The organism is Psychrobacter sp. UBA5136 (assembly GCF_002414005.1).
GTDB lineage: Bacteria > Pseudomonadota > Gammaproteobacteria > Pseudomonadales > Moraxellaceae > Psychrobacter.
Genome location: NZ_DHYG01000056.1, coordinates 1 through 57671, shown reverse-complemented (window position 1 = coordinate 57671; position 57671 = coordinate 1). Strand labels below are relative to the sequence as shown.

Sequence of the window (57671 nt, the reverse complement as noted above, 5' to 3'; positions counted from 1 at the left end):
GCAAATATCGCACACTCGCGCTCATAAACGGTCGTTGGGCGCATGACGCTTTGGAGTTGCACATGATGATTGATTTGTTTAATCCCGGCGTTGGGTAGCAAAATAAGCATTTGCTCTTTTTTACCAACGCTCTCTAATAGATGACTCATCGCTTCGACTTGCGCATTGTCACTGACGCCAGCTTTTGCTGGGAGGGCAAATCTTGATAGTTCGATATGTTTGTCGTGAATGATTTTATTGAGCATAAGATACAGCTTACCAAGCATCACCCCTGCCAATGCCACTTTGGCGTGGCTATTGTCTGCTTTTAGCATGACATAAGCACCGCTTTCATCAAAGCGCGGCTCGTTAATCGCGCTCACCCCAAGCAATAACGGCTGCTTAAGTAATTCGGTCACCGCTTGATTTAATAGCTGGGTACATAACGCCAAATAAGGTAAGCGCTGCGATGGCGCTAGGCGCTCAAGCATATTAAACTCGTCGTGAAAGACAATCTGCACGCTGACACTATCAAATGGGCGGGTGGCGGACAAGCGCGCCGCACTATTGGATTTATGGCTGTCATTATTGCCGTTAGCACTGGCACTGGCATTGGCAGCGCTCACTTCGTCTTGGATGCTATCAGCGCCGTCATTATTGTTAGCGTTTTCAGTTGTGTCATGCGTCGTATCAAGCTCAGAATTTTGTCCTTGCTGGCCTCTAACGTACTGATTTACCGCACTATGAATATCCAGTTTCCGCGGTATATCTAATTTATCAGTATTTGAATTGCGGCTGGTCGCATTAGCCGCTCCATTAGCGGCGCTAGCGAAATCTGCAGCGGATTCCGTTTCGTCACTACGATCAAGATTGCGCTCATAATCACGCTCATAACCGCGCGCAAATTCACGCTGGTCAAGTTGTCTGTACTGCTCGCGATGCAAATCTTGAATATCGCGGCTTAGGGCATTGATTTGTTCTTTGGTTGGGCGCGCAATATAACCATAAATCAGCCATAGCAATAAATGCAGCAGCATTGAGCCGATCACAAACGGCCACTGCATGGCGATAATTTCACCCTTACTAATGTCTTTTAGCGTCAAAGCCACACTACCGATGACCGCATCGCCTTTGGTCGCGATTTGGCTAATGGTATCGCCTTGTTGCATCGGCGCATTACCGACGGGTACCAAGACATCGCCATTATTGTCTTTAATCAAGATGCGCGTCACATCCTGCTCGCTGGTATAGCGATTGGCAATGACGCTAAGGCTGACGCGGTCTTTATTTTCTAAAGACAAGCGCGCTTCATCGATGAGCTGGGCGACCATTTGCTCGCCCTTTTGGGCACGGCTATTGCTCAGCTGCTGGTCGGTACTGATGACCAATAATAGGGTCTGCAAACAAAAACTGACCAGAAGAATAATGGCAAACAACCCTTGCCGCGGCGCTAAATACGTCATGATATGGTAAACTTTTTTGGATAAATGGAATGAAAAAAACGAGGCTATGGCTCATTTTCTGGAAGAGTATGCTGTTATTAATTTGTCTCTCTATTTTTCTTTACTTAAGGCATGTCCTCAATAAACAGTCTTTAGGCAAATAGCATGTAAGCAAATGGCGCTTAAATAAATAGCACTCAAACAAATGCTATGAGACCTTGCCATCGTACATGAGATTTGTTGTACAAGTATGTTTGCTCACGCATTTACTGACAAATCTTCCGCTTATTTTCTCTACTATATCACCATAGTGGCCGTTATGGCGTTAGCAAAAACCATAAATTTATTGTAAGAATTTTCGTTTATGCTGCGGCGATATTTGCTCATGCTAAGCGTTTTTGTCAGACTGTGTGACTTTGTACCTCATCTATAGGCGCTGCCCAGTAAAGCTGCTATTATTCCCAATCTTATATCAGCATACAAGGGACAATTGAGCGATGCAAAAAAATACATCTTACTCGTTACCAAAAGACAGCAAAGCCTGGCAACAAGCCGTCGATTCTGTAGCTTCATTATTGCCTGAGGGTACGAATCTGCAAGATTTTGATGCGCTGCAATCCTTGCCCGTGTTTGCCTTAATTGTGGTATTGCCGACGCATGTATCTTCGCTCGATATTCATCAATATGTGCAATCATGGGTCGATGAGCAGCCAAACTGGCATCTGGTCACAGTAGCAGAAGATGCCGACGCCAATTTTGTCGATATTGAGATTGCTGATATAGACACCACGCAGCCATTTGCTAAGCGCTCATTTATTGATGTGCAAGTGTATCGCTATTTGCTGGTGCCCGTCACCGACACTTTGATGCACCCTGCTAAAAAGACGGCAGCGGCGCACATTATTGATGACCAATTGACCACGCGTCTGCGCCACGAATTAATGGAAGACTATAAAAACTCGCAAACTGCCATGAGCAGCGATAGCCTTGACGTTGTCGACTGTCATATCTTATCGGTCGGTCATATGCTACGTACCCATAAGCTAGCGTGTTTTGATATGGATTCGACGTTGATTGAACAAGAAGTCATCGTTGAGCTGGCAAAAACCGCTGGTATCGGCGAGCAAGTCGCAGCCATTACTGAAGCCGCAATGCGCGGTGAAATCGATTTTGACGAATCTTTTGCCCAGCGATTGGCGTTATTAAAAGGCATATCGACCGATGTGCTTGATGATATTTGCAGCCGTTTAACCTTGTCAACAGGTGCGCGTACTACGATTAGCGCTCTAAAAGCCTTGGGCTATCATACAGTTCTAGTCTCAGGCGGCTTTACCTATTTTGCCCGTTATATCGCCGAGCAATTAGGCATCGATGAAGTCCATGCCAATGCGCTAGATATCGAAGATGGCGAGGTCACAGGGCACGTGCAACTACCGATTGTTAATGGCGCCAAAAAAGCGGCGATTGCTGAGCATACCGCGGAGCGCTTGGGCATTGAAATATCGCAAGTGGTTTGCGTCGGCGATGGCGCCAATGATTTACCAATGATGGCACTGGCTGATTTGGGCGTGGCGTTTAATGCCAAACCCATCGTGCAAGCGCGTGCCGATGCGGCGGTCAATGTCACAGGGCTTGAAGGCGTGCTTTATGCGCTTGGCTATCCGGCTTTTGCTCGCAGTAAATAACCAACAAAAATACCAAGCTGTAAGCTAGGCTAAAGATAAATCCTTAGCCTAGTTTTTGTGATTAAAGCATTTATATACCTTTATCTTTTTTTACCCTATCCATCGCACTTTTACGTTGTTAAATAAGAAAGGAATGTCCATGACGGCATCACAATCACCGCGGCCAGATACGCCGTCATCTTCCCATCATCTAAATAATGAGCATGCAATTAAAGAAAGCGCGCCTACTTATAATGATAGTCCAAAGCAGCTATTAGGTGTCTATGCCAAAGGCATGGCGATGGGCGCGGCGGATATTGTACCCGGCGTTTCTGGCGGCACGATTGCCCTAATTGCAGGGATTTATGAGCGCTTGATTAATGCCTTAAGTAGCGTGGGCCCCAATCTTTGGCAGACATTTCGCCAACAAGGCGGGCTTAAAGGCTTGATCGCTGTATGGAAGCAAGTTGATGCCACTTTTTTAGTGTGCTTATTACTCGGTATTGCTACCAGTTTTGCTACTTTAGCTGGATTCATTAAGCATTTACTCGACCATCAACCATTACTAATTTGGTCATTCTTTTTTGGTTTGGTGGTGGCAACGGTCTTTATTTTACTAACTGAGATTACGCGCTGGAATATAGGGCGGGTGGTACTATTTTTGCTGGGAGTTGGTAGCGCGGTTGTCATTAGTAGCTTGCCGTTATCGACCGCGGCTCCAAGCTTACCTTATTTGTTTCTTGCGGGCGCGATTGCCATTTGTGCGATGATATTACCCGGCATTTCAGGCTCATTTATTCTCTTGTTAATGGGCGCTTATGATGCGGTACTCGAAGCGGTGCATACGCTAAACTTTAGCATTATTTTTACCGTCATTGCCGGTATGGCAACGGGATTATTACTATTTACCCGTATGCTCAAGTGGCTGCTATCACGCTACTATCAAGCAACGCTTGCCTTGCTAACAGGCTTTATCGCTGGCTCATTAGTGAAAGTATGGCCATGGAAAACCGATGCGCTCGGGACGTTAAACAGCGCTGCGATTAACAATGTCATGCCATGGCAGTATCCTACGGGCGCGCATTGGCTGACGACTTTGGGCTTGATGCTGTTAGGCGCTGTTTTGGTCACTGCCTTATCATGGTGGGGACGCCGCGGCGTTCGTCCTTAAAGCTAAACCTACCTTAAAAAACTATATTAATGCCAAAAAAGCGTCCCTGATGGTGGCGCTTTTTTATTTGCTTAAATGGCGAAATTTACCCTGTGTTTACTGTATCTGATTTAAAAAAACCAAACGTCAGCTGTTGTCGCAAAGTCGTCGCTACCCTCTTTAGCTTTAAGTTGCAAACTTCCATAATGGCCTTGTTGGAATTCACCTGATAAAGAGCGAGATGAACAATGTTAATAACGTTATTTTCTACTTTTGCAAGTGAGACATGGAGCGTTGGTGCCATCCTCGGTACTGGTATACTGATGGGTCTGGTACTGGCGCTTGTTTTATCGTCGCAGCGCTGGCTACTGTGGTATCTGCTCGGTGGCATGGGGTATTGGTTAGCCGTTGAAACCATCCACAGTTTATTAAGCTATTGGTCGCTATTGTCAGAGTGGCACAATTACGTGGCCGCTATAGGTATCAGCTGGTTACCGTTAAGCGCTTGGGTGCTTTATCGAGCGCTGCGTTACGAAGACCTCAGTCGTACTGTCCATAAGCAGCGGAAGCTACAAGCCGCCCGCTACATCGAGCATACGCCCGTCTATGACGATGACTATCAGCCGCGCTTTCAGTAATGCGCTTTTAGTAATTAGTAAGTTTGCCCAACCGCAGACCCATCATCGAATGTTACAAGATACTTAAGGCACTCTACGTAACTCCTAAAGAATGGAAACTTATCATCCGTTCAATCGTTTATAATCTAATTATATATTTGTTGCCACAATTGTTATAAAGTACGCATTATTTTGCGTCCCATTATTTAGGAGTTCGATTATGTTTACTGTTCCTGTATTAGATATTAAGTCTGATCCGTTAGATGTTTTATTGGCGCTAGTTGGTTACCGTTTGTCGATGTTGGCAGATAGCGATGACGAAGACGTCAAAGCGTTGTTTGCAGACCGTAAAGTCACCATCGAGCTTGCCAGCACTGAAGCTGATATCGCGCGCTATTATAGCTTTGATAATGGTCAATTTAGTCAACACAGCGGTCATGCCAAAGAAGCGGACTTGACGATTAACTTTAAAGACTCGATGACGGGCGTTAAGTTATTAACCAAAGGCAGCCTGCCCGCCTTTATGACCGCCGTGCAAGAAGGCAACTTGAGCATCGAGGGCGACTATAGCCTCATGATGTGGTTCAACAAACTTGCCAAACACATCGTGCCTGCCATTCCAGAAGAATATAAACCCTATATCCAAAAAGCCAAACCTTATGCCTATAAAGCGCAGCAGTTTGCCAATCATTGGATCGGCGTTGCTAAGCATAAAATCGGTAAATAGTGACACAAGCGAATAAGCAGATAGCTGCTGTTTACTGTTTACGGTTGGATACGATTCACTACTTAGCACTATTCTGATTTTCTAAAAAGGTTGCGGTATACTATACGGCAACCTTTTTTATTGCCTAAATTTTTTTAATATCACAAAAGGCAAAAACGTCCAAGGTTATTTAATAATTCTCAGTGAACTAACGCTTAATCAACCCAAAACCGCTTAACTTGTCTACTATTTCCAAATACTGTTATAAAAGGATTTATCTCATGTCAGGATTGCTTAATATCTCAGAACCGACTGCCAAGAACGACACTGACACGGCACTTGATAACCAGAATGCGTCCCATAATTTTTTGGCGAGCCTAGCAACTGACGCGACTAAAAACTGTGAGAAGAAATACAGCCGTGAACAAATTGCTCAGTTGTTTGATTTACCATTGATGGATTTATTGCTGCAAGCGCAGACGGTACACCGGCAAAATTTTACCGCCAATGAAGTCCAAATTAGCACCTTACTGTCTATCAAAACCGGTAACTGCCCAGAAGATTGCGGTTACTGCTCGCAATCTGGCCACCACCGCGATACCACTAAGCTACAGGCAGAAAAACGTATCGAAGTTGATAAAGTCATTGCCGCCGCCAAACGCGCCAAAGCCACAGGCTCATCGCGTTTTTGTATGGGCGCAGCGTGGAAACACCCAAGCGCAAAAGATATGCCTTATGTGGTCGAGCTGGTCAAAGAAGTCAAAGCGCTAGGGCTTGAAACCTGTATGACCCTTGGCATGCTTGATACCCAGCAAGCGGCGCAATTGGCGGATGCGGGTCTGGATTATTACAATCATAATCTTGATACCTCAAGAAGCTACTATGAGCAAGTGGTCAGTACGCGCAGCTATGATGAGCGCTTGAATACACTAGAGAATGTGCGCAACTCAGGTATTAACGTTTGTAGCGGTAACATCGTTGGCATGGGTGAAAGCCGTGATGATCGCATTGATTGGGTTCATGAGCTGCTTAAAATGCCCAAAGCGCCCGAGTCGATTCCGGTCAACCTACTGGTGCCCATTCAGGGTACGCCCATCGGTGATAAAGTCTTAGCAGAAGGTCAGCTGCCAGTTCTTGAATGGATACGGACCATTGCCGTCACGCGTATTTGCTGCCCTACTAGCTATGTACGCTTGTCTGCTGGCCGCGAAAGTTTATCTAACGCTGAGCAAGCATTGGCCTTTATGGCGGGCGCAAACTCATTCTTTTATGGTGATAAGCTCCTAACCACGGGCAATGCCAGCCAATCAGGCGATGACAGACTGATGCGCGAGCTTGGCTTAACCAAGCAATTTGCCGCGCCCCGAGCGCCAAAGCAAGTACCTGTCATGGACGCCATGAGTGGTCATCAGTCGCAAGTTGTCCTAGCAGAGTAAAGGCATACGTGCCGCTACCATTATCGCCTCATCTGCGCTAAGCTTGCCAACATTATTAATTAAGAAATTGCGCATAAAATTGAGCACGACATTTAGCACAGAATATTAAAACGTAAGAGAGAGTATGATGGCAGATTATTTTAATTGGATTAAAGCGGCACACATTATCTCTTTGGTGTGCTGGTTTGCGGCGATATTTTATTTGCCGCGCTTATTTGTTTATCATGCGATGAGCGACGATAGCATCAGTCACGAGCGCTTTGCCATTATGGAGCGCAAGCTCTATCGCGGCATTATGACACCATCGATGATAGCCACTTGGTTCTTTGGTTTATGGATGTTGGGGCTTGGCTGGGATGTTTATATAACCCAAGGCTGGCTGCACGCAAAGCTATTATTAGTGGTATTGCTGTCTGCTTATCATGGTGCCTGCGGCTTTTATCGTAAAAAGCTCATCGATAACCCGCATTATAAATCGCATAAATTTTGGCGCTGGTTTAACGAAGTACCCGTATTTGCACTCGTCTTTATTGTAATTTTGGTGGTGGTAAAGCCTTTTTAAACGCTTGTCTTATAACCGTGATTATTCATAAAAAAGCGTCCGTTATTTATTAGAGTAACGGACGCTTTTTTAAGTCTTAATAATCTAAAACAAGGCGGTGTAATGGACATTAAACATTTGGTCGCATGATTTGATAAACGTTGCTCAAGTCATAAACCCGGTAGCGGGCGGGTTCACGGCGGTTTTCGCCCGCATAGCTGAGTATCAATGCTTGCTTGGCGCGCTCATCGACCCAGCCGACAAACAGGCCACTATGCTCGACGCCATTGTAGCCGTGATTGATATAGTAGAGCCAATCACCAACTTCGATCTCGCTAGTATTGGCATAAGGTCCCTGACCATACGTGCCTTTATGGATGGTACTGCGACTTACCCCTGCTCGGTTAAATACGGCATTTAAATAGTCCCAGCAGCCGCCTTTAATAATTGTCCGCTCATTGAGCGCCATCTGACGCGCGGTGCTAATGACTTCGCGCGCGGCTAGGCTGCTTTGCGTTTCGGCATTGCTCAGTAGCGGCAAATACTCGCTATCAACGTTATCATAACTACCGGACAAAAATGCCGGCAAAACGGACGGTGCTTGACGTTGTACGGCAGGATAACGGTAGTCAGCCTGAGTATTACCGCCATAAGCGTTTTGCTTGGAATAGGGGTTATTAAAATCGCTGTTATTGGAATAGGAGTTATTAAAATCGCTGTTATTGGCGTAAGCGTTAGTAGCAGCGCTGTTATTTGAATAACTTGGTTGTGCATTGTTGGTGCTTGCACGATAACTAGCAGATTTTCCAGCACGTTGGATGGTAGAGCGCGTGGTAATTTTGGCAGGAGGAACCGCTAAGGACGTTGGGGTATAAGGGGTGCTATAAGCAGTTTGGGCAGATTTTTGCGCAATCAAAGCGCCCATACTATCGGCGTGCGCTTGACCAACTAGACCCATCGCACCAAAGCTAAATAACAATGCACTGCATGACGTTGTGATTGACCAAAGGGACAAACGCGGCATGACTAACTCCTTGTCAACATAGTATTGATAACCTAGCCTGACTCATTCAGTATTCACAAAATTTAGTATGAATAAGTGAGCATCAAGAGGCGAATTAACGATAAAGAAGATAAATTTTTCAAACCTACTTATAAACCATTTGTACAGGAAGCTGCAAGCATTATTGCTTTGAAATAAACGATAAAAGGTAGGAAAACAAGGATAAGCGGTAAAACGAAATAGGGGTTTTAAAAAGATAAGCGCTTTAGAAATGGACGCGGAGATTTGGGAAGGATAATTGGCTATCAGTTTGTAGAGTATTTATAGCAAAAAAAGACGGACGAAAGTATTAAAGCCAATCAATAATTTACTCATCGCTCATCTTGATATTGGCATGGCGTTTGGTCAGCGGTTGTCCTTGTAAGATAGCCTTAGCAGCGGTTGCTTCTTGGACACTAGCAAAGCCGCTGATCAGGTATTTACGTATGTCATCACAATCGACAATCTGGAGCTGCTCGCCAATCAGAGTGATTTTATCGCCGTCGGTCAGATGGATATGCTCGCGCTTACCTTGATGGTCATGCACCAGCTCGCCATCACGCACCCATAAGACGCCACTACTAATAACGCCGCTCATGGTTTTTTTACGCTGCTGGCGCTGGCGATTAAAAATAAAACTGCCAATAATCAGCAGTGCCAAAGCGCCAATTGCTAAGCGCTCCGGCAACAAACTCATGGCCAAAGCGACCGCCACTGCTCCAACCAGTAACGCTGAGCCAAACCAAAATAGGCCATTATCAGCCGCTGGCGTCTGACCTTGCAAGGTGATTTTGGCGCCGTCATCGGTCAGCTTTAACATGTATGATTACCTATGAGAGAGCAATGGGAGGATAAAAGTTATCGGTTTAAACAAAAAATCATAGAACAGCGTTTATAAATTTACCAACCCAACGCTGTTTTTTGCATGTCGATAAGCTCAGCGATGCCTTTTTCAGCAAGAAACAGCATATCGTCTGCTTGCGCGCGGGTAAAAGGTTTTTCTTCTGCCGTCCCTTGCAGCTCGATAAATTCGCCTTTTTGCGTCATGACCACGTTTAAATCGGTATCACAGCTGGCATCTTCTTCGTAGTTTAAATCGAGATACGCTTTGCCATCTTTCATCCCAACCGACACCGCAGCGACCAAACCAATCAAGGGATCGGCTTTTAGCTTTTTGCCTTTTTGCAGATTCTCTAGCGCATCGATAAGGGCAATGGCGGCGCCTGTTATGCTGGCGGTACGTGTGCCGCCATCCGCTTGCAACACATCACAATCAAGATAAATGGTATTTTCGCCAAGCTTACTCAAATCAATCATCGCCCGTAAGCTACGACCGATTAAGCGCTGGATTTCTTGCGTACGACCTGATTGTTTGCCGCGGGCTGCTTCACGCTGGTTGCGGGTGTTGGTCGCCCGTGGCAACATGCCATATTCTGCCGTAATCCAGCCTTGGCCTTTGCCTTTAAGCCAGCGCGGTACGCCCGACTCTACGCTTGCGGTACATAGTACTTTGGTATCGCCAAAGCTGACCAATACTGAGCCTTCAGCATGCTTTGTGTAATGGCGCTCAAAGCTGATCGAGCGAAGTTGATTAAGCTCTCGGTTGTCAATACGCATAAAATATCCTAGTACGATGTTGTAAAAGCAGGGTTATAAAGCAGAGTTTTAAGCATTGTAAAGAGTGATCAAATAACGGATTCACAGGTTCACAAGTTCGTTTTCGTTGTCACGTCAACGGACGCGCTAGCAGATAAAAAGATGACGCTATCCTAACGTGACAGCGGCGCAATAGCAAGATTTCCCAAGCTATTACGCCGCGGCTTTCGCAAGGTTTAACGCTGATTTTATTCTAACCCTTCCATCTTACGCAATTCTTTACGAAGGATTTTACCGACGTTTGATTTTGGTAATTCATCAACGAATTGGATATGGCGCGGACGTTTGTAGCCGGTCAATTGCTTTTTGCCAAAATCAAGCAGCTCTTGCTCGGTCACGTCGCCCTTTTTGACCACAAACAGCTTCGGATCTTCGCCGCGCTCGTCACTAGGAATACCAATAGCGCCGCACTCTACTACGTTAGGATGCTCGCTCATGGCTTCTTCGATTTCGTTTGGATAAACGTTAAAGCCCGAGACCAAAATCATGTCTTTTTTGCGGTCAACGATTTTGATAAAGCCTTTTTCATCCATGATACCAATATCGCCAGTTTTCAAAAAGCCATTAGCAGTAAAGGTCTCAGCCGTTTCTTCTGGGCGATTTTGATAGCCAATCATCACCTGTGGGCCTTTGACGCAGATTTCACCGCGATCACCGAGTGCCACTTCATTTTCATCATCATCAATCAAAATCACATCAGTGCTGGAGGCAGGGATACCAATTTTTCCGGTAAATTCAGAGATGGTCATTGGGTTAAAGGCGACCACAGGAGAGGTTTCTGACAAGCCGTAGCCTTCAACGATTGGCAGGCCAGTGATTTTGTGCCACTCTTTTGCCACGCTTGGCAAGACCGACATACCGCCGCCAATCGACGCTTTTAGATTAGAGAAATCTAAATCGGCAAAGCCTTCTTTGTGTACCAAACCATTAAACAGGGTATTTACCGCAGGGATAAAGGACGGTTTGTATTTAGCCATCTCTTTAATCAAACCATCCAAATCACGCGGATTTGGTATCAATAAACCAGCATACCCTTGATACATACCGTACATACCGCAAACCATAAATGAGAACACATGGTATAACGGCAGCGCGGTCAAGATAATGTCATTGGCGTCAGCATCATCTTCAAAAGCACTGTTTATCACCGCACTGATTTGCAGCATGTTAGCAACTAAGTTGCCGTGCGACAGCATCGCGCCTTTGGCAACACCCGTCGTACCGCCAGTATATTGCAATAATGCCACATCGCTTAAGTTGAGATCAGGACGCTTATATTTACTGGCAGAAACAGCATTTAGTGCATGCTTAAAGCTGGTGCTCTCAGGCAGATGATAAGCAGGAATCATTTTTTTGACATGACGCGCGACAAGATTGACCACGGCGCCTTTGACCAAGCCAAGCATATCGCCCAATTTACAGACGATGACGTGCTCTACTTGTCCTTTATCTTCGGCTTCTTGATAGGTTTTGGCAAAGTTTTCAACGATAAACAACGCTTTGGCGCCACTGTCATGCAGCTGATGCGACAGCTCGCGGCTAGTATATAAAGGGTTGACGTTGACCAAAATCATGCCAGCGCGGATGATACCCAGCATCACAATCGGATATTGCAGAATATTTGGCATCATGACGGCAACTTTATCGCCTTTATCCAATCCTAAAGATTGCAAATAGCTGGCAATTTGGCGGCTATACAAATCTAACTGCTTAAAGGTGATTGACGAACCCATGCAAATGTAAGCGGGTTTTTGCCCATAACGACTAAAGTTGCGCTCGAACACCTCCAGTAAAGACGTGTTGTCATCTGGCATATCGATGGTCGGTTCAATACCATAACGCTCATAGGTGTTCAACCACGGACTGTCGCTATCTATCGTTGGCATGGTAGGAAAGGTATTTTCAACCATTGATTGAGTATCCGCTGCCGCGTTATGGTTTTTGGCTTCTTTATTGGTACTGTCCGTCATAATCTTCCCTAGATATTGCTGTTAATAACTTGCTGTTAAAATTTATTGAATAAAATCACCGTGGTCAACAATCACTTATTTGTAAAATCGAAAACTTGTGAATAAGCGGTCTTATTACGTAAGAGCTTTTGTTTTACGTAAAAAGTTTTGTTATCCGCAAACTTTTTATCTTAAAAATTCTTAGGACGCCTGCCCAAGTTTTTATTACGATATCCATCTACTGTTATCGTGACATGCAAACGTAAAATAGAAAATGTATGGGCAAGAACTATAGCAGTTTTGCGCGCCGTTCTCTATGAATACTACCAAACCTGTCTCGAAAAATAAAAAAATGATAAGGCCGTTTGCATAAGACCTTATCATCTTTCACCATTAGCCTATCAAATATCAAGACATTTTTATCGATGCTCAGTACTTATAAAGCGCTATAAAAAACGTGCTAAATTTGATATCAGACAGTTTGCGGCATTAGACGGTTTAACCGTGATTTTTCTCTTCTAGGGCGCGCAAGTCTTTGTGCAAAATCTTACCAACGTTAGATTTTGGCAGCTCATCGATGAATTCAACATGACGAGGACGCTTATAACCGGTTAGATTTTCTTTGGCATAATTAAGCACATCTTCTTTGGTTAAGCTATCATCGCTACGAACGACAAAGATTTTTGGTACTTCGCCGCTCTTGTCATCGTCGATACCGATGACGCCGCACTCCAAAATCTTTGGATGACCTGCCATCACGTCTTCCACTTCGTTTGGATAAACGTTAAAGCCTGACACCAAAATCATATTCTTCTTACGGTCAACGATTGTGAAGTAACCCTCTTCGTCCATCACCCCGATATCACCCGTACGGAAATAACCATCAGAGGTCATGACCTCGCGGGTTGCATCTTCACGCTTCCAGTAGCCTTTCATGACCTGCGGACCACGGACACAGATTTCACCGCGCTCACCCACTGGCACTTCATTGCCCTCTTCATCTAAGACCGCCATGTCGGTCGCAGGCATCGGAAGACCAATATTACCTGAGAACTCGCCAGTACCTTGCGGGTTTGCCGACGCAACAGGAGACGTCTCTGACAGACCATACCCTTGAACAATGACGTTACCGGTTATTTTTTCCCATTTTTCAGCAGTGGCTTTTAGTACCGCCATACCGCCGCCCATCGACATCTCAAGCTTACTATGGTCTAGGGCTTGGAATGCTTCGCTGTTAGCTAAGCCATTAAATAATGTATTGACCGCTGGGAAAAACGCTGGCGGGTAATCTTTGTATGCTTTGATTAAGCTTGCGCCATCACGCGGATTTGGTACCAGCAGGCCAATACAACCACGATATAAGCCGAACATACCACAAACGGTAAATGAGAAAATATGATACAGCGGTAATGCGGTCATAATGACAGGCTGCTCATTCATTTCTTCAAACTTATCAAACGCATCACCAAGATAGGTATCACACTGAATAAGGTTGGCAACCAAGTTACCGTGCGTGAGCATCGCGCCTTTGGCAACGCCTGTGGTACCACCGGTATATTGTAGTACTGCAACATCATCAAGCTCGATATTGGTTGGGCGTTTATAATTTTTGGCAGATAATTTATTGAGTGCTTTTTTGAAATTCACGCTGCCTTTAATTTTATAATCAGGCACCAGTTTTTTCACGTGGCGCACGACCGCATTAACGATAAAACCTTTTAGCGGGCTCATCAAATCGCCCATCGAGGTGATGACCACGTGATCAACCAAGTTTTTGCCAATGTCTTGATAGGTTTTGGCAAAGTTTTCTAGAATAAACAGCACTTTGGTATCAGAGTCTTTTAACTGATGCTCAAGCTCTTTTGAGGTATAAAGTGGATTAACATTCACCAAGGTCATGCCAGCGCGTAGCACGCCTAATACGGCAACCGGTAGCTGCAAGATATTGGGCATCATCACCGCCACTTTATCGCCTTTTTGCAGGCCAAGCGACTGTAAGTATGCGGCAATTTGTTTGCTATAACGGTCTAAATCTTCGTAAGAAAGCTTTACATCCATGCACACAAACGCTGTACGCCCTGCGTGGGTAACAAAATTCTGCTCCAAGATATCGATCAAAGAAGTATTGGCGGGCGGCATATCAATGTCGTATTGGATGCCAAGTTTTTCGTAAGTTTTTACCCACGGTTTGTCATCACGACGAATTACGTTACCTTGATTTTCCATAATCTTCCTGCTCCTAATAATAGTGTGCTGCTGTCAATCCATACCTATCTAAAAGTGATAAACATACCAAACATCGCCGGACAAGCTAGCCATTCGCACAACCCAGACATGGCGGGCCGCTGACGATATAAAATATGGCGATGGATCAACAATATAGCGGTAAATAGCCCTTTGTTGATTAACATACACACTTTATACAAACTACTCAATACAAAAGATTGAAACTTGAGTTCTTAAACTTACTTGACGACACCTATTTTTATTAAAATCAATTATTTAAGGCCAATTTTTACTCAAATAACGCCAAATATATTAGCCAACATTAATCTATTAATGCTATTTTTATACTTTTCCGCTATTATTTACCGTCCTTTATCAAGGTTAGGAATACACTTTTTAAAGCTTATAAAGTTGAAAGTTATAAAGTTACGCGTCCACCATTTTATTACTGTTGAGCACGTCACGACCTGTCGTCTATTCTGAGTTATCCCTTTTTAATTGGGCCAATATCCTTTACGATAGCACTATCTTATTTTTCCCTAATTTGTCTATATAAGCTCATCAAAACCAGATTATTAAAACCTTTATTAAGAAATAAAAGCGAAACCTATTTTATGTCCGATGTTATTGATCATACGATTGACCCACTTATTGCTAATGAACCGATGGACACCCGCTCCGTGGCGGAATTCACCGAGCAAGCCTATCTCAACTATGCCATGTACGTCATCATGGACCGCGCGCTACCCAACATCGCTGACGGCCTAAAACCTGTGCAGCGCCGTATCGTCTATGCCATGAGCGAGCTGGGATTAAAATCCTCTGCTAAGGCCAAAAAATCAGCGCGTACCGTCGGTGACGTCTTGGGTAAATATCACCCGCATGGCGATAGCGCCTGTTATGAAGCCATGGTACTGATGGCGCAGCCGTTTAGCTATCGTTACCCGCTCATTACTGGACAAGGTAACTGGGGCAGTCCTGATGATCCCAAATCCTTTGCCGCCATGCGTTATACCGAAGCCAAAATGTCCGCTTATGCCAATACCTTGCTTGCCGAGCTCGGCCAAGGCACGGTCGATTGGCAAGACAATTTTGATGGCACCTTACAAGAGCCGGTTACCCTGCCCGCGCGCCTGCCCAATATTTTATTAAATGGTACAACGGGTATCGCCGTCGGCATGGCAACCGATATCCCGCCCCATAACCTCAATGAAGTGGTACGGGCGGCGATTCGTCTGCTAAAAAATCCTGATTTATCCGTGAAGCAGTTAACCCAGTCGCTACCCGCGCCTGATTTGCCAACCCCTGCCGAAATCATCACCAGCAAAAAAGATTTGCAAGCGATGTACGAAAGCGGTCGCGGCAGCTATAAAATGCGCGCCACCTATCATATTGACCCTAAAGAGAAGAATCTCGTCATCATCGACGCCCTTCCTTATCAGGTGTCGGGCAATAAAATCCAAGAGCAAATCGCAAAGCTTATGATGGATAAAAAGCTGCCTTGGGTGACCGACATTCATGATGAATCAGACCACGAAAACGCTTGCCGTATCGTGCTTGAGCTGCGTTCAACGCGGGTCGATGTCGAGCGCGTCATGAGTCACTTATTTGCCAGTACGGATCTTGAGAGCAATTACCGCGTCAATATGAATATGATTGGCTTAAATGGTAAGCCGCAAGTTAAAAACCTAAAAGAAATCCTAGAAGAATGGCTCGTCTGTCGCCGCTCGGTGGTCACGCGCCGTCTGCAATATCGCCTCGATAAAATTGATAAGCGCTTGCATATCCTTGCAGGCTTACTGATTGCTTATTTAAACATTGATGAAGTGATTCGTATCATTCGTGAAGAAGACGATCCAAAACTGTCATTGATGCAGGGCTATGATCTGACTGAAATCCAAGCCAATGCTATCTTAGATATTCGTTTGCGTCAGCTTGCAAGATTAGAAGAAATTGAGCTGCGCCGCGAGCAAGACGAACTGGCTGCCGAACGCGCCATCATTCAAGATTACTTGGACAATCAAGATAGTCTAACCAATCTGATGATTGATGAGCTTAGCGCCGACATGAAAGAGCACGGCAACGAGCGTATGTCACGCTTGGTAGAACGCGAAGAAGCGCAAGCATTAAAAGAGTCCGACCTCGTACCAAGCGAGCCTATCACCGCTATTTTATCGAAAGCAGGCTGGATTCGCGCGGCTAAAGGGCATGACGTTGATGCTGCTGGCATGACCTATCGCTCAGGTGACAGCTATCAAGCTCACGTCCGCGGTAAATCCAACGAGAAAATCTACGTACTCGACAGTACCGGACGCAGCTATAGTATCGATGCGCATAACCTCGCCTCCGCACGTGGGCAAGGCGATCCGCTGACCAGTGTGCTAAAACCGCCAGCTGGTGCCAGCTTTGAGCAGCTATTAACTGGCGATAGTAACCAGCGCATTATCCTTGCTAGCTCCGCAGGTTATGGCTTTATCAATACCCTTGGTAATCTTGATAGCAATCAAAAAGCGGGCAAAAACGTCATTAACCTAGCGGCTGGTAGTCGCTTGTTGCCTGTAGCGCGTATCGATGCGCCAGCGGAGTTGACAGCTAATGCCAATAATGACAATGCAGAAGGCGACACTAGCAACGTAAGCGCGGCACCTGATCACCTCGCCGTCGTGACCAATGCAGGCTATCTATTGATGTTTGCCCTTGAGGATTTGCCCGAACAAGCGCGCGGCAAAGGCAACAAAATGATTGCCCTAAAAGAGGGTGAAGAGGTACTTGCCATCACGCCACTTAGTCAGCAAGACAGCCTTATCATCACCGCTGGCAAACGTCATGTGACGCTAAAGCCTAATGATTTGGCTAATTATACGGGCAGTCGCGGTAGTCGCGGTGGGCAGTTGCCAAGAGGCTTTCAGAATGTGACGAGTGTTGAGGTGGTTGGGGAGTGATTATCAAACGTTTTAGCCTTTTTTTTCGTTTCAATTTAAGCTTATATTCTCATAAGCTTTAAACTCTCTAATTTAGCTTAAAGGAAAAGTTGATGTATCGTAAAGTGTTTATTAGCCATGCTTCTGAAGATAGTGAAAAAGCAGAAATTATTTATGATTTTCTTAAAATGCATTCTTATGACCCTTGGCTAGATACTAAAAAACTACCAATCGGAATACCATGGGATAATGAAATTGAAAACGCTTTAAAGAATTCAGACTTTGTGGTCATCCTTTTATCAAAGCAAGCGACTGAAAAGAGAGGCTACATCCAGCGGGAAATAAAGCGTATGGATGTATATGCTGAGGAAAGGCTTTCAGATGATATTTATATTCTCCCCGTTTTAATTAATGATTGCGATATTCCAAGAAGTCTATCGAAGTATCAATATATTAAGTTTGACGATTGCAAGCTTAGAGACAAGATTGTAGATTCTTTAGACTATCAAAGAGAGAAGTATTTATCTTCAATTGATAAATCTAATATTTTGCTTGAAGACTGTGTGAAAAAGTCCGACGGTTATGAACTTAAAATAAAGACTCCATATGATTATTCTATTGATTACAGTATCTGTAGAGAAAACTCATTCTTCGATGCAAAATATATAAACTCTTTTATTGAAAGAGAGATTTTTGATCTTATTGATAACTTCCGAAATTCTGAAAAAAAATATGATTTAACTCCGCCCTTACAAGAAAGCTACTATTATATTGAAATCGGAAATATTATAACCATTCATTCATCCGAAATTTTATCAGTATCAACAGGTATAAGTGAATATTCAGGTGGCGCTCATCCAAATCATTATTTAAGTCATAGACATTTTGCTTTAAACCCTGAAAGAACTTTAACTTTAGATGACTTCATTGAATACGATTGCTTAACAACATGGTTAACAGATAAAGTCGAAAAATATGCAAAGGAAGATCAGGATTTTTTAATAAATTATATTGACGAAATTGTTGAAAACAATATTGACTTTTACTGGGATGATAATGATTTTATAGTAAACTTTTCGAGTTTCGCACCCCATGCTTACAAAGCTATAAGCTATTTGGAAATACCAAAAAGCAATTTGAATTTTAAATTAAAAATATAAAGATTCTTATAGTAAGAACAGTTAGGAAGTTAACTATGAATAATAATATCCCCACCCCAAAAATCATCTTTTTTGATATCGACGACACCTTAAGCCGAAACGGGGAGATTGCCCCGCATAATAAAGCCACGCTTGAGGCGCTGGCGAAGACCGATATTAAGCTAGTCATTTCAACTGGACGCTCAAAGCCAATATTGCCTTTGGATATCATTGCATTGCTGGAAGCAGACATTTTAGATGCTGTTATCTGTATGAATGGTCAATACAGCTTTGATAATCAGCGCGTTATCAGCCATTATCCATTATCTAATGAGCAGTCATCCGCTATTACTCAGCTTTGTCAGCAAAGCGGCTTGGTTTATAAATTTGACTCTGCCACTCACATTATCTGGTCGGATGAACACGAATGGCAAAGCAGATATCACGATAAAATAAAAAGCTGTAGCATCATCGATCCTGATTATTGCCGATTTAATACCGTCTATCAGTGTTCGGTATTTTTAGATGACCAAAATAAAAAAATGCAAAACATGAACTTTGCAGAGCAAGACTTAAAGCTAGTACCTTGGCATGAGATTGTCGCTGATATTTTACCAATTGATGCGTCAAAAGCACGCGGAATCAAAGACGTTTGCCGATATTATGGCATTGACGCAAGCGAATGCATGGCATTTGGCGATGGGCTGAATGATTTAGAAATGTTTGATTTAGTCGGCTATGCCGTAGCCATGGGCGATGCCAAAGCTGAGCTGATAGAACGCGCAGACTTTGTCACAGGGACGATTGAAGAACATGGTATTCAAGCGGTGGTTGAGAAATTTATCGCTGAAAAGGTTTAAGCTAAAAAGTTTTAAATTGTGCTATTTCACTTTTCGAGCTCTTCCCAAACGCTTTTAAATATGGCTTTTAGATCATCAATCATGGCATGGCTGAGTGGCGTTGAAAAATGCCTGACGCCGTGAACAATAATGCCATCTAGCTCCACTCTGGTGTAGTAATCCATCATTTTGTCCACCCCTTTCATCTGAATAGGCAACTTTTTGGTCGATGCTCGATTCATTGACGAATCTGCATGTTGACCATAGCGATTCATAAACTCATCAAAGGTTCGCCAGCCAATACAGACGATATGCTTAGGCCGTAGCTGCTCAAGCGGCAGTGTCGTCAGCTGCTTATGCTCACGTTGCATGGCTTTTGGCAATGCTTTGATTTGCTTTTGAACCACGTGCTCTCTTGGACTGGCAAAATAGGATAACAGACTGGTCTCAGCGCAGTGTTCAAGTCGGCTAACCTCACTATCGCAGACCACATTAATAATTCGCTTAGCAAAACGGTTTCCTGCTTCTGCCTCAGCGATATATTTACAAGGTAATGAGCGATAATCAATCAAGCAGGTATCAGCGCGGCGACCTTCAATATTGCTCCAGTCACGATGACCGGGATTGATGCCAATAAACAAGATATCAGGGCGATAAATCTGACCACTGATAAAATGACCATCAAAATATAGCGGGTTATCAAGTGGTAAAATGGCATTAGCGCGGCGAACAAAGTCATTGATAAGCTGCTGCTTTTGTTTGAAGCATTTCTCACTAGGCGACATCATTTTGACTCCTTACGCCATTCGCTTTACCGAGCCACCAACTCATAAACCCAACTTCCTAGCTTATATAACCCAACAGCAATCAAAATAAACAATAAAGCTGCGATTAAATAAGCCAAAAAAGTTGGCATATTGGTCAACCAACCAATCGTGAACGCCACGCCAAGATACGCTTCTAACGGCCAACTCAATATCGGCGTATTCATACCAGCATTAAAAAAAGCAATAATGGCGCACAGCCCTAGCATGGCAGTCACCATACCAGCGACGTTACGGTTCTTCATACAATTTCTCTTATGCAATTTAATCAAATTCAGCTCAGGCGCATTTACCGATAAAGCCATTACGGCATGGTTAAGCCGCCATCAACCGCGATAGATTGACCAGTCATCGCCGCACTCAAATCAGACGCCATCAGCAATACGGCATTGGCAAAATCGGTAACTGAGGTCGCTTGGCGTAATGGCGTGGTCGTCGCGATATGATCAAATACCTCTTCGGTAGTTAAGCTGCTCGCATCGGTGGTCTTTAATAGTCCACCCGCCAGTAAGTTTACACGAATACCATATTGGCCAAGCTCGCTCGCTAAATTGCGCGTCAGCCCAATCAGCGCTGATTTTGCCGTCGTATAATCGTAGTAAGTGACGACTGGATTATAAATAAGATTTGTTGAGATATTAATAATCTTTCCCATATTTTGCGACTTCATTTGCGACAAGACAGCCTGAACGGTATTTACCGCGCCTTGGACAATCCCATCAATTTGCTGAGAAAAATGTGCCCATTGCACGGTCTCAATACTGGTGTAATCAGCCCTTGGATTAAACTGATAACTTGGCAGCGCGTTATTCACCAATATATCAATACGACCAAAACGCTTAACCACTTCTGCTGCCATCGCTTGCATTTGAGCCAAATCCGTCACGTCACCTTGATAAGCAAAGGCTTGACCGCCTGACGCTTCGATGTCTGCGACTACTGCTTCAGCGGCATCCTTGCTATGAAGATAATTGACGCAAACGTTTGCCCCTGCTGCTGCCATTTGTTGAGCGATTTGCGCCCCAAGACCTCGACTTGCACCAGTGACGATAGCAACTTTGCCCGTTAATAAGGCAGGAACTACAGTTTGAGAGTTCTCCATTATTTTTATCCTTTATGATTTGCTGTCCATAAATCATCGTTTTTTACAGAGCGTGAAAAACAAACAGCACCAATCATATCATAATTAGTCGCATTCACTTTAAGCCCTTATGGCATTGGTGATTGTAATCAAAGAGATATTATTGCCCTTTAAATATTGTTGCCCTTTAAATTTCGACTTACCACAACCATAACCGTATAATGAATACCGTCATTTCGGCATCATTCGCCTGCTTTTCCACTTTTGCCTTAATTTAGGAGAGACATTTTGACCCATTTATCATCATCCTACTCTGCCACTCGTGGCGCGCGCATGCTACCAAAAGCCCTATTGGCAGTAGCGGTCGGGCTTGCCCTTGCCAGCTGTAGCAACTCCGATAATGCGAATGATACAAACGCAGCTGCCAGCACCGAGACGCTAAATTTGTATAACTGGTCGGAATATATGCCGCAAGAAATCCTCGACGGCTTTACCGAAGAAACTGGCATTCAGGTTAATTACACCACCTTTGATTCTAATGAAGCCATGTACGCCAAGCTCAAATTGCTCGATGATTCTAGTCAATATGACTTAGCGATTCCATCGACGTATTATGTCGAAAAGATGGCAAAAGAAGGGCTTTTGCAAGAGCTCGATAAATCTAAACTGAGCAACTTTAAAAATCTTGATACCTCATTTACCAATACCAAGGTTGATCCAGACAACAAATATTCGGTGCCTTATATGTGGGGCAGCACCGGACTTGCCATCAATGGTGAAGCGGTTGATCCTGCAACGGTGAATAGCTGGAATGACTTGTGGCGTCCTGAGTATAAAGGTCAAGTAATGCTGATGAATGATATGCGCGAAGTATTTGCTATGGCGCTATCGACGCTTGGTTATTCGGGCAACAGTAAAAACCCTGAGGAAATCAAAGCCGCTTATGAGAAGCTCACGACCTTGATGCCGAATGTGAAAACCTTTAATTCAGATGCCTCGCGCATGCCGTATATGGAAGGCGAAACCACGGTTGGAATGAGCTGGAATGGCGAGGCGGTCATCGCCAATAACGAGGGTTTGACTAGCCTAGTGTATAAATACCCAACTGAGGGCGCTATCTTATGGATGGATAACTTTGTCATTCCAAAAAACGCCAAACACGTCGATGCAGCGCACAAGTTTATTGACTACTTACTGCGTCCGGAAAATTCTAAAATCGTCAGCGAAGAGATTGGTTATGCTTCGCCAAACTTGGCCGCGCGAGAGCTGATGCCAGAAGAGGTGCGCAACAATCCAACCATTTATCCTAGCAAAGAGGTGCTAGCAAAAGCGGAGTTCCAAGAAGATGTCGGCGATGAAGCCTTGCAAGTGTATCAGCAGTATTGGGATAAACTAAAAACGGGGCGTTAATGACTGGCTGTTAATAGCTGCTTATTAATAACCATCTTGAATAAGTCTTACCAAAAAAAACGCTGACTTGTTAGAGCCAGCGTTTTTTATTTGTTTTTCTATTGGCTTTTTTATTCATAAGTGTAAATCGGTTTCGCTGCCTTTATGCTTAATACGGCGCTGCTCGCGGCGTTGATAGCGCAAACCGGACGCCGCATACCACTGCGGTTTGGTGGTTTGCAGTAATTCACTGAGCCGTTGCAACTGTACTTGCAGCGTTTGGGTGAGCCAAAAATAACCCTGCCATTCAAAGCCTAAATTTTCCACACTTGGATATTCTGATACCGCAATGCGGGTAATCGGACGAAATACTTCATCATTTGGGCTACGCAATACCGCGGCCATATGCTGCATCGCTTGGGTCAATTCGTGCTGATAATGAATCAGTAAAATATGATTTTCATCGTCAATCTCGATATTGGCCAAACGTGGCGCCGCACTTAGCAGTAAATCAATGGTACCAATAATGTTACGGTGGGTACGCTGGATGGTCTCTAGCGTTTCTTTTTCAATCCCAGATTCGCTCGCTGTGGCAGCAATATGCGGGCGTACGGCAAGCAGGCGCTTATTGATTTTTTGTAGCGCTTTGACCAAGGCTTTATTTACCGGCGTGTCCGGAACAGAAGGGTTTTTTGGGTAAATAATACTGGCTGAACTGGTCGCTTTACTATATTTAAAGGGCTTTGGTACTAAAATATCGGCATCAATATGATTGCCCACCCCGGCGTATAAATTGCCGCAGGTTTCAAGATTACTGGCCAATAAAAAGCGCCACATCAGCGTTGATTTCAGCGGTAAAATCAACGTCGCTGCGACCGCAACCCCTGCACCAAGCAAAATATTAATCGCACGATATAAACCATCCTGGGCAATATTGCTGTGGTCGGGACTAGAAACTATCATTAACATGGTGATGCCCGTCAAAAGGCCGATATAGCCCAACTGCTTAACCGCCACATAGCCAATAATGCCGCTGATAATGCCAATCAGCCCGTAATATAACCATAGCCAGCCGCCGGTATCTTGAATCAGCCATAAAAAGCTCAGCCCCACCACCACACCGAGCAAAGTACCAAGTATGCGCTCTTTGGCCTTGGTATAAATCGCCCCTTGGTATTGCAACAAACCCAAAATCACAAACACGGTAATGGTCGTCCACTCGCCATGCGGCAGGTGGGTAAACTTATTTAACAACAGGGCAATAAGCACAGCCACGCCCAAGCGTATGGCATGCAAAACATCGGCATGCTGATAGCGAGCATAAGGCTCTACAAACGGCGCGGTAAATCGTTGCCAAAAAGTTGGTTTCACGCAGGACGTCTCTTATAATGAATAAATAAAAAATGGGTTAAATGATAACTGCTAGCTTAACCATTCATAAAGTAATTATCAAAAAAATAACGCCCTTTATCTATTAAAAGATAAAAGGCGTTAAAGATCACAACATGCTAACGCAAAACAGGAGAGCATGCTAAGAGTGCGTTTGGCTATTCATTAAGCCAAATCAATAACAGCTAAATGCTAGACCTCCAAGAAATCCAAAATCCCTTCTGCCGCTTCACGACCTTCCCAAATCGCTGTCACCACCAAATCAGAGCCGCGCACCATATCGCCGCCGGCAAAGATTTTTGGGTTACTGGTCTGGAATTTAAAAGTTTGTTTTTCGGCGGCTACCACTCGACCTGACGTGTCCATTGTCACTTGCTGCTCTGCAAACCAATCGGCAGGGCTAGGACGGAAACCAAAGGCCAGAATAACCGCATCACATGGAATGATTTCTTCTGAATTGGGAATGGGCTCAGGGTGGCGGCGACCACGACTATCGGGTGCGCCCAGATGCGTGGTGATCACCTTGACCGCATTCACCTTACCGTTTAACCCAATGATTTCTGTCGGTTGACGGTTGAATAAAAACTCAACGCCCTCTTCGCGTGCATTGACCACTTCACGGCGCGAGCCGGGCATGTTTTCTTCGTCACGGCGATAAGCACAAACCACTTGCTGTGCCCCTTGACGCACACTGCTACGGTTACAGTCCATCGCCGTGTCACCGCCGCCTAGCACCACCACTTTTTTGCCTTTTAAATCGATATAGTCTGCTGGATTTTTTTCCCAGTCGTTACAGCGATTGACGTTAGCTATCAGGTAATCTAGCGCATCATAGACGCCGTCTAGCTCTTCGCCTGCAAAGCCGCCGCGCATATAGGTATAAGTGCCCATGCCCATAAATACCGCGTCGTACTCGCTTAGTAGCTCATCAATACTGACGTCGCTGCCGATTTCGGTCTCTAAACGAAACTCCATACCCATGCCTTCAAAAATGACACGGCGGTTGCGCATGACGTCTTTTTCCATTTTAAACTCTGGAATACCAAAGGTTAATAAACCGCCAATCTCAGGGCGCTTATCAAAAATAACAGGTTTGACGCCATTTCTGACTAAAATGTCGGCGCAGCCCAAACCTGCAGGCCCTGCGCCAATAATAGCGACTTTTTTATCTGTCCAAATCACTTCGGACATATCAGGACGCCAACCAAGCGCGAAAGCAGTGTCATTGATGTATTTTTCTACATTGCCAATGGTGACGGCGCCAAAGCCGTCGTTTAGTGTGCAAGCGCCTTCACATAAGCGGTCTTGCGGGCAGACACGGCCACAAACCTCGGGCAGAGTATTGGTGCGATGACACAGTTCTGCCGCCTGAAATATTTGCCCCTCGCTTGCCAATTTAAGCCAGTTGGGAATGTAATTATGCACCGGACATTTCCACTCGCAGTACGGGTTACCGCACTCAAGGCAGCGGTGCGCTTGCTGCGTCACCGCCTCACTTTCAAACGGCTGATAAATTTCAACAAACTCGGTTGAGCGCGTAACGATGTCTTTTTTGGTTGGCTCAAGGCGCGGTACATCTAAAAACTGAAAACTATTTTCTAAGCGTTTTGCCATGATGTTGTCTCTTTTATATAGAGGTATTTATAGTGGCTAACGACAGCCAATATCTGCAGCCTCAATAAGGCAAATTTACCGATATAAGTTGTCATTACCTGCTGAAAACCTATGAACTAAATTGCTTGTAAACCTCTTACTGTCTCGCTTATTGTGGATCAGCCGTCGTGGTTTTAAGCAAGCTCGCAACGTTTGCCGCTTTGGGTTTTACCAAATAGAACTTACGCGCGTAATGCTCAAAGTCCGCTAAGATGGTCTGCCCCCACGTACTGCCGGTCTTATCGACATGGGTTTCAATCACTTGTTGCAAATAAATACGATGACCTTCCATTTGCTCGCTTGAGATACGGTTTAGGTCAATCAGCTCATGATTACAGCGATCAAAAAAGTCGCCATCCATATCGAGGACATAAGCAAAGCCGCCGGTCATGCCTGCGCCGAAATTTAGCCCCGTACGCCCAAGAACGGTAATAATGCCGCCGGTCATATACTCGCAGCAATGATCGCCCGTGCCTTCAATAACCGCATGCGCGCCAGAATTACGCACCCCGAAGCGCTCGCCTGCGGTGCCCGCCGCATACAACTTGCCACCGGTAGCGCCGTACAAACAAGTGTTGCCGATAATGGCGGTTTCATGCGTGGTGAAACTTGAGTCTTTTGGCGGATAAATGACAATCTCACCGCCCGCCATGCCTTTACCGACATAGTCATTGGCATCGCCCTCTAGCTCAATATGCAAACCGCCCGCGTTCCAAACGCCAAGGCTTTGACCTGCGGTACCGTTTAGGTGCAGTTTAATGGGCATATCACTCATGCCAAGATTGCCCCATACCTGCGCAATCTCACCCGAAATACGCGCGCCGATAGAGCGATCACAGTTGCCAATGCGATAGCTATAATCGCCGCCCGTACCTTGACGGATACTCAGCAGCATATCGTTAATCATTTGCTCAGCAAGCAAGCCTTTATCAAATGGCTCATTACGCGCCACCTGACAAGTTTGCGCTTTGCCAATGCTGGCTGGATGGCTAAATAATAACGGCGTTAAATCCAAATGCCGCTGCTTATCGGTATTACCCTCCAATATGTCAAGCAAATCAGTACGCCCGACCAGCTCTTCCATACTGCGCACGCCAAGGGCAGCAAGCCATTCTCGCGTTTCGGTTGCGACAAATTTAAAGAAGTTAATCAGCATCTCTGCTTCGCCAATGAAATGCTCATCGCGCAGCTGGGCTTTTTGCGTGGCAACGCCGGTCGGACAGTTATTAAGATGGCAAATGCGCAGGTATTTACAGCCAACGGCAATCATCGGCGTGGTGCCAAAACCAAAGCTTTCTGCCCCAAGAATTGCGGCTTTCACCACATCAAGACCGGTTTTTAGACCGCCATCGGTTTGGATACGAACTTTATCACGCAAGCCGTTGACGCGAAGCGATTGATGGGTTTCAGCAAGCCCCAGCTCCCATGGCGAGCCAGCATGGTGAATCGACGATAGCGGCGACGCTGCCGTGCCACCATCATAGCCTGAGATGGTAATTAGGTCGGCGTAGGCTTTTGCCACACCCGTTGCAATGGTGCCAACACCCGGACGCGAGACCAGTTTCACCGATACTAGGGCATCAGGATTGACTTGTTTTAAATCAAAAATCAGCTGCGCCAAATCTTCAATCGAATAAATATCATGATGCGGCGGCGGTGATATGAGCGTCACCCCCGGTACCGAATAACGCAGGCGCGCGATGAGGGCGTTAACCTTACCGCCCGGCAGCTGACCGCCTTCGCCCGGTTTCGCCCCTTGAGCAACTTTAATTTGCAGCACTTCTGCCGAACGCAGATACGCCGGTGTGACCCCAAAGCGACCTGAGGCAATTTGCTTAATTTTTGAATTTCGCAGCGTGCCATAACGCACAGGATCTTCGCCGCCCTCACCAGAGTTTGAGCGCCCTCCGATGGTATTCATCGCCATAGCAATCGCTTCATGGGCTTCGGGCGATAAAGCCCCCAATGACATGCCAGCCGAGTCAAAGCGCGACAGGATTGCTGAGATATCTTCGACCTCATTCACGTCAATTGAGTTATCAGTCTTTAGTTGCAGCAAATCTCGCAAGGTTGCTACGGGGCGACTATTAACCAAGTCGGCATAATTACGATAATTGTCATAATTGCCTGTCCGTACGGCGGTATGCAGGCTATTAATCACATCAGGATTAAAGGCATGATATTCTTTATTAAAGACAAATTTGAGCAAACCACCTTGGTCAAGCGGCGCGCGGCGTTTAAAGGCATTGGCCGCCAATTGCGCTTGGTCGGCAGCCAAATCAGCAAAAGTGGCGCCTTTAATACGACTTTGCACACCTTTAAAGCACAGGTTTACTACTTCTTCAGAAAGCCCCACCGCTTCAAATAATTGCGCGCCGCGGTAAGAGACAATGGTAGAGATACCCATTTTTGATAAGATTTTTAGCAGCCCTTTATCCAAGCCTTTACGGAAATTGACCCGCGCTTGAATTGGATCGCCAAGCAGCTCACCCGTCGCCACCAAATCATCAATGACATCATAAGCCAGATACGGATACACGCAGGTTGCGCCAAAGCCAATCAATACCGCCACTTGATGCGAATCGCGCGCCAGACCTGTCTCGATGATTAAATTGGCATCGGTACGAATCCCTTGTGCAATTAAGTAATGATGCACCGCGCCAGTGACCATAATGGCGTTGGCTGGCACTTTATCAGCGGTAATGTTTTTATCAGACAAGACAATCAAGGTATGGCCCGCACGAATGCTGTTTGCTACTTGCTCACAAATGGCTGTAATGGCGGCTGATAATTCAAGATTGGCATCGTAGTTTAAGTCGATACGCGTCATTTGAAACGCGGGATCTTCTAAAGTTTCAAGCTGCTGCATTTTACTTGCTGATAGTACTGGCGACGATAAGATAATTCGGTGCGCATCCTTTGCTGATGGCGCAAACACATTGGTTTCCGCGCCGAGGCACGTCTGTAGCGACATCACAATGGATTCACGCAGCGGATCAATTGGTGGGTTGGTCACCTGTGCAAATTGCTGCCGAAAGAAATCACCGACGTGACGGATTTGCTGCGATAGCACGGCCATTGGCGTATCATCACCCATCGAACCGACCGGCTCTTGCGCATTTTCCGCATTAGGGCGGATGATTTCGGTGCGCTCTTCATTGGTGATGTGATACATTTTTTGCAGCGCTTTGAGCGGCTCACCGCGGCAAGCTTGTGCTGCAAGTATTTCTTCTAAGCGCTCATCATCGCGGATACGAGTCGCCTCTTCACGCAGCCACTTACGATACGGGTGCGCTTTTTTAAGTAACGTTGCAATGGCTTTGGTATCCATGATTTGACCGGTCATGGTATCGATAACCAGCATTTGTCCTGGGCCAACCCGACCTTTAGCAAGCACATCTTTTGGCGCAAAATCCCAAACGCCGACTTCTGACGCCACCGTGATATAGCCGTTCTTAGTCGTTACCCAACGCGACGGACGCAGACCATTGCGATCAAGCATACAAACGGCGTAGCGGCCATCTTGAATCACTAAACCTGCTGGGCCATCCCACGCTTCCATATGCTGCGAGTAGAACTCATAAAACGCGCGCAAGTCCATATCCATGCTATCGACATTTTGCCAAGCCGGTGGCACCAAAATCGACATCGCATGAAACAAACTCATACCGCCCGACATCAGCACTTCAAGCATATTATCCAAGCTTGATGAATCCGAGCCTGTGCTATTCACCAGTGGCGTCAATTCATCTAAATTGGGCAGCTTATTAGATTTTAATTTTGGCGTGCGCGCCTCAGACCAGCTACGGTTGCCGGTGATGGTATTAAGCTCGCCATTGTGCGCCAAATAACGAAACGGCTGCGCCAGTGGCCAACGCGGCAAAGTATTGGTCGAAAAGCGCTGATGGAAGACCACAATATGCGAGGCCAAACGCGTATCTTGTAAGTCTAAAAAGAACGCTGGCAGGTCTGATGGCATGACCAAACCTTTATAAATAATCGTCTGGCAGTTTAATGAGCAAACATAAAACAGCTCGTCATCGAGCAGACGCTGCTCGGCTTTTTTACGCGCAACAAACAATTTGCGGTTAAAGTCATCAGCCGCTAGGTCGTCTGACGCATTGACAAATACTTGCTGAAAACCGGGTAATGTCTGACGACCAATCTCACCAACAATACTTAAATCAAGCGGCACATCACGCCAGCCCGCCACTTCTAAGCCTTGGGCACTAATCTCTTCATTAAGCACCTGCTGACTATACTGCGCTTTTGCTTCATCTAAATTAACAAACACCATGCCAACAGCGAAGTTGGCAGTCGTCGTAAAGCCTTGCTCAGCCGCGATATGTTTAAAAAATGACGTCGGCGTCGCCAGCAATAAACCACAGCCATCACCGGTCTTACCATCGGCAGCTACGCCGCCGCGATGGGTCATACAACTTAAACTATGAATGGCGGTTTTTACCAAATCGTGACTGGCTTGTCCCTCGATATGAGCAATCAAACCAAAGCCGCAGTTATCAGAGAAGTCATCTGGGGTCGCCAAATGCGTAGAGGAGGAAATCATTGACATAGCTTGTCCTTTTAAGTGAGCGGGCGGCGTATACTTCCAATATGAAGCATCAACCAAACTCCGCAGGCAGAACGGGCTAGTATATTCACATAAGCGGATTAATGAAGCGCAAGCGGAGAAAATAATGCAAGCGCTTTGAGGGTGATAAAAATACTTATCACAGCTCTCTTTACTTTATAGTCATTTAAGCTATTGGTTTAACGGTAGATACGAAAAGGTTGGATGGTGAGATAAGGTGATATAAATGGTTACCGCCCTACCAAACCTTTAAGCATTTTACGTTATGCTCTATCGGTTGCTGTCAAACTGTGCCCATCTTTTATCAGTTAAGGTACTCAATGCGAGCCTTAAAACCCTTGTTGGTTAAGCGTTGTTGGTTAAGCCTAAATAAGCGTCAACAACGTCGATAAAGTCTGAGCAAAGTTGGTGAAAACTGACTGATAAAGCAGCAAATCAAACTATAGTATGCCGCCAAATGTGAATAACAGACGCCCTATATTCAAGCGCCTTAACAACCCTAATCAGGGTAAGAATGAGGAGCTGCGCCACTTGCGTTACGTTAAATAGGGGTAGCAAGTAGCAGCGCTTGAGACGACAACATGGTTGTAAGAACGCCTCATATTTCAGGCTTACTTACTCAATGCCGAGGTGTTAAAGAATGGTTTACGATAACTATACAGAACGTCGCCCTCAGTTATCTTAGTTAATGATTAATAAAAAATCTAGTTTTTTCTGTCGCTGCAGCCGCCCATTTTTGTAAAAACTTATGTTATCAATAAGACATTAATAGCCAACTCTCCAGAATAAATCTGATTAAAAGCCACCCGTATAAACGTTTCTAAGGTGTTTTAATGATAAACAAAATCGCTAACACAAAAAAAAGCCCACGCCATAAAAGATGACATAGACTTTTTAAATAAAACACTCAGTAAAACTAATTGCTTTTTTCTTCAATTAACTCTTTTATGCTGTCATTGTTGTTTTTTGAGGCGCTATTTTTTGCAGCATTAGGATTAGCACTGGCATTAGCGTTGGCATTTTTACCAGCAGCATTGGCATTTTTATTGGTGGCGTTAGCACTATTGGCATTGTTAGCATTGCCATTTGGCGGCTTAGGCGCTTCAACCACAGGCGGTTTTTTTGGTGCATTACTATTGCTTGAAACGTTATTTGCTGAGTTTCCAGCGTTGGCTGGTTTTTTGGCTTCTGCTTCAGGTTTGCGGTTCGTATCCGCATTTGTAGGATTTTGCGTAGTCGTTGTTTGTCCGTCGATGTCGACCGTACGCTCTTCGTTGACAGTCAAGGTGTCAGAGGTATCGATTGACCGGCGGATGCTTTCATTGCTGCCATCACTGCTGCCTTGTTGACCATCGCGATTGGCCTTATTATTTACTGCTTGGCTATTACCGTTATCGGCCGCTTGTCTGTGTTGACGCACTGGTACTTCGCGTTTGGTTGGACGCAAATTTACAGCACGCGTGCGCTTGGTACTCAAGTCTTTAACCGGGTCAGGGCGTTCATAATTGTCGATAATACTGACGTAGCGATTGATCTCTTCAGGTAAGACACGCACGTTCGCCGGCAGTTTAAAATCGACAAGCTTAGCCGCGCCGACCGCTTCTTGTGGACTGCTCATCAGCCCATAAGTCAGCATATAACGCACTTGATCGTTTTCATCAAGGTAGCGGAAATAAGCGAACTTTTTGCGATCCTCTCGGCTTTCTAAATAGCTGACAATCACATCATTTTCCGCGACATTCATCACCTGCACGGTCCACTTGCCCTTATTAGCGAGCAGATAACGCTTATCTTTAAACTCATCAGGATAGCTGCGCAAATCTTTGACCGTGGTATCAAAATTAATCGGCTGCACATCGGTGTCAAGCTCATGCAAAGACTCAATCTTTAGCGGCTGCTCAAGCTCTGCGGTTGTGGTTTGCGGCGCTGATATCGGCTCATTTTCAATCTTTGCGCCCATCGCTGGCGTTTGGCTAAACATCCAGACCAAGGCGGTAAACACGCCCAATAGTAGGGTCGCTACCAACCAAATCAATGCTTGACGGCGATACTTTTGCCCAGCTGTGCGAGTCGTCGAGCGTGGTGCTGCCATGAAGATGTCCTTGGGAAAGAAAACTTATAAAGTAAGTCTTATAAAAAGCTATGGATAAAGCAATATTTATTACAATTATTACAATGTACTATCACCACTATTTATTCACTGCTTTAACTAAGAATGAAAGTAGTGACGGCTTATCAAGCCTTATTAGCGATGTTGTGACAATACTTCGGTCAAAAGCTTGGCATCGAAATCATTGGTCAATACTGCACTACCTAGTGATTTTAACAAAATAAGGCGGATTTGTCCGTGTTTGACTTTTTTATCGTGACCCATCAAACCTAAAGCGGTCTGTACGTCAATAGTGGGCGGCGTAATCGGTAAGTTTGCCAAGGTGAGTACGCGTTTAATACGCTCAACGTCAGCGCTTGTTAGCCAACCAATTTTTTGCGACAGCTCAGCGGCTTGCACCATGCCAGCCGCGACCGCCTCACCATGTAGCCAGTTGCCATATCCTTCATGGGTTTCAATCACATGACCAAAAGTATGACCAAAGTTTAATAAAGCGCGCACGCCAGACTCTCTTTCATCTTGCGCGACGATATCGGCTTTATACTGGCAACAGCGCTTTACCGCCTCGCCAAGTACGGCTAAGTCTAACGCCATCATCGCTGGCAGGTTTTGCTCAAGCCAAGTCAGAAACTCCACATCCATAATCAGCGCGTATTTGATGACTTCCGCCAAGCCTGCTGATAGCTCGCGTGCTGGCAAGGTTTTTAGCGTACTCATATCGGCAAGTACCATTTGCGGCTGCCAAAATGCGCCAATCATGTTTTTACCTTGAGGATGATTGATACCGGTCTTACCGCCAACGCTTGAATCTACTTGTGACAATAAAGACGTTGGGATTTGGATAAAATTGACCCCGCGCATAAAACTTGCCGCGGCAAATCCTGTCATATCACCGACCACACCGCCACCAAGCGCGATTAAGGTCACATCGCGGTTAAAGTGCGCCGCCATCAGCGCATCATAAATCTGATTGATACTGGTTTGATTTTTATATTGCTCACCATCTGGCAGCACACAGACATTGACGGTAAAGTCTGCTGCAAGCGCCTCTTGTAAAGCTTGTAAATATAAAGGCGCCACCGTGTCATTGGTAACGATAAGGACCTGACGACCGGTAATATAAGACGCGATTTGGCTTGCCATGCTGTTTTTTTTGGCAACGTTTTCAGAGCTGCTTAGCTTGCTATTTTCAGTCCTGCTATTTTCAGTAATGATAATAGGATAATCATGACTTTGCGTTTGTACTGTTAGGTTGGCATAAAACAGTGGCGTTGCCATGAAAATCTCCTTAAACATGAGGAAAGCGTTAAAATTAGCGGATGTGTTTATTAAGCTTTTTTAATTTATAGAATAAAATTGCTTCTTTATTATTCATCTTCTTTGTGTGCTGAAGTCATAGAAGATGCGGCGCAAAATGCTTCGAGTTGCTGAAATAACTGGCTGACCATATGGCGAGGATAAGTATGGCCGGTTGGCATGATGATATGCGCCACTTGCCGATATAAGGGATCGCGGGCGCTATACAAATCCTGCAATATCTTCCTAGGGTTTGGTTGCTGTAACAATGGTCGCGACTTATCTTTGGCGGTACGTGCCATTTGTACGTCCACTGGGGCATTAAGGTAAACGACAATACCGCGCTCGTGAAGAAATTTCCGATTTTCAGCGGCCATCACCGCGCCGCCGCCCGTTGCTAAGACAATTTGCGGTTGCTGGGTCAGCTCATTGATGGCGCGTGTCTCGCGCTCACGAAAGCCCGCTTCGCCTTCTTTGGCAAATATCCAAGCAATGTCTGCACCGGTTTGCGACTCAATATACCAGTCACTGTCAACAAACGAGCGCCCCAACTGCTTAGCAAGCAACCTGCCAATGGTGGTCTTCCCCGCTCCCATCGGCCCCACTAGAAATACCGACGGTAATTCCTCAACCATAATACGCACTCAGCTAAATTAGGTATGATACAACGTCATGGATATTCTGGCTAGTAACGGGCGTTGATTATTGTGCGTAAAATCTAGCCGATCGCAAAAACCAGCCATAAAAAAAGCAAGCGCTGATGCTTGCTTTTTTCTATGATGAAATGATTAAACATGGATTAGTTTAAACGGCTGGCGCCATCATTAATTAATTTTGGCGTGACAAATATCAACAGCTCTTCTTTAGAGTTATTACGTACGTCCTTACGGAAGGCACGACCGACATAAGGAAGATCCCCTAAGAAAGGTACTTTATCGACACCATTATTAGTACGGTTTTTAAAAACACCGCCCAGCACAACCGTTTGCCCATCTTCAACAATGACGTTGGTTGAAATAGAATCTTCAGCAATCGCGACCTGATTATTAATAATGGTCGGTGTGCCATTGGTGATGAGCAGTTGCAGACCGATTTTACCATCTGGAGTGATGTTCGGCGTGGCTTCCAAACTCAATGCCGCTTCTTTAAAGCTGGTGCTGGTCGCGCCACTGGCCGATGCTTCTTGATAAGGAATTTGCGTACCAGAGGATACTTTTGCCGTTTGTTTGTCAGCGGTCAAAATCTTTGGTGTTGAAATCACTTCACCGCGATTATCGGCTTGCAGTGCCGATAGTTCCAAATCGAGCATTACATCTGACATGCTGAGCAGTCCAAAAGCAATCCTACCCGCCGGGTTGGCAACCCCTAAATCAACGTTTAAATTATCAGGACGACTGATATCGTATTTAGGATAAGAGACGGTTTGACCATTGACCGTCGTCGTTTCTACATCAAAGTCTTTTAAGTCCCATAGGGTCTGATTACTACCACCGACCAGCAAGTTACGGTTATTGGCCGCGCCATTTGATAAGATACCCCAACGCACGCCAATCTCTTTACTAAAGCTATCGGTTGCGCTAACGATTCGCGCTTCAATCATTACTTGACGGACTGGAATATCAATTTTACTAATGAGCTTATGAATGTTTTCGATGCTTTCAGCCACGTCCTTAACAATCAAGGTATTGGTACGCTCATCCACCGTTACCGTGCCACGGTTAGACAATAAAGTATTATTATCAGCAGAGTTTGCATTACCGGTATTGCTGCCACTGCCACCCGATGAACCACTGCCTTGAGAAATCAGCGTCAACACATCTGCCGCTTTGGCATAGCTTAAACGTATGTACTCAGTGCGTAGCGGCGCGTAAGATTCAACCGCTTGCTGGGCTGCAAGCTCTCGGGCTTCTTGCTCGGCAAGCTCAGTAGCTGGCGCGACCAAAATCACATTGCCGTTTTCACGTTTGCCAAGATTCTTACTTTTTAGAATAATATCTAGCGCTTGATCCCAAGGCACATTGATCAGGCGCAAAGTGATATTGCCCGCAACCGAGTCACTGGCCACAATATTCATTTCTGTAAACTGGGCCAAAATATCTAAGACACTGCGGATTTCGACGTCTTGAAACTCCATCGATAGCGCTTCGCCGGTATAAACTTTTTCTTCAAGCGTTGGCTCACGAAGTAGCTCAGGCTTTCTAATATTGATGTTTAGCTGATTGCCTGACTGGTAAGCTTGATACTCAAAATCTTCTTTGACATTAATAGTGATGACGCCATTTTGACCTTGGTTTTTGGTATCAATACTATTAACCAAACCACTATTCACATTCAAGCGGCGCAGCAAGTTTCTCGGCACAGTGCTGCCCGTTAAACGAACCACCAGTTTATTGCCTTGGCGCTGCACGTCGACTGGAATGGCTTCGTTGGCAAGTGCGATGCTGACATTGCCGCCGCCATCATTGCCAGCGGTGAAATTAAGCGCCGTTAAACCATCATAACTGTACTGCTTACTCACTTGTGCAGCAGCAAGCTGGGGACTTAACAAAGGATTGACGCGTACCACCATGGTATCGGCGGGTACCTGTGTTTTAGATGCTTGGGCCTTAGTCGCTTGAGTATTGACTACTTTGGTTTTAATCGGCGCAACCGCTACGCTACTGGTCTCGACGATGGGCGTGACCACGGCAGTGGTCGTCATACCCGCATTGCCATTAAGTACGTCTTGCACAGGGTCATTGGTGATGACTGGACGACTAGGATCGCTGATGGTTAGTAGCAAATCATTGCCTTCAATAGCAGTAGTATAGTTACCTGCTTGTTTGAGACCGACAATCAGACGCGTGGTACTGTCGCTATTTAGAGTGGTAACATCATTGATCATACCGACGTTATATTCACTAAAGCGGCTGGCGAGTCCATTTTGCACTTGTTCAAAATCTAATACCAAACGGCTTGGATTATCAAGCTGATAGGCAGCAGGTAATACAGGCTTGCCAGCAAAACCTAAACGCATTTGGGTAACGGCCGGTGCCGTCTGTACCACAGAGACGTTATTGATACGCTGCTCAGCATGAGCACTGCTACTTATTGCTACCACACTCATTGCCAATGCAGAGATGGCAAAAGTAGAAGATACGCGGTTGCTCATCATCATTACCTTGTTATTGCGTACTGTCATTATGTATTCCTCAAAAAATCTGCCGACTTAGCTTATAGGGGAAACCAGCGACTGGGGTTTTTCGACAAACCCAGCGCGGCTGTCTGGCACAATTTCAATCAAGTTAATCTGGGTCGGCGTGATTTCAACAATACGGCCGTCATTTAGTCCAAGATAATTACCAACTCTCACGCTTGCAACCGAACCATCAGGACGCTGCACCAAGCCATACTGCTGACCTTCAGGGGAGATTACGACACCGCGAAAGACGAGTTGCGAGAGCTCATATTGTTCAAGTGGTTCTTTCACTCGGGTTATGTCAGGACGCACACCATCGATAGAGGTGACAGGGCCTTGTACATTCACCAAGCTTGGCGGCAAAAATGGGCTACGCTGCGCACTGGCGCTATAGACAAAATCTTCTACGAGTTCAGCTTTGGGCGGCGGTTCAATCGGCTGCGCGGGCTGATTGCGAATATCAGCCATCGCCTGCTCTGCCATGCCAATACGGTCAGTACAACCTGTCATTGACAAAACAGTGGCGCTTAAAATCAGCCACATAGGCAGTTTTTGGTTACGCATTAGTTGCCTCCTGCAGCGTCAGTAGTAGCGGCATCCGTCGTAGCGGCTTCATCACCTTCAGGAGCGGCTTCTTTTGAGCGATAGGTTTTGGTTTGTAGCACCAAGTTGAGCTCCGGCAACACGTCTAAGGTTGGCTGCGGATTGCTGACTTCAAAATCATGCATGGTAATGATACGCGGCAAGGCAGCAAGGCCACTGATAAAGCTACCAAACTGATGATATTCTCCTAAAGCGGCGATACGAATAGGCTGCTCAATAAAGAACTCATTTTCAATCTCAGGCTCTACTGAAATATCTTGAAAACGGATGTTACTGCCAACGCCCGTCATATTGATACCTTCGACTAGCTCTGATACACGGGTGTCTTTTGGTAGCTGGTCGAGTAAGGTGTTAAACTCCGTTTCCATTTGAACCACTTGCGCTTGATAAGCTTTTAAATGACGCGCCCGCGATTCTTTTTCACGGTAGCTATCAAGTAAGGTTTGCTGCTGACTTTCAGCGGCGTTAATCTCATCAATTTTGCTGCTGATGGGTAGCGCCCATGATAGCGCAGCAATAAAAGCAACAATAAAGCCAATCACGGTGACTTTAACAGGAAGCGGCCAACTGCCATAGTTTTCGCTATCTAGCGATTCAAAACTACGGCGAAACTCATTCAAATCAAACTGTTTTCTCGTACTTACAGCAGTTTTTTTGGTTTTAACGAGACGTTTTTTACGGGTCAGTTTCATAACTCACCTCCAGGCGCAGTACCAGCGTCAGTCACTTCAGCCGTTTCTGACTGTACTTTGGTCGTGACCACAAACTGAACATAACTGTCTTCAGGATAAACAGGTCTCGGCTGCTCACCCGTGGTAACCGTGTTTTCTAAGGGGGGCACCGCTTCATAAGCGCTGATATTTTGCTGGATATTACTCACAGCTGAATTGCCCATCCACTTACTGCTATCAAGATTACGTATCAAGCTAGAGACGATATTTGGATTGTCAGCAAGACCTGTCAGTGTCAGCACATCACCTTCGCGTTTTAAATTGGTTAAGTAGAGAGCGGGCGGTATCGCTTTGGCAATATCGTCCCATAAACGAACCGGAACAGGACGTCGACCTTGCAGATCTTGGATGACTTGCATGCGCGAGATGATATCTTCACGACGCTGCTCTAAGCTATCAATCTCGATCAAGGCTTTATCTAGGCGGGCGTTTTCTTGTTCAATCAGCGCATTGGCATCCAATTGCTCATCAAGTTCATTATTAAAATAACTCCACGTGGCAAATGCTGCTAATAAAGCTAGCAAGGTGACTGCCACTACCAGAGTGATAAATTCTTTATTGCGGCGTTCGCGCTCTTCTTGCCGCCAGGGCAATAAGTTAATACGAGCCATTAGTCGAAGCTCCTTAACGCAAGACCGCAAGCGGCCATTAAGCTTGGGGCATCCATCGCCAGTTGCTCATTATCAATGTTCGGAGCAATGGTCATGTTGATGAAGGGATTTGCGATACTCACAGGCACGCCCAGCCTTTGCTGCGCCATACCTGCCAGCCCTGTGATAGAGCTGCTACCGCCTGCAAGTACGACATGGTCGATGCTGCTGTATTGGCTCGATGAGAAGTAAAATTGCAATGAGCGCGTAATCTGCTGGATGGTGTTTTCTATAAATGGCGTTAAAACGTCAGGATAGTAATCATCAGGTAAAGTGCGTTCACGTTTGCTGATGGTTGCCTCTTCAGCCGTTAGCCCATAGCGATTTTGAATCGCTTCAGTAAGCTGAGCGCCCCCAAATAACTGTTCACGACTATAGATAAACTCACCGTTTTTAGCAATGTATAAAGTAGTTTGATTATGACCGATATCGACTAAAGCCACCAAATCTGGCATATTTGGTAAGTTATCTGCCATCAAGCCAAAGGCACGCTCAATGGCGTGCGATTCGATGTCCATGACTTTAGTTTGCAGGCCACCAAAGGTCAGCGCATCCACTCTTTGATCCACGTTTTCTGAGCGCGATGCCGCCAGTAGCACTTGCACCATATCATCATTTATAAGCGAAGGGCCCAGTACCTCAAAATCCAAATTCACATCTTCTAAGGGATAAGGGATGTATTGATCGGCATCCAGACGAATCTGCGCTTCACGCTCAACATCGTTAAGCACCATATCCATATCAATGATTTTGGTAATCACCGCTGAGCCTGAAACGGCGGTTGCCGCACTACTACCTGTAGCTTGGCAACGGCGTGCTAAGCTTGCTATAGTATTACCCACCGCTTCTGTGTCTACAATGAGTTTGTCGACGACTACGCCCTCTGGTAGTGTTTCAATACCGTAAGACCTTAGATGAAATATGCCTTGTTGGCGCTGTATGTCAACCAACTTTACTGAGGTGGCACAAATATCCACGCCAATCAAATGCCGACTTTTAGAAGTAAATAGCCTCACAAACCCTATACCTTATATTAAGTGTACATTCTGATAGTTATTTGTAATAATTCAGTACAATACTTTACTTAACCGTTAGATTCAAGCACTTAGATTGCTTATTAAGGCACACTTACACATTTATTATTACCTGCCTATTTCGTTCAAGGTATAATCTCTTACCTGTTGCAAATTTTAATTGATAAGTCTGATTATGACCAAAAAAAATGCTACCGCTCGTCTCATTCACTTTTTGGTGGGGCTTTTCATTGCCTGTTTAGCGTTAGCGCTAATCTTAGCACTCGCTGTACCCATTGGATTTTATGGCATGGCGATGTATTTATCGCCAACCTTACCCAGTATCCAAGAGATAAAAACTGCCAATCTAGAGATGCCCTTACAGATTTATAGTAGTGACGACAAGCTGATTGGTCAGTATGGCAATCGTTTATCGCTACCCGTGACCTTTGAAGAAATCCCTGAAGGCTTAACGCATGCTTTTTTGGCAGCAGAAGACGCCACGTTTTTTCAGCACAGCGGTATTAGTATTAAAGGTCTTGGTCGCGCCGTAACCGAAGTGGTTACCGACGATGAAAGCCAAACGGGCGGCTCGACCATCACCATGCAGGTAGCGAAAAACTATTTTTTAAGCTCGGAGCGTACCTTAAATCGCAAATTAACTGAGCTGTTTTTGGCCCGTAAAATCGAAGACGAGCTGAGTAAAAACGATATCCTTACCTTATATGTCAATAAGATCTATTTAGGTGAAGGCGCTTATGGTATCCGCGCTGCTGCCAAAAAATACTATAGTAAGTCGCTAGAGAATCTGACGATAGCTGAAATGGCCATGCTCGCAGGTTTGCCAAAAGCCCCTTCTAAATACAACCCCGTCGCCAACCCTAGCCGCGCGCTCACGCGGCGTAACTGGATTATTGGCCGGATGCACGAGCTTGGTTATATCACTAAAGCCCAGCGCGACGAAGCCATTAACGCCCCAATTGGTATTCACCTTTACCAAGAAAAGCTTGATATGAATATGCCGTATTTGGCAGAAATGACGCGTTCTGCTTTGGTCGAGCGCTACGGCGAACAAGTCATGAATGGCGGTTGGCGCGTGCGTCTTACCGTTGATAGTGAGGCGCAAAAAGCGGCAGAATCAGCAATTTTGACTGGCCTCGTGGCCTATGAGCACCGTCATGGCTGGCGCGGAGCGGAAGCAAATGGCGAACCATTAGAAAAATTCCGTCGTTATAGTAACATGTCTCCGGCTAAAGTCACCAAAGTCAATTCGCGCAGTTTCGAAGCAACGCTGCAGTCCGGTGAAAGCGTCACCGTCAATTGGTCTGGTATGAGCTGGGCGCGCAAATACATTTCAGCCGATCGCATCGGTTACTTTCCAAGTAATGCCCGTCAGATTGTCAGCAAAGACGATATCGTACGCTTGATGCCGACCGCCAATGGCAATTGGCAATTGAGTCAAATACCAAAAGTGCAAGGCAGTTTGGTTTCTTTGAATCCTGAAACCGGCGCTGTTAAGGCTCTGGTTGGCGGTTTTGACTTTAACCACAGTAAATTTAACCGCGCGCTGCAAGGCTGGCGGCAACCGGGCTCAACGATTAAGCCGCTGATTTATACCACTGCCCTAGAAAAAGGCTTCCGCCCAGACAGTATTGTCTCGGATCGCCCCATTCAAGTAGGCGACTGGAAACCTAAAAACTCCGACCAGCGCTTCTTGGGTGATATTACCTTGCGCCGCGGTCTTTATTTATCACGTAACTTAGTGTCGATCCGCCTGCTGCAGGCCATTGGTATCTCTGACGCGCGTAATTTATTGGATGAGTTTGGACTTGATAAAGAAAAGCTGCCAACAACGCTATCTTTAGCATTGGGCACAGGACAAGCTACCCCACTACAAATGGCGACGGCGTATGCTACCTTTGCCAATGGCGGCCACCGTATCCAGCCTTACTTTATCGATCAAATTTATAATTATAATAATCAGCTACTGTTTCAAGCTAACCCGCAGCAAGCGTGCGCGCTATGCTTCAATGAGCAGCTTGACGATGTCAATAAAAAGCTTATCGAGGATTATGACGCAAAAATAAAAGAAGAGAATCAGGCATCAGATAAAAAATCAGAGAATAACTTAAAAGCAGAAAGTAGTAATGATTTGGCAGAAGAGGGCGCTACAGCAGACAGCTCGGCAAAAAATAGCTCCGCCACAGACAGTAAAGCGCTTGATTTAGACATTTATGATGCAGGCCCAGATTCAGATCGTCTAAAAGCGCCTGTTTTACAATACGTACGTGCTGAGCAAGCGCCGCGTATCTTAAAGCCCAGAGTGGCTTTTGAGATGGCGGATATTTTACGCGATGTTATCCAGCATGGTACTGCTTTTAAAGCCAGAGCGTTGGGGCGTGATGACATTGGCGGTAAAACAGGTACGACGAATGAGGCAAAAGACGCGTGGTTTGCAGGGTTTCATCCTACCAATGCCACGGTCGTATGGATGGGCTTTGATCAGCCATCAACCTTAGGACGGCGCGAATATGGCGGCGTGGCGGCGCTGCCCGTCTGGATGGATTTTATGAAAGCCCAGTTAAAAGACACGCCCCATCAGTGGGTTTCTATTAACAACCGTGCTAAATCTAAAAAACAGAAGCAGACTATTATAGAAATGATGGATGAAGGCGCTGCCGAGCTTGAAGACGATGACGCCAATGATGGCAAATCAGCAAAGCCCGTCAAAACCACAATCCAGCAACGTAAACCGCCGACGCCTGAACCGACTGAAGAGCAAAATCAAAATCGCTCTTCAGTGGACAGCCCTAAAATTAGTCGCAGTAACGACAGTAGTCCTCAAAATAAACCCTTATCCGTAACGCCAGCTGAGCGTATGCCACCAATGCCTGAATAAATAATATCTATTTTAATTCAACCCAACATTAAAAAGGTCTGGCTCAATATCATTTTGCCAGACCTTTTCTTGCGCGCTTAATTTCTATTGATAAAGGTAAAGCCGCTAGTTCCTAGTCTTTAGTCTCTACAGTTTTGCGTGTTACTAATACTCCACCATGCCCGCACGCAGCTGTTCGACCAGCTCGGCAAACTGCTGGCACCATTCACGTATGGTTGCTTCATCGGGCAGCCACTGATTGGATAAAGTGACGACATTAACAATCAGATCAGGCGCTTCTCTTATTCCGCTGGCCGCCTTTTCATCTAATACCTTATCAGGTAGCACGTTATTAGGTAGCTCTGCATATAAACAGCGCTGATAGGCACGCTCTATGTCGACCAAAAAACCTTGCTGCTGCAACTGTTGTAAGCGCTGCACTTCAGGCGACACTTGGGTGCGAGCACTAAGAGCCTCTTTAATATCTTGCAAGGTTGGCGCCGTCATCGTTAAACCATAAAAGTGTCCAAGCTCTTGTATAAAAGCAAGAAAGGTGCCGTATAGGTGAAAAATAGCGGTTTCACAATGTGCTTGATATAGCTGTTTATCGTCAGTGTTACCTGCTGCCTGACAAGCCAAACGACAAAAATACAGTTTTTGATTGGTACGGTCAGCTTGATATTTGGCAACGCGTGTCTTACCTGCCATGCGCCTATCCTTATTGTTCGGTGATTAAATTGAATGCGTTAAAGTCTTTTCATAAAAATGACGAGTATAATAGTAAATTTTGCAAACAGCTTTTGTGATAATAAATACAGTTACCTAAATAGCAGTGTACTATTTTCCTACGTCTCTTCCTAAGAAAATAATTTACCTCATCTATTTTTTTTAAGCCATAAAAAAGCCAGCAACTTAGGCTGGCTTTCTTATTTAATCAACAACTAAACACTGTTTAAATTAGTGATTACCCTGATTAAGCTCTTGGGCAAACGCTTCATCAAAGCTTGCAAAGTCCTTGCTATCCGTACTGGCTGTCATATCAAAGGCTGCATTCAAATCATTGTCTTGCAGTCTTTGGTCGGCTTTTTCTTTACGGGTTTTATGATAAGCAAGGCCCGTACCAGCAGGAATCAAGCGACCTACCACCACGTTTTCTTTTAGTCCACGTAGCTCATCCACTTTACCTGTTACAGCCGCCGCCGTTAGCACACGCGTGGTCTCCTGGAACGACGCTGCTGAGATAAAGCTTTCCGTTGCCAAGCTTGCTTTGGTAATACCCAGTAATTGACGCTCATACTTGACTGGGAATTTGCCTTCCGCTTCTAGTTTGGCATTTAATGCTTTCACATCAGCGTATTCAACCTGATCACCCTTAAAGTAGCTTGAATCACCACCATCCGTTACTTCAACTTTACGTAGCATCTGACGAATGATAACTTCGATGTGCTTGTCGTTGATTTTTACGCCTTGCAGACGATAGACGTCCTGTACTTCGTTTACGATATAGTCAGCAAGCGCGGTTTGTCCTTTTAGACGTAAAATATCGTGCGGGTTTTGTGGACCATCAGCAATAATCTCACCACGAGCAACGGTTTCGTTTTCGAAGACGTTAATTTGACGCCATTTCGGGATCAGCTCTTCATGCACTTCGCCATCTTCATTAGTGATAATGAAGCGGTTTTTACCTTTGGTCTCTTTACCAAAGCTTACGACACCCGTCATTTCTGCCATGATGGCATGATCTTTCGGACGACGTGCTTCAAATAAATCAGCAACACGTGGTAGACCACCAGTGATATCTTTGGTACCTGAAGACGCTTGTGGTACACGGCCTAGGACCGAACCTGCTGCAACTTTTTCGCCATCGCTAACGCGGATGATGGTTTCAGCTGGTAAGAAGTAAACCACTTCTTTGCCTTCGTCGGTGTTCAAAATAATCGCCGGACGTAAGTCTTTGGCTGAGCTTGAACGATCACGCGTAGCTAGAATCTCAAACGAGCTCATACCAGTTGCTTCATCGACTTTAACTGTCGCTGTCGACCCATCAACGATATCACTAAAACGTGCTGTACCCGCAAATTCTGTGATAATTGGATGCGTGTGCGGATCCCATTTAGCGATGGTTTGACCGCCTTCGACCTGCTCTTCGTTCTTAACCAACACGCTTGAACCATAAGGGACTTTATAGCGCTCACGCTCGCGACCAAGCTCATCGGTCAATGCCAGCTCAGCTGAACGCGATACGATAACCAAGTGACCATCGGTATGTTGTACCGTTTTCATGTTTTCAAAGTGCACTTGACCAGCATTACGTGCTGAGATGCTGTTGTCCACAGACGCAGAACTTGCCGCCCCACCAACGTGGAAGGTACGCATCGTTAACTGAGTACCAGGCTCACCAATAGACTGCGCTGCCATGACACCGACTGACTCACCGATGTTCACTTTATGACCACGTGCAAGGTCACGACCATAACACTGTGAACATACGCCATGCTCAACATCACAAGTAATAACTGAGCGTACCCAGATATCATCAATCGCGTTGTTATCCAGTACATTTACCCAATACTCATCGATCAAGGTACCCGCTGGAATCAAGACTTTTGACGCATCATCGTTATAAGTGACATCACGCGCGGTCACACGACCAAGTACTAGCTCACCGAGTTTCTCAATGATCTCGCCACCTTGAATGTGCGGCTTCATGAGCAAGCCTTCCTCAGTACCACAATCTTCACTAGTGATAACTAAATCTTGGGCAACGTCAACCAAGCGGCGCGTCAAGTAACCTGAGTTAGCGGTTTTTAGTGCGGTATCGGCAAGACCTTTACGCGCACCGTGCGTTGAGATGAAGTACTGAAGCACCGTCAAACCTTCGCGGAAGTTGGCTTTAATCGGCGTTTCAATAATTGAACCATCCGGTTTTGCCATCAAACCACGCATACCTGCCAACTGACGAATCTGTGCCGCACTACCACGAGCACCAGAATCTGACATGATAAAGATAGAGTTAAACGATTTTTGCTCGTCTTCTTCACCTTTAGCATTGATAACTTTATCCGTTGCCAAGTTGTCCATCATCGCTTTGGCGACTTTATCATTGGTACGTGACCAAATATCAACGACTTTGTTATAACGCTCACCTGCGGTCACAAAACCTTGCTCAAACTGATCTTCAATTTCGCGAACTTCAGCTTCGGCGGTTTCGATGATTTGTTTTTTCAGCGGTGGAATCACCATGTCATCAATACCGATAGACACGCCAGATAAGGTTGCTTGTGCAAAACCTAGGTACATCAATTGGTCAGCAAACATAACACTTTCTTTGACGCCAACTTTACGGTAGCAAGAGTTGATCAACTTAGAGATGTTTTTCTTGGTCATCTCTTCGTTACACTCGTCGAACGACATACCTTTAGGCATGATGTTCCAGATAAGTAGGCGACCGGCAACGGTATCTTGTAACTTAACTTCTTTGGTCTGATTACCTTCTTCATCGACGTGTGTTTCAGTCACACGCACTTTAATCTTGGCGTTAACATGCAAATCGTTTGAACCAATCGCACGCAAGGCTTCATTAACGGTGGCAAAAATCATACCCTCGCCTTTGGCATTGATTGACGAGCGGCTAATGTAATACAAACCAAGTACAACGTCTTGTGACGGTACGATGATTGGATCACCGTTGGCAGGCGACAAGATGTTGTTGGTTGACATCATCAGCGCACGTGACTCAAGCTGTGCTTCTAGGGTCAATGGCACGTGCACGGCCATTTGGTCACCATCAAAGTCGGCGTTGAACGCGGTACAAACGAGTGGGTGCAGCTGGATGGCTTTACCTTCAATCAATACTGGCTCAAACGCTTGTAAGCCCAAACGGTGAAGCGTTGGCGCACGGTTCAGTAGTACTGGATGCTCACGGATAACCATAGCCAGCATATCCCACACTTGTGGCTCTTCACGCTCTACCATCTTTTTAGCCGCTTTAATCGTCGTGGCTAAACCATGAGATAATAGTTTGTTATAAGTAAATGGCTTAAACAATTCTAGAGCCATTTTCTTCGGCAGACCACACTGATGTAGACGCAGGGTCGGCCCTACAACGATGACCGAACGACCCGAGTAGTCAACACGCTTACCAAGTAAGTTTTGACGGAAACGACCTTGCTTACCTTTGATCATATCTGCCAAAGATTTCAACGGACGCTTATTACTACCGGTAATCGCACGGCCGCGGCGACCGTTATCAAGCAAGGCATCGACTGATTCTTGCAACATACGTTTTTCGTTACGTACGATGATGTCAGGGGCGCTTAGCTCTAATAAACGCTTTAGACGGTTGTTACGGTTGATTACGCGGCGATATAGATCGTTTAGATCTGAAGTCGCAAATCGGCCGCCTTCTAGCGGTACTAGCGGACGCAAATCTGGTGGTAATACTGGTAAGATATTCATTACCATCCACTCAGGCTTGTTATTAGAATCACGGAAGGCTTCTAATAATTTAAGACGCTTAGACATCTTTTTAAGCTTGGTTTCAGAACCAGTTTGCGGAATGGCCTCACGCAGCTCATCAATCTCGATGTCTAAATCGATGTCTTTTAACAGGTCTTGAACCGCTTCAGCACCCATTTTGGCGGTGAATTCATCACCAAATTCTTCAAGCGCTTTATAATAATCTTCATCGTCAAGCAGCTGATACTTCTCTAAAGAAGTCAAACCAGGCTCGGTGACGATATAGCTTTCAAAATAAAGCACACGCTCGATGTCACGTAGCGTCATGTCTAGCAGTAAACCAATGCGGCTTGGTAATGATTTTAAGAACCAAATATGCGCAACAGGACTGGCTAGGTCAATATGACCCATACGATCGCGACGCACTTTAGCGGTGGTGACTTCAACGCCACATTTTTCACAGATAACGCCTTGGAACTTACGGCGCTTATATTTACCACATAAACACTCAAAGTCTTTTACTGGGCCAAAGATTTTGGCACAAAACAGACCGTCACGCTCAGGCTTAAAGGTGCGATAGTTAATGGTTTCAGGTTTTTTAACTTCACCATGTGACCATGATTTGATCACATCAGGTGAGGCTAAAGTAATTTGAATACTGTCAAATTCATGGTTACCGGTGCCGGTAGGGCTTTGCATGATATCGAGTAAATCTTTCAAGTTGCTTCTCCGTTATCTTTACAATCATCTGACAGCGTATTAGGAGCGCGGCTAAGATGAATGAAGGCAATGAATAGGGTTGAGACAAATCACTAAAAGCAGCAGCAATAACGCAAACTGCCTTTAGTGGACAACTAGGTTAAACAACGGTTGTCGTTGCTCTAATTTAGTTGCTTTGTTTTAACTCAATATTAATACCCAGTGATTTGATTTCTTTGGTCAACACGTTAAATGATTCAGGCATACCTGGATCCATATATTGCTCACCATCGACGATGTTTTTGTACATACGTGTACGGCCTTCAACGTCATCCGACTTCACCGTCAGCATCTCTTGCAAGGTATAAGTCGCGCCATATGCTTCTAGTGCCCAGACTTCCATCTCACCGAAGCGCTGACCACCAAACTGAGCTTTACCCCCAAGCGGCTGCTGCGTGACTAGTGAGTAAGAACCCGTCGAACGCGCATGCATTTTGTCATCAACCAAGTGGTTAAGTTTGAGCATATACATGTAGCCGACCGTTACTTTGCGGTCAAACTTCTGACCGGTACGGCCATCATACAAGGTCTGCTGACCATCGCGATCCATACCAGCAAGCTCAAGTAATTCTTTGACTTGATACTCATGAGCGCCATCAAATACTGCGGTACCCATTGGTACACCGTCGCGTAAGTTATCCGCAAGCGCCAAGATATCATCATCACTTAAGCTATCAAGATCAACGCTCTCGCCGCCAACCTTGTTATAGATTTGGTCTAAGAAATCGCGTAAATCTTTGATGGCTGCTTGAGCTTTGAGCATACCATCGATTTTCTCGCCCAGACCTTTCGCCGCCATACCTAAATGCGTCTCTAGTACCTGACCGATATTCATACGCGATGGTACACCAAGCGGGTTCAAGACGATGTCGACGGTGTTGCCATGCTCATCATAAGGCATGTCTTCAACCGGCATAATACGTGATACCACACCTTTGTTACCATGGCGACCTGCCATTTTATCACCAGGCTGGATACGACGCTTCACCGCTAGATACACCTTCACGATTTTTTGTACGCCATGTTGTAAGTCATCACCAGCGGTCAATTTGCGTTTTTTCTCAGCAAATTTCACATCGATGTCTTTTTGCTTATCAACTAAGTAATCGGCGATTTGGGTCAGACGCTCAGAGATTTCCTCTTCAACTGGCTGGATATCAAGCAAGGTTTCAAGGCTCATCTCTTTCATATCAGCCAGTGCCATGACCGTACCGGCTTTTAGACCAGAACCGCCGCTGACTTTTTGACCATCAAGCAAGCTTGCGATACGGCCACGAGCCGCTTCTTCAAAGATGCGTAGCTCTTCTTTTAAATCTTTACGGTAGCTATCAAGCTGTGATTTTTCAATCGCACGCGCACGCGCATCTTTTTCAACGCCGTCACGGGTAAAGACTTGCACGTCGATAACTGTGCCTTTACTTGAGGTTGGGACACGTAATGAGGTGTCTTTTACATCAGCCGCCTTTTCACCAAAAATAGCCCGCAGTAGTTTCTCTTCTGGCGTAAGCTGCGTCTCGCCTTTTGGCGTGACTTTACCAACTAAAATATCGCCAGCATCGACTTCAGCACCGATATAAACGATACCTGCTTCATCAAGGTTTGATAGCGCCGCTTCACCAACGTTTGGAATATCGGCCGTAATTTCTTCGGTACCAAGTTTGGTATCACGCGCCACACAGGTTAATTCTTGAATGTGAATGGTCGTGAAACGATCTTCTTTCACCACTTTTTCAGATAGCAAAATCGAGTCTTCGAAGTTGTAACCATTCCACGGCATAAAGGCAATACGGATATTCTGACCCAACGCCAACTCACCAAGATCCGTTGACGGACCATCAGCCAAGATATCACCAGAGGCAATTTCATCGCCTTGGTTAACGATGATACGTTGGTTGATACAGGTATTTTGGTTCGAGCGCGTGTATTTGATCAAGTTATAAATATCGATACCCGCTTCACCAGCGACCATCTCATCTTCATTTACACGAACGACGATACGTGACGCATCAACATCTTCAATCACACCGCCACGCTTCGCGATCACACACACACCTGAGTCACGCGCAACGTGACGCTCCATACCAGTACCAACTAGCGGCTTATCAGCGCGTAAGGTCGGAACTGCCTGACGTTGCATGTTCGAACCCATCAAAGCACGGTTAGCATCATCATGTTCTAGGAACGGAATTAAACCTGCTGCTACCGATACTACCTGACTTGGCGACACATCCATATGCGTGACTTTTTCTGGCGGCATACGCACAAATTCACCATAGCTACGCACACTGACCATCTCATCGCTAAGCTCGCCATTTTCATTGACTGGCGAATCTGCTTGGGCAATGACCGTACCGACTTCTTCAATCGCTGATAAGTACTCAATCTCATCCGTAACCTTGCCATCAACCACACGGCGATATGGCGTTTCTAAGAAGCCAAAGCTGTTGGTTTTAGCAAAAGTCGCTAGCGAGTTAATCAAGCCAATGTTTGGACCCTCAGGAGTCTCAATCGGACATACGCGGCCATAGTGAGTGTCATGAACGTCACGTACCTCAAAGCCTGCACGCTCACGCGTCAAACCGCCCGGTCCTAACGCTGATACACGGCGCTTATGCGTCACTTCAGACAATGGATTGTTCTGATCCATAAACTGTGACAACTGGCTTGAACCAAAGAATTCTTTCACCGCTGCCGCAACCGGCTTTGAGTTAATCAAATCTTGGGGTGACAAGTTATCAGATTCTGCTGATGATAAGCGCTCTTTAACCGCACGCTCAACGCGTACAAGGCCAACACGGAATTGGTTTTCAGCCATCTCACCAACCGAACGAATACGGCGGTTACCTAAATGGTCAATATCATCGACTTCGCCGCGACCATTACGAATTTCAATCAATTCTTTTAGGACGTTAACGATATCTTCATTGGTCAAGACACTACGCGCGCGCTGTACGTCCGCATCGTCGGTGTCTTCAAAGTCTAAGCCCAAACGACGGTTAAACTTCATACGGCCAACGTTTGATAAATCATAACGATCGGCGTTAAAGAACATGCTTTCAAACAGTTTTTCCGCAGTTTCAACCGTTGGTGGCTCACCTGGACGCATGACTTTGTAAATTTCAATCAAGGCTTCTTCACGGCTTGAGGTGCTATCTGCACGTAGCGTGTCAGCAATATAACTGCCTTGATCGATGTCATTGGTGAATAGAATGCTGAATTCTTTGATAGAATCGCTGGCTTCATACGAGTTTAATTTGACCAATAATTCATGATCAATCAGCGTATTGGCTTTGGCAATCACTTCGTCATTCACGACGATGTCTTCGGCTAAAATACGCTCGTACAAGTATTCATCTGGCACAGCAATCTTGGTCATACCCGCTTCTTCAAGCTGACGGATACGGCGCGCATTAATGCGTTTGCCCTGCTCGACGATTACGTCGCCTTCTGGTGACACGATATCAAACTGTGCCATCTCACCGCGCAGACGATCCGCAACCAGATCAATTTCAAACTGCTCTTCGCCTTTATAGACTTTTACTTTATCAAAGAATAAATCTAAAATCTCGCTCGTACTTAGGCCTAAGGCACGCAGAATAATAGACGCCAGCAGTTTACGGCGACGGTCGATACGCGCGAAAACCAAATCTTTAGCATCAAATTCAAAGTCTAACCAGGAACCACGGTAAGGAATGATACGGGCGTTATAAAGCACCTTACCACTTGAGTGCGACTTACCTTTATCATGATCAAAGAACACGCCAGGTGAACGATGCAGCTGTGATACGATCACACGCTCAGTACCATTGATAATAAACGTACCGTTAGCCGTCATCAACGGCATCTCGCCCATATAAACGCTTTGCTCACGGATGTCTTTAATTGCCGCTTTGCTGTCTTTATCTTTGCTGTCTTTGTCTTTGATAATCAGACGGATTTTGACACGCAGTGGCGCCGCAAAAGTCGAACCGCGTAAGATACACTCACGCTCATCAAATTCAGGCGTACCTAAATAATATTCAACAAATTGTAGCTCTGCGTTACCAGAGTGACTCTCAATTGGGAAAATAGAAGAAAACGCAGCTTGCAAACCAGTATTCTCACGAGCTTTTGGCTTTTTATGCTCTTGCAAAAATTGCTCATAAGAATCTACTTGGATAGACAGCAGATAGGGAATGTCCATCACAGTAGGCAATTCAGCAAAACTTTTGCGAATACGCTTTTTTTCAGTATAAGAATATGCCATCGAGAGTCCTTACAGTAAACGTGGAAACAAATTGAAAGCGTGGCCAGCGTGCATCAATACTATTGATATAAATATTGTGCAAGCCTAGCGACGTAAACGATAATATAAAACGGATATTCATGCTCATCTAATGACTGATGATTAATTCACGCGTATAGTGCATGATTAACCCAGCTTATTTAAGCGTAAATCGGCATCTAAGCATGCCTATATGAGTGCTCACACTGTGAATTTCAATGCCCTACACCCTTTAACTTTTTAATGCTCAAGAGCAATCACTGGTCAGTAGCTAAGCCAATTACTGGCATTTAGATACCGTTGATTGTCTTTGTAAATTCACTTAAAGTGTCGTTGCTATTTATCTTTTAAAACCAATCACTAATTACAATCATAAGTAATATCGTCGCTGATATCTACCGTCTACGAGCTTATATACTGACAGTAAAACCTTACCAGAGAACTTATTTAACAGTGTTTAGATTATTGATGATAATTGGGACAACTATAAATCTTAGAAACAGTAGTTTTTAGAAAAAAATAATATTAGAAACTGTAATATTAGAAACTGTAATTTTTAAAAATAATGACTTTAAAACACTAACTTTTAAAATCAGTATAAACTATAGTGTTAATGGAAAGCATGCAGACACAAAAAAATGCCAAACATCGATCGACGTTTAGCCATATTAACTGTTTTCAATAACTACTAAGTGTGCTTGCACTGTGTTTACTTGCATCGCTATCGTCTGTCCTTTTGATGGGTATCCACCGTGATGTTGCATACGTATGTTGGCAGACACAAAAGGTCAAGCTACGAATTATAGTAAAAAAAAGCTGGCAATGCAAGGCATTACCAGCTTTTTTTCGTACTGCTGTTAAACTATTTTAGTTCAACAGTTGCGCCAGCTTCTTCAAGTTTCTTTTTCAACTCTTCAGCTTCAGCTTTAGATGCGCCTTCTTTGATTGGAGCTGGAGCGCTTTCAACCAAATCTTTTGCTTCTTTTAAGCCAAGACCAGTCGCTTCACGAACGGCTTTAATAACGCCAACTTTCTTGTCGCCGAAGCTAGCAAGAACAACGTCAAACTCGTCTTTTTCTTCAGCAGCAGCGCCACCAGCAGCAGGTGCAGCAGGTGCAGCAGCAGCTACAGCAGCAGTTACGCCGAATTTTTCTTCCATGTCGCTGATTAACTCAACGATATCCATTACTGACATTTCAGCGATTGCGTTTAACACATCTTCTTTAGATAGTGCCATGAGAACTCTCCGTTATCTGATAAAAATTAATTGATTTTAATATCACTTGGATTGCTTGCCAAAATTTAAAATAGAAATGACAATACAGTGCAATCAGCGATGTCAAAGTTACGTTAAAACAAGCAATTAAGCAGCTTCTTTTGCGTCTTTGATTGCCGCTACCGTGCGAACGAACTTGCCAGGAACTGCGTTCATAGTCTGGACAAGCTTGGTCACTGGTGCGTTCATAGTTGCCATCAAGATAGAGATTGCTTCGTCGCGAGTTGGTAGCTTCGATACGCGCTCTAGCTCTTCTGGACCATAAACTTCACCACCGACTGATACCAATTTGGTCTCTAAAGCTTTGTTCTCTTTACTGAACTCGAAAACAACTCGAGCAGCAGATCCCAAATCTTCCATAGAGAAAGCCAAAAGTAATGGACCAGTCATACGGTCTGACATGCTCTCAAAGTTAGTGCCTTCAAAAGCGCGTTTTGCTAGGGTATTTTTTACCACTTTCAAAACCACGCCTTTCTCACGGGCTTGTTCGCGCAGCTTAGTAAGCTTTGCAACACCAATACCATGATATTCGGCAGCTACTGCTGAGTAAGCATTAGCAGCAACTTCAGACACTTCAGCCACAACTTGTTGTTTTTGCTCTAGCGTTAATGCCATAAGTTGACTCCTTTAATCTTATCAATCTGCTCTAGTTTAAATACTCAAAAACCTAGGTTTTCAATTTTAAACAAGAGACTAAGACTGACTTGATACGACACGTTACTCATAAATTTTATAAAAATAAAATCTACTCATAACGACTGATTACGGCACCGTTATCAGAATGACATCAAGTAATAGCTCAGTATAAATACCAATCTATCGGCTCTTATCAACAACTGGGTGGGTCACCGTCTGCGTAGGACAACTAAGATTTTCATCTGTCGTCGATTAACAAAAGCAGCTCTTTGCTATCAATATGAACTATAACGCAAAACTGCTTTCTACCTACGGTCTTAGACAGCGGAGCGTTTGCTACGCTGACCTAATTTTTCAAAAATAGTATGCTCATTATTTAAAACCGTTAAATAACGAGCCGTTTTTTATGCTATAAAATTATTTAGCAACGCGATATGGAACTGGGTCAATCGATAGACCTGGGCCCATGGTGCTAGATAAGGTAATTTTCTTAATGAAAGTACCTTTAGATGTAGCTGGTTTAGCGCGTTTTAAATCAGACAATAATGCCTGAGCATTTTGCATAACTTGCTCAGCAGTAAAGCCAACTTGACCGATAGTGGTATGGATAATACCCGCTTTATCAACGCGGTATTGTGCTTGACCAGCTTTGGCGTTAGTCACGGCTTCAGCAACGTTTGGCGTTACCGTACCAACTTTTGGGTTAGGCATTAGGCCACGTGGACCTAGGATAGTACCTAATTGACCAACAACACGCATCGCGTCAGGCGCAGCAATAACCACGTCAAAGTCCATGTTACCAGCTTTAATTTCTTCTGCTAGGTCTTCGAAACCAACGATGTCAGCACCAGCCTCGCGAGCGGCTTCAGCAGCAGCGCCTTGGGCAAATACCGCAACACGTTTGGTTTTACCAGTACCAGCAGGTAGGTTGGTGGCGCCACGAACGACTTGATCAGATTTACGTGGGTCAACGCCCAAGTTTACCGCGATATCGATAGACTCTTTGAACTTTAGAGGTGGTAAATCGTTTAGGATTTGAACCGCTTCTTCAAGCGTGTATAGTTTTTCGTTATCAATACGGCTATTGATTTCTTTTTGGCGTTTGGTTAGCTTAGACATTATACACCCTCCACGGTAATACCCATTGAACGTGCAGTACCAGCGATGGTACGGACAGCGGCATCAAGACCCGCAGCAGTTAAGTCTGCGTCTTTAGTCTTAACGATCTCTTCTAATTGTGCACGGTCAACTTTACCGACTTTAGCGGTATTTGGTGTACCAGAACCTTTAGCAATACCAGCAGCCTTACGTAGTAAGTATGCAGCTGGTGGTGACTTCATGATAAAGGTAAAAGATTTATCGCTGTATACAGTGATCTCAGTAGGAATCGGTAGACCCGGCTCTTGATTTGAGGTCGCAGCGTTAAATTCTTTACAGAACGCCATGATGTTCACGCCTTTTTGACCCAAGGCTGGACCAATCGGTGGTGAAGGATTTGCTTTACCTGCAGGCACTTGCAGTTTGATGTAACCATCAATCTTCTTAGCCATGATACTCTCCTAAATGGGTAATAGCGCCAAATCAACGTGGTATAAACCTTATTGACTAACGGCTCCCCGGTTGATGAATATTTTACCGGTTTAGTCTAGTTTCTCAACTTTACTAAACTCGAGCTCGACCTGAGTCGGGCGATTAAATACGTTTACCGTTAAATGCAGTTTAGACTTCTCATAATCCACTTTTTCTACCAACCCTTTAAAGTCAGTAAATGGACCATCGATAACCAACAACTCTTCGCCCGGCTCAAATAAAGTCTTCGGACGTGGGTCAGCTTCAGTCTGATTTAAACGGTTTAAAATACGATCCGCTTCTGCTTGCGTAATCGGCGCTGGCATCTCAGGCGTACCGCCGATAAAACCCATAATACGTGGGCAGTCTTTGACAATGTGCCACGTGTTGTCGTTCATTTCCATCTGAATCAATACATAGCCTGGAAAGAACTTACGCTCGCTTTTACGCTTTTTGCCGTCTTTCATTTCGACGACTTCTTCGGTAGGCACTAAGACATCACCGAATGAATCAGCGAATTCACTACGATTGATACGATCAGTTAATGAACGTTGTACTTGCTTTTCATATCCTGAAAACGCTTGGACAATATACCAACGCATATCACGCTCCTGATCATTAAAGTTAAGTCGTTATGAGTAAACTTTGGTTTAAATGGCACCAATACGCGCCATTAGCCAATAAAGATACCAACGAACCAATTAAAAAAGTTATCTAGTAACCAAACCAAAAAACCCACAATAGCAATCATGACAATAACTTGCCACGTATATTGGAAGGTTTCATCTTTGCCTGGCCATGTGACTCGGCGCAGCTCAACGGCCGCGTCTTTTAATAATATTTTAAAAGCGCGACCTTGATGCGTTAATGCCAAGCACACAAAAGCAATGACAACTAGAGCTACGATAATACCAATACGCATCCAGACATCATTGGCAGGTTGCCAATAACCCGGTAAGTACTGATTAACTAAGGTTGCCCCTATCAAAATTACGGCGGCAAGTAGCCACAAAATCACATCTTTTACTGAACCCGTCTTAGCAACTTCAACAGCGGTTGTTTGTTTATTCGCCGAAACGTGCTTATCTTTGGACAGCATTCCACCAGCAACTGCCTTGGCATCAGATAACTTGGTCTCGAGGTTATCCTGATTATTGCTCATAAAGAACTCACTTCGGAGATGGTGGGGTATGACAAAGATGTGATAAGAAGATGGCAGGCGATGTAGGACTCGAACCTACAACCCTCGGTTTTGGAGACCGATGCTCTACCAATTGAGCCAATCGCCTATGGGTGTAAAGGACAGCATTATACAATATTGAGCATGGAATGCAAGCATTTAGAAAAAATATTCTACCACTGCTACTCAATACTATAGATTAGGCACTTAATAGCGATCATAAAATCAGCCATAAAAGGCGCTAATGAGCTGCAGCGTTAATATAGCAAGCTCGGTTAAAAATTACAATAGATGGCCAGCAGATAGTAGCGAGTTTCAAAGCGTATTTGAGAAATATCTTTAAAATAGAAATATCCTGCTCTTCATACGTTTACTTTTAACCAGACTATCAATTTATAACCGCCAAACTTAGCCAAAAAAAAGCCACCCTTTATCAGGATGGCTTTTTAACGCTGTCATCATCAATCAGCCGAGGCTGAAAGTACGATGATTAGTCGTTTACGTTTGCAACAACACCAGCACCTACGGTACGGCCGCCTTCACGGATAGCAAAGCGAAGACCTTTGTCCATAGCGATTGGGTGGATAAGCTCTACGCCCATCTCAACGTTATCGCCAGGCATTACCATTTCGGTACCGTCTTGTAATTGGATTGCGCCAGTGACGTCAGTGGTACGGAAGTAGAACTGTGGACGATAGCCGTTTAGGAATGGTGTGTGACGACCACCCTCTTCTTTTGACAATACGTATACTTCGGCGTCAAATTTGGTGTGCGGGGTGATTGAACCTGGCTTCGCTAGCACTTGGCCACGTTGGACGTCTTCACGTTTGGTACCA

Annotated in this window: 40 protein-coding genes, 1 tRNA gene and 1 pseudogene (1 of these 42 running past the window's edge); 11 read left to right on the top strand and 31 right to left on the bottom strand. The window is 45.1% G+C overall.

The window, feature by feature from the left end; all coding sequences use genetic code 11:
* Nucleotides 1–1442: the 5' portion of a hypothetical protein gene (locus B4240_RS09135; protein ID WP_296238546.1), read on the bottom strand. 85 nt of this gene lie to the left of the window's left edge; the window shows 1442 of its 1527 coding nt (coding positions 1–1442); it begins with the start codon at nucleotides 1440–1442; its stop codon lies off the left edge, out of view.
* Nucleotides 1443–1918: 476 nt separating this feature from the next.
* Here B4240_RS09135 and serB point away from each other — a divergent pair, with 476 nt between their 5' ends.
* From serB to hemJ, 6 genes are all read left to right on the top strand, one after another.
* Entirely contained in the window at nucleotides 1919–3106 is a 1188-nt protein-coding gene (gene serB, locus B4240_RS09130; protein ID WP_296238545.1) for a phosphoserine phosphatase SerB, read from the top strand.
* 139 nt (nucleotides 3107–3245) lie between these two features.
* Nucleotides 3246–4256, top strand: coding sequence for a DUF368 domain-containing protein (locus tag B4240_RS09125; RefSeq protein WP_296238543.1), 1011 nt, complete (start codon nucleotides 3246–3248; stop codon nucleotides 4254–4256).
* A 227-nt stretch (nucleotides 4257–4483) separates the two neighbouring features.
* A complete protein-coding gene (gene aciT / locus B4240_RS09120; RefSeq protein WP_296238541.1) occupies nucleotides 4484–4873 on the top strand; it encodes an AciT family ciprofloxacin tolerance protein in 390 nt (129 codons plus the stop codon).
* 199 nt (nucleotides 4874–5072) lie between these two features.
* On the top strand, nucleotides 5073–5579 hold the full coding sequence (locus B4240_RS09115; RefSeq protein ID WP_296238539.1) for an SCP2 sterol-binding domain-containing protein: 507 nt from the start codon (nucleotides 5073–5075) through the stop codon (nucleotides 5577–5579).
* A gap of 260 nt (nucleotides 5580–5839) precedes the next feature.
* Nucleotides 5840–6994 (top strand): biotin synthase BioB, encoded by a 1155-nt coding sequence (gene bioB / locus B4240_RS09110; RefSeq protein ID WP_296238537.1) that lies wholly within the window; start codon nucleotides 5840–5842, stop codon nucleotides 6992–6994.
* Between the two features lie 127 nt (nucleotides 6995–7121).
* Nucleotides 7122–7556 carry a protoporphyrinogen oxidase HemJ gene (gene hemJ / locus B4240_RS09105; protein WP_296238558.1) on the top strand — a complete coding sequence of 145 codons (435 nt, stop codon included), beginning with the start codon at nucleotides 7122–7124 and terminating at the stop codon, nucleotides 7554–7556.
* 109 nt (nucleotides 7557–7665) lie between these two features.
* Here the strand turns inward: hemJ and B4240_RS09100 are convergent, their stop codons facing one another.
* The 5 genes from B4240_RS09100 to B4240_RS09080 all read right to left on the bottom strand — a co-directional run bounded on the left by B4240_RS09100 (nucleotide 7666) and on the right by B4240_RS09080 (nucleotide 14408).
* Nucleotides 7666–8559, bottom strand: a complete 894-nt coding sequence (locus tag B4240_RS09100; RefSeq protein WP_296238535.1) for a hypothetical protein — start codon at nucleotides 8557–8559, stop codon at nucleotides 7666–7668.
* Nucleotides 8560–8905: 346 nt separating this feature from the next.
* Nucleotides 8906–9397 carry a hypothetical protein gene (locus tag B4240_RS09095; protein WP_296238534.1) on the bottom strand — a complete coding sequence of 164 codons (492 nt, stop codon included), beginning with the start codon at nucleotides 9395–9397 and terminating at the stop codon, nucleotides 8906–8908.
* Between the two features lie 80 nt (nucleotides 9398–9477).
* Nucleotides 9478–10194, bottom strand: coding sequence for a ribonuclease PH (gene rph / locus B4240_RS09090; protein ID WP_296238531.1), 717 nt, complete (start codon nucleotides 10192–10194; stop codon nucleotides 9478–9480).
* Nucleotides 10195–10421: 227 nt separating this feature from the next.
* Nucleotides 10422–12143 carry an AMP-binding protein gene (locus B4240_RS09085; protein ID WP_414707117.1) on the bottom strand — a complete coding sequence of 574 codons (1722 nt, stop codon included), beginning with the start codon at nucleotides 12141–12143 and terminating at the stop codon, nucleotides 10422–10424.
* Nucleotides 12144–12680: 537 nt separating this feature from the next.
* Nucleotides 12681–14408, bottom strand: coding sequence for an AMP-binding protein (locus B4240_RS09080; protein WP_296238527.1), 1728 nt, complete (start codon nucleotides 14406–14408; stop codon nucleotides 12681–12683).
* Between the two features lie 614 nt (nucleotides 14409–15022).
* On the opposite strand from B4240_RS09080, the gene parC reads away from it, so the two are divergent.
* The 3 genes from parC to B4240_RS09065 all read left to right on the top strand — a co-directional run bounded on the left by parC (nucleotide 15023) and on the right by B4240_RS09065 (nucleotide 19328).
* Nucleotides 15023–17350, top strand: a complete 2328-nt coding sequence (gene parC, locus B4240_RS09075; RefSeq protein ID WP_296238526.1) for a DNA topoisomerase IV subunit A — start codon at nucleotides 15023–15025, stop codon at nucleotides 17348–17350.
* Nucleotides 17351–17442: 92 nt separating this feature from the next.
* A complete protein-coding gene (locus B4240_RS09070; protein ID WP_296238524.1) occupies nucleotides 17443–18489 on the top strand; it encodes a TIR domain-containing protein in 1047 nt (348 codons plus the stop codon).
* A gap of 35 nt (nucleotides 18490–18524) precedes the next feature.
* Nucleotides 18525–19328: a Cof-type HAD-IIB family hydrolase gene (locus B4240_RS09065; protein ID WP_296238523.1), complete on the top strand. Its 804-nt coding sequence runs from the start codon at nucleotides 18525–18527 to the stop codon at nucleotides 19326–19328.
* 26 nt (nucleotides 19329–19354) lie between these two features.
* Here the strand turns inward: B4240_RS09065 and B4240_RS09060 are convergent, their stop codons facing one another.
* From B4240_RS09060 to B4240_RS09050, 3 genes are read right to left on the bottom strand one after another with little or no spacing between them, the layout of a single operon-like run.
* The gene (locus B4240_RS09060; protein WP_296238521.1) at nucleotides 19355–20095 is read right to left on the bottom strand and encodes a hypothetical protein; all 741 of its coding nucleotides are present in this window, start codon (nucleotides 20093–20095) and stop codon (nucleotides 19355–19357) included.
* A 23-nt stretch (nucleotides 20096–20118) separates the two neighbouring features.
* The gene (locus tag B4240_RS09055) at nucleotides 20119–20376 is read right to left on the bottom strand and encodes a hypothetical protein (RefSeq protein WP_296238519.1); all 258 of its coding nucleotides are present in this window, start codon (nucleotides 20374–20376) and stop codon (nucleotides 20119–20121) included.
* 59 nt (nucleotides 20377–20435) lie between these two features.
* Nucleotides 20436–21233 (bottom strand): 3-oxoacyl-ACP reductase, encoded by a 798-nt coding sequence (locus B4240_RS09050; RefSeq protein ID WP_296238517.1) that lies wholly within the window; start codon nucleotides 21231–21233, stop codon nucleotides 20436–20438.
* Nucleotides 21234–21500: 267 nt separating this feature from the next.
* Between B4240_RS09050 and B4240_RS09045 the strand changes: the two genes are divergently transcribed.
* The gene (locus tag B4240_RS09045; RefSeq protein ID WP_296238515.1) at nucleotides 21501–22622 is read left to right on the top strand and encodes an ABC transporter substrate-binding protein; all 1122 of its coding nucleotides are present in this window, start codon (nucleotides 21501–21503) and stop codon (nucleotides 22620–22622) included.
* A 114-nt stretch (nucleotides 22623–22736) separates the two neighbouring features.
* On the opposite strand, the gene B4240_RS09040 is transcribed toward B4240_RS09045, so the two are convergent.
* From B4240_RS09040 to B4240_RS08990, 11 genes are all read right to left on the bottom strand, one after another.
* Nucleotides 22737–23972 (bottom strand): FUSC family protein, encoded by a 1236-nt coding sequence (locus B4240_RS09040; RefSeq protein ID WP_296238513.1) that lies wholly within the window; start codon nucleotides 23970–23972, stop codon nucleotides 22737–22739.
* A 210-nt stretch (nucleotides 23973–24182) separates the two neighbouring features.
* A complete protein-coding gene (locus B4240_RS09035) occupies nucleotides 24183–25604 on the bottom strand; it encodes an FAD-dependent oxidoreductase (RefSeq protein ID WP_296238511.1) in 1422 nt (473 codons plus the stop codon).
* A 148-nt stretch (nucleotides 25605–25752) separates the two neighbouring features.
* The gene (gene gltB, locus B4240_RS09030; protein ID WP_296238510.1) at nucleotides 25753–30216 is read right to left on the bottom strand and encodes a glutamate synthase large subunit; all 4464 of its coding nucleotides are present in this window, start codon (nucleotides 30214–30216) and stop codon (nucleotides 25753–25755) included.
* A 934-nt stretch (nucleotides 30217–31150) separates the two neighbouring features.
* Complete coding sequence (locus tag B4240_RS09025; RefSeq protein ID WP_296238508.1) at nucleotides 31151–32326, bottom strand: hypothetical protein; 1176 nt, start codon at nucleotides 32324–32326, stop codon at nucleotides 31151–31153.
* Nucleotides 32327–32479: 153 nt separating this feature from the next.
* Nucleotides 32480–33622, bottom strand: coding sequence for a 3-dehydroquinate synthase (gene aroB / locus B4240_RS09020; RefSeq protein ID WP_296238506.1), 1143 nt, complete (start codon nucleotides 33620–33622; stop codon nucleotides 32480–32482).
* Between the two features lie 89 nt (nucleotides 33623–33711).
* Nucleotides 33712–34275, bottom strand: coding sequence for a shikimate kinase AroK (aroK, locus tag B4240_RS09015; RefSeq protein ID WP_296238504.1), 564 nt, complete (start codon nucleotides 34273–34275; stop codon nucleotides 33712–33714).
* A gap of 164 nt (nucleotides 34276–34439) precedes the next feature.
* Complete coding sequence (gene pilQ, locus B4240_RS09010) at nucleotides 34440–36821, bottom strand: type IV pilus secretin PilQ (RefSeq protein WP_296238502.1); 2382 nt, start codon at nucleotides 36819–36821, stop codon at nucleotides 34440–34442.
* Between the two features lie 27 nt (nucleotides 36822–36848).
* On the bottom strand, nucleotides 36849–37382 hold the full coding sequence (locus B4240_RS09005) for a pilus assembly protein PilP (protein ID WP_296238500.1): 534 nt from the start codon (nucleotides 37380–37382) through the stop codon (nucleotides 36849–36851).
* Nucleotides 37382–38113 carry a type 4a pilus biogenesis protein PilO gene (locus B4240_RS09000; protein ID WP_296238498.1) on the bottom strand — a complete coding sequence of 244 codons (732 nt, stop codon included), beginning with the start codon at nucleotides 38111–38113 and terminating at the stop codon, nucleotides 37382–37384. Before B4240_RS09000 ends, B4240_RS09005 begins: the two co-directional genes overlap by 1 nt.
* Nucleotides 38110–38763: a PilN domain-containing protein gene (locus tag B4240_RS08995; RefSeq protein ID WP_296238496.1), complete on the bottom strand. Its 654-nt coding sequence runs from the start codon at nucleotides 38761–38763 to the stop codon at nucleotides 38110–38112. Before B4240_RS08995 ends, B4240_RS09000 begins: the two co-directional genes overlap by 4 nt.
* Complete coding sequence (locus tag B4240_RS08990; protein ID WP_296238494.1) at nucleotides 38763–39818, bottom strand: pilus assembly protein PilM; 1056 nt, start codon at nucleotides 39816–39818, stop codon at nucleotides 38763–38765. Before B4240_RS08990 ends, B4240_RS08995 begins: the two co-directional genes overlap by 1 nt.
* Nucleotides 39819–40011: 193 nt before the next feature.
* Here B4240_RS08990 and B4240_RS08985 point away from each other — a divergent pair, with 193 nt between their 5' ends.
* Nucleotides 40012–42714 (top strand): penicillin-binding protein 1A, encoded by a 2703-nt coding sequence (locus B4240_RS08985; protein ID WP_296238493.1) that lies wholly within the window; start codon nucleotides 40012–40014, stop codon nucleotides 42712–42714.
* Between the two features lie 144 nt (nucleotides 42715–42858).
* Here B4240_RS08985 and B4240_RS08980 read toward each other — a convergent pair whose 3' ends face one another.
* The 11 genes and pseudogenes from B4240_RS08980 to tuf all read right to left on the bottom strand — a co-directional run.
* Nucleotides 42859–43401 (bottom strand): DUF6586 family protein, encoded by a 543-nt coding sequence (locus tag B4240_RS08980; RefSeq protein WP_296238491.1) that lies wholly within the window; start codon nucleotides 43399–43401, stop codon nucleotides 42859–42861.
* A gap of 249 nt (nucleotides 43402–43650) precedes the next feature.
* Nucleotides 43651–47871 (bottom strand): DNA-directed RNA polymerase subunit beta', encoded by a 4221-nt coding sequence (gene rpoC / locus B4240_RS08975; RefSeq protein ID WP_296238489.1) that lies wholly within the window; start codon nucleotides 47869–47871, stop codon nucleotides 43651–43653.
* A 166-nt stretch (nucleotides 47872–48037) separates the two neighbouring features.
* Entirely contained in the window at nucleotides 48038–52156 is a 4119-nt protein-coding gene (gene rpoB, locus B4240_RS08970; protein ID WP_296238488.1) for a DNA-directed RNA polymerase subunit beta, read from the bottom strand.
* A gap of 880 nt (nucleotides 52157–53036) precedes the next feature.
* Nucleotides 53037–53411: a 50S ribosomal protein L7/L12 gene (gene rplL, locus B4240_RS08965; RefSeq protein WP_296238486.1), complete on the bottom strand. Its 375-nt coding sequence runs from the start codon at nucleotides 53409–53411 to the stop codon at nucleotides 53037–53039.
* A gap of 126 nt (nucleotides 53412–53537) precedes the next feature.
* Nucleotides 53538–54065 carry a 50S ribosomal protein L10 gene (gene rplJ, locus B4240_RS08960; protein WP_296238485.1) on the bottom strand — a complete coding sequence of 176 codons (528 nt, stop codon included), beginning with the start codon at nucleotides 54063–54065 and terminating at the stop codon, nucleotides 53538–53540.
* Between the two features lie 438 nt (nucleotides 54066–54503).
* Nucleotides 54504–55205, bottom strand: a complete 702-nt coding sequence (rplA, locus tag B4240_RS08955; RefSeq protein WP_296238483.1) for a 50S ribosomal protein L1 — start codon at nucleotides 55203–55205, stop codon at nucleotides 54504–54506.
* On the bottom strand, nucleotides 55205–55636 hold the full coding sequence (gene rplK / locus B4240_RS08950) for a 50S ribosomal protein L11 (protein ID WP_068405081.1): 432 nt from the start codon (nucleotides 55634–55636) through the stop codon (nucleotides 55205–55207). The genes rplA and rplK overlap by 1 nt, the downstream gene beginning before the upstream one ends.
* Nucleotides 55637–55726: 90 nt before the next feature.
* The gene (gene nusG / locus B4240_RS08945; RefSeq protein WP_075100322.1) at nucleotides 55727–56257 is read right to left on the bottom strand and encodes a transcription termination/antitermination protein NusG; all 531 of its coding nucleotides are present in this window, start codon (nucleotides 56255–56257) and stop codon (nucleotides 55727–55729) included.
* A 71-nt stretch (nucleotides 56258–56328) separates the two neighbouring features.
* Complete coding sequence (secE, locus tag B4240_RS08940; RefSeq protein WP_296238479.1) at nucleotides 56329–56817, bottom strand: preprotein translocase subunit SecE; 489 nt, start codon at nucleotides 56815–56817, stop codon at nucleotides 56329–56331.
* A 51-nt stretch (nucleotides 56818–56868) separates the two neighbouring features.
* A tRNA-Trp gene (locus B4240_RS08935) sits at nucleotides 56869–56944 on the bottom strand.
* A gap of 381 nt (nucleotides 56945–57325) precedes the next feature.
* Nucleotides 57326–57671: pseudogene (gene tuf / locus B4240_RS08930) on the bottom strand (elongation factor Tu); the annotation flags it as partial.

Excerpts from the sequence above, each read along its gene's own strand:
- serB (WP_296238545.1), top strand. The coding sequence starts at position 1,919 with ATGCAAAAAAATACATCTTACTCGTTACCAAAAGACAGCAAAGCCTGG.
- B4240_RS09125 (WP_296238543.1), top strand. The coding sequence starts at position 3,246 with ATGACGGCATCACAATCACCGCGGCCAGATACGCCGTCATCTTCCCAT.
- aciT (WP_296238541.1), top strand. The coding sequence starts at position 4,484 with ATGTTAATAACGTTATTTTCTACTTTTGCAAGTGAGACATGGAGCGTT.
- B4240_RS09115 (WP_296238539.1), top strand. The coding sequence starts at position 5,073 with ATGTTTACTGTTCCTGTATTAGATATTAAGTCTGATCCGTTAGATGTT.
- bioB (WP_296238537.1), top strand. The coding sequence starts at position 5,840 with ATGTCAGGATTGCTTAATATCTCAGAACCGACTGCCAAGAACGACACT.
- hemJ (WP_296238558.1), top strand. The coding sequence starts at position 7,122 with ATGGCAGATTATTTTAATTGGATTAAAGCGGCACACATTATCTCTTTG.
- B4240_RS09100 (WP_296238535.1), bottom strand. The coding sequence starts at position 8,559 with ATGCCGCGTTTGTCCCTTTGGTCAATCACAACGTCATGCAGTGCATTG.
- B4240_RS09095 (WP_296238534.1), bottom strand. The coding sequence starts at position 9,397 with ATGTTAAAGCTGACCGATGACGGCGCCAAAATCACCTTGCAAGGTCAG.
- rph (WP_296238531.1), bottom strand. The coding sequence starts at position 10,194 with ATGCGTATTGACAACCGAGAGCTTAATCAACTTCGCTCGATCAGCTTT.
- B4240_RS09085 (WP_414707117.1), bottom strand. The coding sequence starts at position 12,143 with ATGGTTGAAAATACCTTTCCTACCATGCCAACGATAGATAGCGACAGT.
- B4240_RS09080 (WP_296238527.1), bottom strand. The coding sequence starts at position 14,408 with ATGGAAAATCAAGGTAACGTAATTCGTCGTGATGACAAACCGTGGGTA.
- parC (WP_296238526.1), top strand. The coding sequence starts at position 15,023 with ATGTCCGATGTTATTGATCATACGATTGACCCACTTATTGCTAATGAA.
- B4240_RS09070 (WP_296238524.1), top strand. The coding sequence starts at position 17,443 with ATGTATCGTAAAGTGTTTATTAGCCATGCTTCTGAAGATAGTGAAAAA.
- B4240_RS09065 (WP_296238523.1), top strand. The coding sequence starts at position 18,525 with ATGAATAATAATATCCCCACCCCAAAAATCATCTTTTTTGATATCGAC.
- B4240_RS09060 (WP_296238521.1), bottom strand. The coding sequence starts at position 20,095 with ATGATGTCGCCTAGTGAGAAATGCTTCAAACAAAAGCAGCAGCTTATC.
- B4240_RS09055 (WP_296238519.1), bottom strand. The coding sequence starts at position 20,376 with ATGAAGAACCGTAACGTCGCTGGTATGGTGACTGCCATGCTAGGGCTG.
- B4240_RS09050 (WP_296238517.1), bottom strand. The coding sequence starts at position 21,233 with ATGGAGAACTCTCAAACTGTAGTTCCTGCCTTATTAACGGGCAAAGTT.
- B4240_RS09035 (WP_296238511.1), bottom strand. The coding sequence starts at position 25,604 with ATGGCAAAACGCTTAGAAAATAGTTTTCAGTTTTTAGATGTACCGCGC.
- gltB (WP_296238510.1), bottom strand. The coding sequence starts at position 30,216 with ATGTCAATGATTTCCTCCTCTACGCATTTGGCGACCCCAGATGACTTC.
- B4240_RS09025 (WP_296238508.1), bottom strand. The coding sequence starts at position 32,326 with ATGGCAGCACCACGCTCGACGACTCGCACAGCTGGGCAAAAGTATCGC.
- aroB (WP_296238506.1), bottom strand. The coding sequence starts at position 33,622 with ATGGCAACGCCACTGTTTTATGCCAACCTAACAGTACAAACGCAAAGT.
- aroK (WP_296238504.1), bottom strand. The coding sequence starts at position 34,275 with ATGGTTGAGGAATTACCGTCGGTATTTCTAGTGGGGCCGATGGGAGCG.
- pilQ (WP_296238502.1), bottom strand. The coding sequence starts at position 36,821 with ATGACAGTACGCAATAACAAGGTAATGATGATGAGCAACCGCGTATCT.
- B4240_RS09005 (WP_296238500.1), bottom strand. The coding sequence starts at position 37,382 with ATGCGTAACCAAAAACTGCCTATGTGGCTGATTTTAAGCGCCACTGTT.
- B4240_RS09000 (WP_296238498.1), bottom strand. The coding sequence starts at position 38,113 with ATGAAACTGACCCGTAAAAAACGTCTCGTTAAAACCAAAAAAACTGCT.
- B4240_RS08995 (WP_296238496.1), bottom strand. The coding sequence starts at position 38,763 with ATGGCTCGTATTAACTTATTGCCCTGGCGGCAAGAAGAGCGCGAACGC.
- B4240_RS08985 (WP_296238493.1), top strand. The coding sequence starts at position 40,012 with ATGACCAAAAAAAATGCTACCGCTCGTCTCATTCACTTTTTGGTGGGG.
- B4240_RS08980 (WP_296238491.1), bottom strand. The coding sequence starts at position 43,401 with ATGGCAGGTAAGACACGCGTTGCCAAATATCAAGCTGACCGTACCAAT.
- rpoB (WP_296238488.1), bottom strand. The coding sequence starts at position 52,156 with ATGGCATATTCTTATACTGAAAAAAAGCGTATTCGCAAAAGTTTTGCT.
- rplL (WP_296238486.1), bottom strand. The coding sequence starts at position 53,411 with ATGGCACTATCTAAAGAAGATGTGTTAAACGCAATCGCTGAAATGTCA.
- rplJ (WP_296238485.1), bottom strand. The coding sequence starts at position 54,065 with ATGGCATTAACGCTAGAGCAAAAACAACAAGTTGTGGCTGAAGTGTCT.
- rplA (WP_296238483.1), bottom strand. The coding sequence starts at position 55,205 with ATGTCTAAGCTAACCAAACGCCAAAAAGAAATCAATAGCCGTATTGAT.
- rplK (WP_068405081.1), bottom strand. The coding sequence starts at position 55,636 with ATGGCTAAGAAGATTGATGGTTACATCAAACTGCAAGTGCCTGCAGGT.
- nusG (WP_075100322.1), bottom strand. The coding sequence starts at position 56,257 with ATGCGTTGGTATATTGTCCAAGCGTTTTCAGGATATGAAAAGCAAGTA.
- secE (WP_296238479.1), bottom strand. The coding sequence starts at position 56,817 with ATGAGCAATAATCAGGATAACCTCGAGACCAAGTTATCTGATGCCAAG.